A 54,364-nucleotide genomic window follows, 5' to 3' on the forward strand; every position below is an offset into this window, starting at 1 on the left:
TCCTCCAGGCTGGCGAAGCCCCAGATATGCGTGACGCGCGGCGCGCCATCGAGGGCGTACATGTTCACGACGAGGTGCTGCGTGTAGGCGCGTGCCGGTTCGATCGCGGCCTCCCAGGCCGCGAGGGTCGGTGGCAGGCCCCCCGGTTTGAGGCGATAGGTCCGGACCTCGTACACACCGCCACGGTCGCCCGTCCGGATCGGTGGCAGGAAGGGGAACGGGGCGTAGCTGTCCATCTCCAGCGCCGTGATCACGTGCCCCGCGTTGAACGGGTTGGCGCTGAGGAGGGCGCGCCGCCGCTCCGCGGTCATGTCCTCGGGCGCCTCGAAGCCGCGCAGCACGATCAGGCGCCCCAGCGCGCCGATCTCGGTGCGCCAGCAGCCGACCAGGGTACCCTTCGCGTCGGCGTCGTCCAGCCAGGCCTGAACGCCCTCCGAGACTTGGCCCACCGCGAGCAGGGGACACGAGAGGGTCGCGAGTTCGTAGAGCATGGCAGCCTCGACGACGTCGTCCCGTCGACGTCGTGCCGTCAAAGCGGGAGCGCGCCGTTCGTTGCCGTCGGGCTGATCCGCGTCAGCCGGCGACCTGCGGCCGGGGCGGAGCCGTGAGCGTCGCGCCGCGCGGAGACCCGAGACTCACAGCTCGGCGCGGGCATCCTCCAGAAGCTGCGCCAGCCCGCTGTCGACCTCGTCGGCGAGCATCCGGCGCTCGGCGTCGGTCAGGTCCTTGGCCCAGGCGCCGCTGCCGAACCCGTCCGTGCAGCGCGCCCGCTCCGAGGCGATGTAGGCCTCGGTCTCGACCGGCCGGGTCTTCATCGCGTGGACGAAGCCGAACCACGCCGCCCGCTCCACCACCGCGAGACGCGCCCGTAGCCGGATGGCCACCGCCTTCTCCGGATCGATCCGGTCCGCACTCATCGTGATTCTCCCGCGTCCTTCTCGGCGAGCCGATCGAGCAATCCCTGGAGTTGCCCCGGCACCGGCTCGGTCGCCGAACGCGCGTAGAGGACGCGCAGTTGCCGGCCGATCTCCGCGAGGCTCATGGAGCCCTTGGCGATCACCCGGTCGGCCTGCCGGTTCAGGCTCTCCTTCTCGGCCGCCGTGACCTCCTTGGCGGTGAGCACCACCACGGGCACGTCGCCGTCGGGCCGCGCCCGCAGGGCCCGCAGGAAGCCGAACCCGTCCATCTCGGGCATCATCAGGTCGAGCAGGATCAGGCTCGGCCGCGCCTGGCTGACTCGCTCCAGGGCGATGCGGCCGTTCTCCGCCTCGTCGACGGTCCAGCCCTCGCGGCCCAGCGACCGGCGCAGGCGCTCGCGGGCATCCGCGTCGTCGTCGACCACGAGGACGCGGGCATCCTCCGGCGCCTCGGGCCGGTAGCGCTCCATCAGACCCTTGAGCCGGTCCCAGTCGATCGGCTTGACGAAGTAGTCGGTGGCGCCGAGCGCCTGGCCGAGCCCCTGCTCGGCCACGACCGAGGTCATGATTACCGGCGTCCCGGCGAGATCGGGATCGCTGCGCACCGCGTGCAGCACCGCCCAGCCGTCCATGCGCGGCATCTCGACGTCGAGCAGGATCGCCCGCGGCTTCAGGGCCCGGGCCAGCGTCAGGCCGGCGCGGCCGTCATTGGCGCTGCGGACGTGGAAGCCCTCGCGCTCCAGGAAGCGCTGGAGCAGTTCCCGGGCGGCGGGATCGTCGTCGACCAGCAGCACCGTCTCGTGCTGCTCGTGCGGCTCCACCGGCGTGTGGGCCTCGGCCTCGGCCAGCGGCGCGTCCTCGGGCCGCAGGGTCGCGGGCAGGCGGATCGTGAAGGTCGCCCCCGCGCCCGGGGTGCTGGCGACGCCGATATCGCCGCCCATCGTCCGGCAGAACGCGCGGGTGATGGCGAGTCCGAGGCCGGTGCCGCCGAACTGGCGCGTGGTCGAATCGTCGGCCTGGACGAAGCGCTCGAACAGGCGCCCGATCTGCTCCTCGGTCAGGCCGATGCCGGTGTCGGCGACCGCGAAGGACAGCCAGTCGGCCCCCTCCTCCCGGTGCCGCCGCACCGTCAGGGTGATCGTTCCCCGCTCGGTGAACTTCGCGGCGTTGCCGATCAGGTTCAGCAGGCACTGGCGGATCTTGGTCTGGTCCTGGTGCATGGATCCCAGGTCGGTCGCCTCGGCCGCGCCGGCGTTGAGGACGAAGCGGTTGCCCTTCTTCTCGACCAGGGAGCCGGTGGAGTCGGAGACGTCCCGGAGCAGGTCCGCCACCGTGAAGGTCTCGGCCGAGGCGGTCATGCGGCCCGCCTCGATCTTCGAGATGTCGAGCACGTCGTTGATCAGCGAGAGCAGGTGGCGGGCGGCCGCCTCGATCTTGCGCAGGTCGGGCAGGAGGGCGGCCTGGCCGATATCCTCCAGCTCCTCGCCGAGCATCTCGGAATAGCCGATCACCGCCGAGAGCGGCGTGCGCAGCTCGTGGCTCATGTTGGCGATGAACTGGCTCTTCGCCCGATTGGCCGCCTCCGCGGCCTGCCGGGCGCGCTCCACCGCCTCCTCAGCCTCCTTCCGCTCGGTGACGTCGACGCAGGTGCCGACCCATTCCCGCAGGGAGCCGTCCTCGGCGAGAACCGGGACGCCGCGCACCTCCATGGCGCGCCAGACCCCGTCGTGCCGGCGCAGCCTGTACTCGACCTCGTAGGTCGCGCGCGCCGCGACGCAGGCGGCCCAGGCGTCGGCCGCGTGGCCTCGGTCGTCGGGATGGACGGCGTCCAGCCAGCCCCAGCCCTGGTAGGCCTCCTCGGTCTGGCCGGTATAGGTGCTCCACCGGACCTGCGGCGGCATCAGCTCGCCCGCCGCGTCGGTGTTCCAGATCACCGCCGCCGAGGCGTCCACCAGCGCCCGGAAGCGCTGCTCGGAATGGCGGAGGCGCTCCTCGACCGCGCGGCGGCCGGTGATGTCGGTGTTGGTCCCGTACCAGCGCAGGATGCGCCCGGACTCGTCCCGGTAGGGCCGCGCCTTCGACAGGAACCAGCGGTAGCTCCCGTCCTGCCCGCGCAGCGGGAACGTGTCTTCCCAGGACCGACCCAGCGTGATCGCGGCGCGGTAGCGCTCGCTCACGGCCTCGACGTGGTCCGGGTGATGGACCGTGCGCCAGCCCCAGCCCCGCATCTCGTCGAGGGAGGTGCCGGTGTAGTCGTACCAGCGCTGATTGTACCAGATGATCGTGCCGTCGGCCTCGGCGATCCAGGCGAGCTGCGGCAGCGTCTCGGCGAGGTTGCGGTAATCGGCGTCCGTGACGGACCCTGGGCCGGTCTCAGTCTCGCTCATCGACCTGACGCTGTCCCGTCACCCGCCCCGTGGGGCTTATACCAGTACTCCCTATACACGCATCGCGTCCGGATCCGACCGCGGAGTCGCTGGGGTCGGCGACCGGCGGAATCGGAGGGCGTCGACCGTGTAAAGCGCCAGCGCCACCCAGATCAGCGCGAGCATCAGCGCCCGATGCGGCTCGACGCGCTCGCCGTAGACGAGGACGCTCAGGACGAGCAGGCAGGTCGGCGCCACGTATTGCAGGAGGCCCAGGGTGGTGAGCCGCAGGCGCACCGCCGCGGCGGCGAACCAGATCAGCGGCAGCGCGGTGGTCAGGCCCGTGAGCATCAGCAGGGCCCGGTCCCCCGGCGCGGCCGGCAGGAACGGTTCGGGCGACAGGACGAGCCAGACGATCGCGGCCGGCAGGAGCAGCAGGGTCTCGGCCAGGAAGCCGACCAGCGCGTCGACGCCGACGATCTTCCGGGCGAGCCCGTAGAGCGCGAAGCTCACCGCCAGCGACAGCGACATCAGGGGCAGCTCCCCGGCCCACACCACTGCGACGGCGACGCCGGTCGCGGCGATGCCGATGGCGACGGCCTGCGCCGGCCGCAGACGCTCGCCCAGCACCACCCGGCCGAAGGCCACGCTCACCAGGGGATTGATGTAGTAGCCGAGGCTCGCGTCGAGCAGGTGCCCGCCGCTGACCGCGTAGAGGTAGAGCAGCCAGTTCACGCCGATCATCCCCGCCGAGAGCAGCAGCAGCGCGTGGCGCTTCCGGAGCGGCAGCGGCAGGTTCAGGCGGTGGCGCGCCGCGAGGATCAGCGCCAGCGCGCCGGCGAACAGGCTTGACCAGACGATCCGCTCCGACAGGATGTGGTACGGGGAGTAGGCCCCGAGCATCCGGAAATGCACCGGGACCAGGAGACCCCAGCTCAGATAGGCGGCGAGCGCGTAGACGAGGCCCACGGAGTCCTCCCGATCGACCCGGATGGGCGGCCGGGTCAGGGGGCTTTAGCGTGGTGGGGCGATCCCTGTCAGGGGGGACCGCGCAGGGCTGCCATCCCGAGCATCCGGATGCACCCACCGGACGGCCCCGCGCGGGCCGGTGCCGGAGCGGCCGCCCGATCGGCCCTGTCCGCACCGAGCGGCCCCGGTCAGGGCGCGATCCAGCCGCCGGACCACCGGTCGACGGTCCGATGCCAGGCCGCCCGGCGATGGCCGCGGCGATCGAGATAGAGGAAGTCGAGCCGCTCCGCCCGGACCAGAACGGCGGCGAAGTGCGGCCGGCCGAGCGTCGCGGCCGCGGTCTCGTCCGGCAGGCTGTAGGCGCCCCCCGTGGGCAGCGCGGTGCCCGGACCGGGCGCCGCACCGTAGCAGACCCGGCTCATCGCCCGGGATCCCAGCCAGGCCGCCTCGGCCAGCGCGTCGTCGGTGTGCAGCGCGGCGCGGCCCGTGACGCGGATCTGGATCTTCGCGGCCTCGTCGTAGGCGGCGAGGGCGCAGGCGGGATCGGCCAGGATCTCGGCGGCCTTGTCGGAGCGGCGGTCGCAGTGGAACCGGAGCGTTCCCTCGGCCGAGTCGGCGGCGCGCAGGACCACCGTGCGCAGCCGCGGCCCGCCATCGGCACCCAGCGTCCCGAGGGTCGGCAGGTGGAACCCGCTCCGGCCGTGGGCGGCCCCGTCGGCCAGCAGGCGCCACAATTCGGCGAGGCTGGCGTCCAGGTCGTCGTAGAAGGCGGGCAGCGGCGACCGGCTCACGCGGCCCCCCGCTTCCGCCGCCGTTCGCGGAAGATCAGCGCGAGGTTGCGCAGGTAGATGCCGGTGGAGAGGCTCTGGCCGATGATGATCACCGGCTCGCGGCGCACGAACCCGTAGACCAGCGTCATCATCCCGCCGAGGATCGACAGGAACCAGAACGACAGCGGCATCACGCTCCGCCCGGCCCGCTCGCTCGCGATCCATTGCAGGATGAAGCGCGATCCGAACACCACCTGGGCGACGATGCCGAACACCAGCCAGAAATCGAGCCGGGTGACGAACACGTCGTAGAAATAGGCCGGCAGATCGTGGGCGAGCTGAATCAGCATCCGACGTCCTGGTCCGCGGGTTGGCCGGCTGGCAGGTCCGCCGACGCGTCGTCCGGGGCGGCGACCTCCCCGGGCCGCGGATCCGCGCGCTTGCGCCGGATCAGCCACCAGACGCCGGCGAGATCGAGGAGCCCGACCCAGAGTCGGTCGAACAGGCCGTAATTGGACACCCCCGTCAGCCGCGGCCGGTCGACCACGTCGCGGTGGACGACCGAGAAGCCCTCGCGGGCGACCAGGGCCGGCATGAACCGGTGGAGGGCGTCGAAATACGGCAGCCTGAGATACACGGCGCGGCGGAAGACCTTCAGGCCGCAGCCGGTATCGCGGGTGGAATCGTTGAGAATCCGCCCGCGCACGCCGTTGGCGATCTGGGACTGGAGCATCTTGAAGCGGCCGTCCCTGCGGCCGCGCCGCTGGCCCTGGGCGAGGCCGGCCCCCGGTCCCGCCGCCTCCAGGGCCGCGAGCAGCGCGGGGATGAAGGCCGGATCGTTCTGGCCGTCGCCGTCGAGGGTCGCGACGATCCCGCCGCGGGCCGCCAGGACGCCGCTGCGCACCGCCGCCGACTGGCCGCCGCTCCGCGCGTGGCGCAGCACCCGCAGCCAGGGGCGCCCCACCCGGGCCGCCGCCAGCGCCGCCGGCGTGCCGTCGGTGGAGCCGTCGTCCACGTAGATCAGCTCGAAGGCGAGGCCCGTGCAGGCGGCCCCGATCTCGGCCACCAGGGGCGCGATGTTGCCGGCCTCGTTCTTGACCGGCACGACGACGCTGAGATGGGGGGATCCGCTCACGGCGCCACCGCGTAGGCCGTCACGAAGACCCGGCGGCCGGTGTTGAGGTTGAAGCCCTCGACCTCGGCCAGGGGCGCGGGCGCGCCGCGGCCCACCGGCCAGGCCGCGTTGAAATCGTCGCGGTCCCGGGATTCCACGAAGAGCAGGCGGCAGCCGCCGCCTTCCAGGAAGGATCGGGCGGCGGCCCCGTCGGGCGGCAGGGCGAGCCCGGCGCCGACCAGGAAGACGAGGCTCGGCTCGCGGTAGCCCAGGCTCGCCACTTGCGGGTTCGGGCAGGGCATGCGGTCGCGCAGGGCCGCGAGCCGCGGCGAGACCTTCAGGGCCGGCAGCGAGAGCTGCGCCACGCCGAGCACCGCCGGACCCAGCAGGGCAGAGGCCAGAACGCCGAGGACGAGGGCGCGCTCGGCGGATCCCTGCGCGAAGGCGAGCCAGGCTAGGATCGCCACGGCGCAGGCGGCGGCGAGCAGGGGAAGGGCCGGCCACGGAACGGTGTGGGCGTCGAGCCGCCAGCCGGCGAGGCAGAGGCCGAGGGTCAGGGCAACCGGGATCGCCGGCAGCAGCAGGGCGGTCAGGTGGGCGCCCCGGAGGCGCGGGTCCAGCGCGCCCCGGCTCAGCGCCAGCACGGTCAGGATCGCGAGCCAGGGCATCAGCGGCAGCACGTAGTGGGGCAGCTTGGTCGGCACCGCCTCGAAGATCAGCCAGGCCGGCAGCACCGCGGCGATCAGGAAGGCCACGGCGGGCTCCCGCCGCGCCCGCCACGCGAAGGGCAGGCTCATGGCGGCGAAGGCCGCCGCCGGCCAGAAGGTGGCGAAGAACACGAGCGCGTAGGCCCCGGGCGGCCCCCAGTGCCGCTCGGCCGCCCCGCCGACCTTGCCGAGCATGTCGTGCCCGACCGCCTCGGCGTAGAAGGCACCCCCGCTCTTCCAGGCGATCGCCGCGAACCAGGGCGCCACCAGCAGGAGCGTGAGGGCGAGGCCCGGCCAGGGCCGGAGGGGCAGAAGCCAGCGGCCGGACCGGCCTACCAGCGACAGGCCGAGCGCCGGCAGCGCGACGAAGAGCGGCACCATCGGTCCCTTCACCAGGATCCCGACCGCCGTCCCCAGCCAGAACGCCGCGAAGGTCGGCCCGGAGGCCGGCCGTCCGTCCCGCGGCGCCAGCCACGCGCGGGCGAGCGCGGCGAGGCTCGCGGTGGCGCAGGCGGCGAGCAGCGCGTCGGTCTTGGCGAGATGCGCCTCGGCCGAGAGCATCAGGCAGGCGCCGTAGAGCGCGGCCGCCAGCAGCGCGGACCGTCGGGGCAGGAAGGCGAGCGCCGCCCAGTAGGCGAGCAGCACCGAGGCGACGGCGCCGATCAGCGACGGGACCCGGTACAGGGCGATCTGGGTGCGGGCCGCGGGCACGCCCAGCGCCTCGCCGGCCGCCACGGAGGCCGCCTGCGCCCAGTAGATCCCCACTGGCTTCTTGTGCCGCGCCTCTCCCTGGAAGCGGATATCCACGAGATCGCCGCTCTCCAGCATCTGCTTCGAGGCCTGGGCGAAGCGAGGCTCGTCCCGGTCCATCGGTTGCAGCGAGATCTGGCCCGGCAGGAACAGGATCAGGCACAGCGCCAGCAGGGCGGCGACGGCCCGGGCATGGGTGAGGCTCAGCGCGTCGAGCCCGCGGCCGATCCGGTCGAAGGGGGCGCGGCGCGGGGCGCCGCCGGCGGAGAGGCTCGTGGTCATGCCGGGCCGGTCAATCAGGATCGGGCGGGAAGGTCAAATGCAGCGGCGTCGCCGCCGCCGACCCTCCCGCGGTCGGCGCCCCGATCGGCCTCAGGCGGCAGCCCGCAGGCGCGCGAAGCCGGCATCGAGGTCGGCCTTGAGGTCGGCGGTGTCCTCGAGCCCGATATGGAAGCGCAGGGCCGGGCCGCCGGGCGCCCATCGCGTGGCGGTCCGGTAGCCGGCGCAGTCGAACGGGATCACGAGGCTCTCGAAGCCGCCCCAGGAAAAGCCCATCCCGAAGAGCTGCAGCCCGTCGAGCATGGCGGCCACCGCCGCCTCGGGGACCGGCTTGAGGATCACGCCGAACAGGCCCGAGGCGCCCGCGAAATCGCGCTTCCAGATCGCGTGGCCGGGATCCTCGGGCAGGCCGGGATGGAGCACCCGCAGCACCTCGGGCCGCGCCTGGAACCATCGGGCCATCTCCAGCCCGGCGCGGCCGTGCTCGCGCAGCCGCAGGTTCATGGTGCGCAGGCCGCGCAGCGCCAGGAAGATGTCCTCGGCGCCGGCGCACATGGCGAAATGGTCGAAGGTGCGGCGCACGGCCGGGTAATAGCGCGCGTTGGCGGAGGTCAGGCCGATCAGCAGGTCCGAGCCGCCGCTGAGGTACTTGGTGCCGGCTTCCACGGCGATGTCGACCCCGCGCGCGTGCGGCGGGAACAGCAGAGGCGTCGCCCAGGTGTTGTCCATGATCACGCAGGCGTCGTGGGCGTGCGCGACCTCAGCGATGGCCGGGATGTCCTGCATCTCGAAGCTCTGCGAGCCGGGCGCCTCGACCAGCACGGCCCGGGTGTTCGGGCGCATCAGCGCCGCGATGCCGGCCCCGACCGTCGGGTCGTAGTAGGTGACCTCGACGCCGTAGCGCGCCAGCACGCCGTCGCAGAACTGGCGGGTCGGCCGGTAGGCGGAATCGGTAACGAGGAGGTGGTCGCCCGCCGAGACCGCGGCCATCAGCGCGACGGTGAGCGCCGCGAGGCCGGACGGCGTCACCACCGTTCCCGCGGCGCCGGCCAGTTCGGTCCAGGCAGTCGTCAGCGCATCCATGGTGGGCGTCGCCGAGGTGCCGTAATTGTACCGCCCGCGCCGGTTCTTGATCGCGTCGTAGGTCGGGTAGAGGACCGTGGAGCCGCGGTAGATCGGCGTGTTCACGAAGCCGTGCTGCTCGCCCGGATCGCGGCCCGCGTGGACGAGGCGCGTCGCGGGCGCGAAGGTCTGCGTGGCGTCGGGCGAAGGCTTCAGGGACATCGAGGCTCGGTGATCGCGTTGCGGTGCACCGCACGAAGCGCGCCGCGCCCGGCGAGGTCAAGCCGGACACGGCGATCCGCGGCCTCCCGACAATATGTTTCGCGCGCTACGGCTTCTCGGGGGGATCGGAGACGACGGCCTCCTCGTAGGCCTCCATCCAGGCGGCGCGCTCCTGGGAGCCCTCCGGGTAGGGGCATTCGCTCACGGGTTTCCCGTAGAGGCGCGCGTTGCGGCCCTGGATGAACGGGCTGTCGCTCGCGCTGGCCTGGACGTTGGTCAATATCGCCTCCCGAAGACTTGGGGGTGGGGCTTCGTTAACGGCCGCGCCGTAAATCTGTTGCCGTCTCAAGTCGCGTCCCGGGTCGTCGCTTGCGTATCCTGCGTTCCCTCCTCGGCGCCGTCCTCGTCCTCGTCTCGACGGCGACCGTCGCCCTCGTCAGCGCCGACCGGCTCGCCCATCTGGCGCCGGCGCCGGCGGTCCGTGCCGCCCAGGCCGAGCCGTCCGCGACGGGGTCGATCCCGGCCCCGGCGAAGGCCGCGCCCGCGCCGAAGCCGGCCGCGCCCGGCATCCCGAACGGGTTCGACACCGAGCGGCTGCACGCGCTGATGCGCGGCGACCCGATCCTGCCCGGCCGCTGAGCACCCCTTCGGGAACTGTCGCCGCACGCGACCTCATCCTGAGGTGCCGGAGCGGCGGCGCGGGACTCGAAGGAGCCCTCCGTCAGGCGCGTGCCCCCCGGACTCCTCCTTCGAGCTCCGCTCACGCGGGCACCTGAGACGCCGGTATCCGGGTGGGATCGACCACCCGATCCCGTCCCGTCGCCCTACCGCGCCGTCCGGAATACCTGCAGGTCGAGGTCCCGCACCTTCTTGCGCAGGGTGTTGCGGTTGACCCCGAGCAGCTCCGCCGCGCGGATCTGGTTGCCCCGGGTAGCGGCGAGCGCGGCGCCGATCAGCGGCCCTTCGATCTCCCGCAGGATCCGGTGATAGAGGCCGGGAGGCGGAAGGGTGTCGCGATAGCCGGAGAAGTAGTCCGAGAGGTGCCGCTCCACCGCGCTGGACAGGCTCTCCGCCTCCGCGCCCGCCTTGCGGGCGGCGCCGTTGGCGGCCGGAGCCGCGGGCGTCGCCAGCGGCAGCGTGTCGAGCTCGGCCTCGATCACCGGGCCGGTGATCGTCTCCTGCGGGTAGAGGGCGGCGAGCCGCCGGACGAGGTTCTCCAACTCGCGGACGTTGCCGGGCCAGCGATAGCGCTTCAGCCGCTCCATGGCGTCGCCGTCGAGCGTCTTGCGCGTCAGACCCTCGCGCTCGACCAGCACGAAGAAGTGGCGGACGAGGTCCGGCACGTCCTCGGAGCGCTCGCGCAGAGCGGGCAGACGGAGCGGCACGACGTTGAGGCGGAAGAACAGGTCCTCGCGGAAGATGCCCTGCTGGATCGAGACCCGCAGATCCTTGTTGGTGGCCGCGATGATCCGGACGTTGGTGCGGATCGGGACGCGCCCGCCCACGGTGGTGTACTCGCCCTGCTGGAGCACGCGCAGCAGCCGGGTCTGCGCCTCCATGGGCATGTCGCCGATCTCGTCGAGGAACAGCGTGCCGCCCTCCGCCTGCTCGAACCGGCCGGCGGAGCGCTGCAGCGCCCCTGTGAACGCCCCCTTCTCGTGACCGAACAGCTCGGACTCGATCAGGTCGCGCGGGATCGCCGCCATGTTGACCGGGACGAACGGGCCGGTGCGGCGGCGGCCGTAATCGTGCAGGGCCCGGGCGACCAGCTCCTTGCCGGTGCCGGACTCGCCCGTGATCATCACGGTGAGGTCGGTGGGCATCAGCCGGGCGAGCGCCCGGTAGATTTCCTGCATGGCCGGCGAGCGGCCGACCAGCGGGATGTCCTCGTTCTCGGGCGCCGCGCCGGCCGGCGCCGCGCCGCGGGGGCGCGAGAGCGCCCGGCCCACGATGGCGATCAGCTCCTTCAGGTCGAAGGGCTTCGGCAGGTACTCGTAGGCGCCCCGCTCCGAGGCGCGGATCGCCGTCATGAAGGTGTTCTGCGCGCTCATCACGATGATCGGCAGCTCGGGCCGCACCCGCTTGATGCGCGGCAGCAGGTCGAACACGTTCTCGTCGGGCATGACCACGTCGGTGATGACGAGGTCGCCCTCCCCCTGCGCGACCCAGCGCCAGAGGGTGGCGCAATTGCCCGTCGAGCGGACCTCGTAGCCCGCCCGTGACAGCGCTTGGTTGAGCACGGTGCGGATCGCGGCGTCGTCGTCGGCGACGATGATGTGGCCGTTCGGCATGACTCTCTACTCAGACCTCCGACGGGGGCCGGATTTGGGGATCGACATCACGGATCGACCGCCGATTCGCGCCCGTCCCGGGCACTCGACATCGGCAGAAGGATGCGGAACGCCGTGCGGCGCGGGGCGGGATCGCACTCGACGATCCCGCCGTGATCGCCGACGATCTTGGCCACCAAAGCAAGACCCAGGCCGGAGCCCTGCGCCTTGGTGGTGACGAACGGGTCGAACAGGTCGGGCAGCAGGTCGGCCGAGATGCCCGGCCCGTTGTCGCGCACCGCCACCTCGATCGGCAGGCTGACGCGCTCGCGGGAGCCCGGCACCTGCAGGCGCAGGCCGGTGCGGAACGCGGTCGACAAGGTGATCTCGCCCTCGACCGCGTCCGGGCCGATCGCCTCGGCGGCGTTCTTCACGAGGTTCAGGATTACCTGGATCAGCTGGTCGCGGTTGCCGAGGACCGGCGGCAGCGACGGGTCGTAGGTCTCGATGAACCGGATGTGCCGCGCGAAGCCCGACTGCGCCGAGCGCTTCACCTGGTCGAGCACCCCGTGAACGTTGACGGCGCCGCGATCCGAGGGGCGCTCATCGCCGAACAGCTCCATCCTCTCGACGATGCGGACGATCCGGTCGGACTCGTCGCAGATCAGGCGGGTGAGGAGCCGGTCCTCCTCGGCGCCGGTGCTCTCGAGGAGCTGCGCCGCGCCGCGGATGCCCGCGAGCGGGTTCTTGATCTCGTGGGCCAGCATCGCGCCCAGCGCCACCATCGAGCGCGCCGCGCCGCGATGGGTGAGCTGGCGGTTCATCTTGTCGGCGATGGTGCGCTCCTGGAGCATCATCACCACGGCGTCGCCGTCGTCGCCAAGGGGCGTCGCGAACACGTCGACGCTGCGCTCCAGCCCGAGGCGCGGCTGGGTCAGCTCCACCCGGTACTCGCTGACGCTGGCGCGGCGACGGCGCACCTCGGCCACCAGGGCGATGATCGGCGAGGCGAACGGAATGATGTCGCGGAGCCGCCGGCGCTGCATCAGCCGCGCCGAGTAGTCGAAGAACGCCTCCGCGGCGTGGTTGCAGTGGAGGATCTGCTCGTCGGCGCCGATGGTCAGGACCGGCAGCGGCAGCGCGTTCAGCACGGCCTCGGCGGCGGTGTCGCGCCGGGCGCCGGGGTCGCGCGGGAGGGGCTCGTCGCTCACGCGGCCTCCTGGACGGGGTTCGCCGCGCCCGCGAAGGCCCGGGCCAGCAAGGTCAGCACCGTCTCCGGATCGGTGGTGGTCAGGAGGGCCGACCGTTCGGCCGAATCGAGCGCGCCGCCGGTCTCGGCGTAGGCGGCGAGGTGCTTGCGCGCGTGGCGCACGCCCATGTCGCGGCCGTAGAGCGACAGCAGCCCCGCGTAGTGCTCGGCGGCCAGGGCGGCCTGCTCGGCCCGGGACGGTTCCGCGGCCGGCCGCCCCGCGAGCGCGGCGGCGACCTGCCCGACCAGCCAGGGGCGGCCGGTCGCCGCGCGGCCGATCATGACCCCCGCGGCGCCCGAGGCGTCCAGGCAGGCGCGGGCGCTGGCGAGGTCGGTCACGTCGCCGTTGGCGATCACCGGGATCGACACCGCCGCGACGACCGCGCGGATCGCCGCCCAGTCGGCGCTGCCCTTGTAGAATTGCTGCCGGGTCCGCCCGTGGACCGTCACGGCGTTCAGGCCGAGCCGCTCGGCGCGGGCAGCGAGATCCGCGGCGTTGCGGCTCGCATCGTCCCAGCCGAGGCGCATCTTCACCGTCACCGGGACCGACACCGCGCCGCGCACGGCCGCGAGCAGGCGCTCGGCGTGGTCGAGGTCGCGCATCAGCGCCGAGCCCGAGGCGATCCCCGTCACGATCTTGGCCGGGCAGCCCATGTTCACGTCGATCACGTGGGCGCCCCCGGCCTCCGCGAGCCGCGCGGCCTCCGCCATCGGAGCCGCCTCGTAGCCCGCGAGCTGGACCACGTGCAGGTCGACGCCGGAACCCTCGGCCCGCAGCGTGGCCTCGCCGGATCCGCGGGTAAATTCCCGGGCCGCCACCATCTCGGAGATGACCGCGTCGGCGCCGCAGCGGCGGGCGATGCGGCGCATGTGCAGGTCGGTGACGCCGGAAAGGGGAGCGAGCAGGCAGAGCGGGGCGGGGCTTTCCCCTTCTGCCCCTTCCGCTCCCGCGCGGCGGAGCGCGCTCAAATAATGGTCAGTCGTCATTCTGCACAACAATGAGGCAAGGCCGGTCCGCTGGCAAGCGGGACCGCGCGTTGATTTCAGGCCCTCCCCCGCTTAAACGACGGGCACCCTCGGCGGCAGGGTTACGGCGGCACGGCTGGCCCGCGCGCTGGCCGCCGCTCCGCCCCTCAGGACCTCACGAGTTCGTTGCCCATGCCCGCCACCGGCACGCCAGCCACCGGACCCGCCAGCGCGGGAGCCGGCGTCGCCGCGGTGGTGGTGGCGGCCGGACGCGGCATCCGCATCGGCGGCGGCACCCCCAAGCAGTACCGCCGCGTCGGCGGGCAGGCGGTCCTGACCCGCACCCTGGCGGCGCTCGCGGCCGACGACGCGATCGCGCGGATCCAGCCGGTGATCGCGGCCGACGCCGCGGACTTCTTCCGCAGCTGCCTGGAGGAGCTCGCGCCCGCGATCCGCGCCAAGATTACCCCGCCGGTCGCGGGCGGCGCGACGCGCCAGCTCTCCGTGCGCGCCGGTCTCGAGGCCCTGGCCGCCGGCGACGCGCCCGAGATCGTGCTCGTCCACGACGCCGCCCGCCCCTACGTGGATTCCGCGCTGATCGCGCGGGCGATCGCGGCCGGGCGCGACCACGGCGCGGCCGTTCCCGGCGTGCCGGTGACCGACACGGTCAAGCGCGTCGTCGACATCGCCCCCGGCATCGGCCGGGTGCACGAGACCCCGCCCCGGGAGCACCTGCGCGCGGTCCAGACACCCCAGGCCTTCGTCTTCGGCCCGCTGCTCGGCGCCCACCGGGACGCCGCAGCCCAGGGCCTCGACGGCTTTACCGACGACGGCGCCCTCGCCGAGTGGGCCGGTCTGCCGGTGGTCGTCTTCGCGGGCGATATCGCCAACCGAAAGATCACCCAGCCCGCCGACCTGATCGAGGCGGACCGCGCCTTCGCCACCGAGACCACCGACTTGCCAGCGCCGGGAGCCCGCGCCATGACCACCTACGTGACCCGCCTCGGCACCGGCTTCGACGTGCACGCCTTCACCACCGGCGACCACGTCTGGCTGGGCGGGGTGAAGATCCCGGCCGACCGCGGCGTGCTCGCCCACTCGGACGGCGACGTGGCGCTGCACGCCCTGACCGACGCCCTGCTCGGCGCCATCGCGGACGGCGATATCGGCACCCACTTCCCGCCCTCCGACGAGCGCTGGCGCGGCGCCGCCTCGGACCAGTTCCTGGCCCATGCCTGCGAGCTGGTCCGCGCCCGCGGCGGCCGCATCGACCATCTCGACATCACCGTGCTGGCCGAGGCGCCGCGCATCGGCAAGCACCGCGAGGAGATCCGCGCGCGCATCGCCGCTATCGCGGGCGTGCCGCTCAGCGCGGTCTCCATCAAGGCGACGACCACCGAGAAGCTCGGCTTCGTCGGCCGGGCGGAAGGTCTCGCCGCCCAGGCCGCCGCGACGGTCCGGCTGCCCGAGGAGGACGGCCCCGCCCTCGACGCGCAGGCCGAGACCGCGATGCGGCAGGGCTGAGCGGCTTCGGGCCGGGCGCGGGAACGGGGCGCGGCCGGCCACCTGTTGCTGGCTCGCCGATCAGCGCGGTTCCAGGACCGGGCGAGGGCGCGCGTCGGGTGCCGCCTTCAGGCCATCCGCACCAGCAGCGCGATCGCCGCGACGCCCAGGGCCGCCATTGTTAGGATGATGCCGCCGCCCCGGCAGGCGAACTGGCGCGGCGAGTTCGGGGGCGCGAACATCCCGATCGGATGCAGGATGCGGGCGACCAGCAGGGCGATCAGCAGCGCCTGAACCAGACCGTGGCTGGCGCCGCTCGCCTCCAGCAGGCCGATGACGATCAGGGCCAGCGGCACGTATTCCGCGAAATTGGCGTGCGAGCGGACGCGCTTGAGCACCGTGTCGTCGCCGCCGTCGCCGAACAGCACGTTCTCCGAGACGCGGGCCCCGATTACCCATCCCGAGAGGCCCAGATACACGAGGGCGAGCAGCCCGGCGTAGAAGGCCGTGGTCGCGGGGAAGATCATGGAAAGGGTGTCTCCGATCGGCGGCCGCCGGTCCTTGAGCCGGGCTCGGCCATGGGTCACAACATGAGATAGGGCATCGCCGCCCGAGGGGAGCCCGTTCGCGATGATCGACGACGCAGAGCTTCTCGCCCGAGCCGAGGCGCTGGTGGCGGCCTACGCGGCGGCCGGGCGCACCGTCGCCACGGCCGAATCCTGCACGGGCGGCCTCGTGGCCGGCCTGATCACCGCGGTGCCGGGCTCGTCGGCCGTCCTAGAGCGCGGTTTCGTCACCTACTCGAACGAGGCGAAGGCCGAGGCGATCGGCGTGCCCATGGACCTGATCCGCCGGCACGGCGCGGTCAGCGAGCCGGTGGCGCGGGCGATGGCCGCCGGGGCGCTGGCCGCGTCGCGGGCCTCCGTCGCGGTGGCGATCACCGGCATCGCCGGCCCCGGGGGCGGCAGCGCCGAGAAGCCCGTCGGGCTGGTGCATCTCGGCCTCGGCCGGCGGGGCGGCGAGACGCGCCACCTGGAGCGGCGCTACGGCGATCTCGGGCGCGCGGGCATCCGCCGCGCCGCCGTGGCCGACGCGCTCGGTCTGTTGGAGGGCGCCCTCGGCGACTGACGGTACGGGAAGGACGGTCCATGGACACGGTGACGACGCGCCTCTGCATCGTCGGCGGTGGCCCCGCCGGGATGATGGCCGGACTGCTCTTCGCCCGCGCGGGCCTCGACGTCATCGTGCTGGAGAAGCACGCGGATTTCCTGCGCGACTTCCGCGGCGACACCATCCACCCCTCCACCCTCGACCTGATGGACGAGCTGGGCTTCAGCGAGCGCTTCCGCGCCCTCCCCCAGCGGCGCGTCGAGAACTTCTCCGGCGTCGTCGACGGGCGCAGCTACCGGGTCGCCGATTTCAGCCGGCTGCCGACCCGCAACCGCTTCCTGTCCTTCATGCCGCAATGGGACTTCCTGGATTTCCTCGCCGGCGAGGCCGCCCGCTACCCGGCGTTCCGCCTGATCCGCCGCACCGAGGCGCAGGACCTGCTCGAGGCGGAGGGCCGCGTCGCGGGCGTTCGCGCAGCCGGGCCCGATGGTTCGGTCGAAGTCCGGTCCGACCTCGTGCTCTGCGCGGATGGCCGTCACTCGCGGATGCGCGCGCGGGCCGGCTTCGCGCCCAGGGCCTTCGGCGCGCCGATCGACGTGCTGTGGTTCCGCCTGCCGCGCCGCGACGGGGATCCGGAGGCGGCCGCGGGGCGATTCGGGCCGGGGCGGATCCTGATCACCCTCGACCGGGGCGACGCGTGGCAATGCGCCTACGTGGTGCCGAAGGGCGGCGACGCGGCGCTCCGGGCGAAGGGCCTGCCGGCCTTCCGGGCCGCGGTGGCGCAGATCGCCCCGTTCCTGGCCGACCGCACCGAGGCCATCGCCGACTGGGACGACGTCAAGCTCCTGACCGTCACGGTCGACCGGCTCGAGCGCTGGCACCGCCCGGGCCTGCTCTGCATCGGCGACGCCGCGCACGCCATGTCGCCGGTGGGCGGCGTCGGGATCAACCTCGCGATCCAGGACGCGGTGGCGACGGCCAACCTCCTGGCCGAGCCCCTGCGGGCGGGGCGCCTCGTCGAGGCCGACCTCGCCCGGGTCCAGGCCCGGCGGATGTTCCCGGTGCGGGTGACGCAGGCGCTGCAGCGCGTGATCCAGTCGCGCGTGATCGCCACCTCGCTGGCGGCCGACGCGCCGTTCCGGGCGCCCATGGCCCTGCGCCTCCTCGACGCCCTGCCGCGGCTTCAGGTCCTGCCGGCGCGGATGATCGGGATGGGCGTGAGGCCCGAGCACGTGCGGATGCCGGCGCGGGCCTGACGCCATCCTGGCGCACCGTCCTCGCGAGCGCGGCGAAGCGGTCCAGGGCAACGCCACATTCGGAGGCGTCCCGCTTCCCTGGGTCGCTTCCCTGGGCGCGCGATGGCGGCTACGCCCGCGCCCCGTACATCCGGTTCGCCCGCCCCTCGAAGGCGTCGGTGAACTTGCGGAAGGCGCGGTCGAACATCGTGCCCATGAGGAGCCCGAGCGTCCGGCTCTTGAACTCGTAGGTGATGAAGAAGTCGACGTTGCAGCCGCCGTCCGGCCCGTCCTTGAACAGCCAGCGGTTCTCCAGGTGCCGGAACGGGCCGTCGATGTACTCGGCGACGATCTTGAGGTTCGCCGGATCGAGGGTCACACGCGTGGTGAAGCGCTCGCGGATCGCCTTGTAGCCGACGCCCATCTCGGCGATTAGGACCTGCCCGCCGTCCGGCATCTCCTGCCGGCGGATCACCCGCAGGGATTCGCAGAGCGGCAGGAACTCGGGGTAGCGCTCCACGTCGGCGACGAGGTCGTACATCTGCTGCGGCGAGTGCTTCACCGCGCGGGTGACCCGGAAGGACGGCATCGTGTTCGGATTTCCTCAGGCCGAGAGCGCGGGCGACAGCTTGGCGAGACGCGCCGCCTGGAGCCGCGAGAAGTCCTCGCCCGCGTGGTGCGACGAGCGCGTGAGCGGCGTGGCCGAGACCAGCAGGAAGCCCTTGGCGTAGGCGGTGGTCTCGTAGGCCTTGAACTCGTCGGGGGGGACGAAGCGCACGACCTCGTGGTGCTTCTTCGACGGCTGCAGGTACTGGCCAATGGTCAGGAAGTCGACGTCGGCCGAGCGCAGGTCGTCCATGAGCTGGAGGACCTCGTTCCGCTCCTCGCCGAGCCCGACCATGATGCCGGACTTGGTGAAGATCGCCGGGTCGAGCTCCTTCACCCGCTGCAGCAGGCGCACCGAGTGGAAGTAGCGGGCGCCGGGCCGCACCGTGAGGTACTTGGCCGGCACCGTTTCCAAGTTGTGGTTGAAGACGTCGGGCTTGGCGGCGACCACGACCTCGAGCGCGCCGTCCTTGCGCAGGAAGTCGGGCGTCAGGATCTCCACCGTCGTGCCGGGGCTCGCCTGCCGGATCGCCGCGATGGTGCGGGCGAAGTGCTCGGCGCCGCCGTCCTTCAGGTCGTCCCGGTCGACCGAGGTGATGACCACGTGGTGCAGGCCGAGCTTGGCGACCGAATCGGCGATCTTCTCGGGCTCGGCCGCGTCGAGGGCGTCAGGCAGGCCGGTGCGCACGTTGCAGAAGGCGCAGGCCCGCGTGCAGGTGTCGCCCATGATCATGAAGGTGGCGTGCCGCTTCTCCCAGCACTCGCCGATATTCGGGCAGCCCGCCTCCTCGCAGACCGTGACGAGCCCGTGCTCGCGCACGATCTTCTGCGTCTCCGTCCAGGCCCGGGAGCCGGGCGCCTTCACGCGGATCCAGTCCGGCTTCTTGACCTGGACGGGCTGGTCGGGCCGGTGCGCCTTCTCGGGATGGCGCAGGCGGACCGGCCGCGGATCGTTCTTAAGGGTGTCGAGGACGACGGCCATGGGTCGGGGGCTGCCACACCGCGGGGAAGCGCCCCAGGGGCGCGGTCGGGATTGCCCTGACTTAAGGCCCAAGGCCCCGCGCCGCAAACCGCCGCGACGCCGGGCCGCCCCGCGGCGGTTGAGGGTGCGGCCGTTCCGTCAGATCCCCAGCGCCCGGACGAACAGCCCGGCCAGCACCGCCCCGACCAGGGGCGCGGCCACCGGGATCAGCGCGTAGCCCCAGTCGGACGAGCCCTTGCCGGCGATCGGGAGCACCGCGTGGGCCACGCGCGGCCCGAGGTCGCGGGCCGGGTTGATGGCGTAGCCGGTGGTGCCGCCGAGCGACAGGCCGATGCCCCAGACCAGCATGCCGACCATGTAGGGCGCGACGGCCCGCGGGATCGCGCCGGTCGAGCCCAGCGTGGTGGTCACAAGGGCGGAGATCGTCAGGATCAGGAAGAAGGTCGCGATGATCTCGGAGATCCAGTTGGCCTTGGCGTCGCGGATCGCCGGGCCGGTGCAGAAGCACGCGAGCTTGAGGCCGGGATCCTGGGTCGCGCCCCAATGCGGCAGGTAGTGGAGCCAGACGAGCACGGCGCCCACGAAGGCGCCGAGCATCTGGGCCGGGATGTAGGTCGCGAGCTTGCTGAAATCGCCGGAGCTGACCGCGCCCGCCACGGTGACGGCCGGGTTGATGTGGGCGTCGGCGCTGCCGGTGGCGTTGGCCACGAAGACGCCCGCGAGGACCGCGAAGGCCCAGCCCGCCGTGATGGCGATCCAGCCGGCATTCTCGCCCTTGGAATGCTTGAGCAGGGCGCCGGCCACCACGCCGTCGCCGAGCACGATCAAGGTCATCGTGCCCAGGAATTCGCCCAGGAAGGGTGATGTCATGATGTCGTCTCCCCCGTTCGCTGCTTTTTTGTGAGCGCTTAAAGCTTGTGCGAGCGTGTGATCGCCGAGGGCGGTCACCGTTATCTGTGCAGATCCTCTTCGCCGCCCTCATCCTGCGGTGCCGAAGCGCAGCGTCGGTTTCGCAGGAGAGCTCCAGGGATCGCGCGGCTGGCTGGATCCCTCCTTCGAGGCGGCTTCGCCGCACCTCAGGATGAGGGCGCGGGCGGGAGGGTGGTGGTCACGAGGCCGTCGGGCCGCACGCCGCGCGCGCGGACCCGACGGCCCTCCCGCTCAGTCCGCGTCGGTCTTCCAGTCGAAGGAGCGCTGCACCGCCCGGCTCCAGGCGGCGGCGATCGTCTCGCGCCGGCCGGCATCCATCTTCGGCGTCCAGCGCTTGTCGACGCCCCAGTTGCGCTTGAGGTCGTCGAGCCCCTTCCAGTAACCGACCGCGAGGCCGGCCGCGTAGGCGGCGCCGAGCGCCGTGGTCTCGGCTACCTTCGGGCGCACCACCGGAACGTCGAGCATGTCGGCCTGGAACTGCATCAGCGTGTTGTTGGCGACCATGCCACCGTCGGCGCGCAGTTCCTTGACCGGGATGCCGGAATCCTTGGCCATCGCGTCCAGCACCTCGTGGGTCTGGAAGGCGGTCGCCTCCAGCACCGAGCGGGCGATGTGGCCGCGGTTGACGTAGCGGGTCAGGCCAATGATCAGGCCGCGGGCGCCCTCGTTCCAGTGCGGCGCGTAGAGGCCCGAGAAGGCCGGCACGAAATAGACGCCGCCATTGTCCTCGACGGTGGTGGCGAGCGTCTCGACCTCGGCGGAATCCTTGATCATGTGCAGGTTGTCGCGCAGCCACTGCACCAGGGCGCCCGTGATGGCGATCGAGCCCTCCAGCGCGTAGGCCGGCTTCTGGCCGTCGAGGCGGTAGGCCAGCGTCGTGACGAGGCCGGCCTTCGACGGGACCGGCTCCTCGCCGGTGTTCATCAGCGCGAAGCAGCCGGTGCCGTAGGTGTTCTTGGCCTCGCCGGGCGCGAAGCAGGTCTGGCCGAACAGGGCCGCCTGCTGGTCGCCCAGGATGCCGGCGATCGGCACGCCCGCGAACGGCGCCTTGGTCTCGCCGTAGACCTCGCTCGACGAGACGATCCTCGGCAGCATCGCCTTCGGGATGCCGAAGGTCTTCAGCATGCCGTCGTCCCATTCCAGGGTCTTGAGCGACATGAGCTGCGTGCGGCTCGCGTTGGTCACGTCGGTGACGTGGAGGCCGCCCTCGGTGCCGCCGGTGAGGTTCCAGACGAGCCACGTGTCGATATTGCCGAACAGCACGTCGCCGGCCTCGGCCTTCTCGCGGGCGCCGGGCACGTGATCGAGGAGCCAGCGGAGCTTGAGGCCGGAGAAGTAGCTCGCCAGGGGCAGGCCGGTGAGGTCGCGGAACCGGTCGCGGCCGCCGTCGCGGGCGAATTCGGCGACCAGCCGGTCGTTGCGGGTGTCCTGCCAGACCAGGGCGTTGTGGAGCGGCTGGCCGGTCGTCCGGTCCCAGATCAGCGTCGTCTCGCGCTGGTTGGTGATGCCGATGGCCGCGAGATCGGAGGGATGGAGCCCGCCCTTCTCCAGCGCCTCGCGCATCACGCCCTGGGTCTTGGTCCAGATCTCGCCGGCATCGTGCTCGACATGGCCGGGGGCCGGGTAGATCTGCGCGTGCTCGGCCTGGGCCAGCGCGATGACGCTGCCCTCCCGGTCGAACACGATGAAGCGGCTGCTGGTGGTGCCCTGGTCGATGGCCCCGACGTAACGGCTCATCGTTCCCTCCCCTGTTGTGCCCGACCGGTCTGCCGCCGGATCGAGGCCGAGATGATCAGGCGGCCTCGGCCTTGCGGTCGAGGTAGGCGGCGAGGCGCGCCGCGCTCTCGGCGCCGGTGCGCAGGCCGAGCTTGGAGCGCCGCCACAGGATGTCGTCGGCGGTCACGGCCCATTCCTCGGTGCGCAGGTAATCGACCTCGGCCGCCGTGAGGCCGCCGTCGAAGGCCTCGCCGAGATCCGCCATGGATTGCGCCGTCCCGACGATGTCCCGGGCCCGGGTGCCGTAGGCGCGGGCGAGGCGGCGGGCGGTCTCCTCCGGCAGGAACGGCTTCTCGGCCCTCAGCTTGGCGAGGAACTGGTCGAAATCGGCATCCTTCATCGCGCCGCCGGGCAGAACCGCGTCCCCGGTCCAGGCCCTTTTCAGGTGCGGGAAGTAGGGCTTCAGCTTCTCGAGCGCGTGCTCGGCGAGCCGCCGGTACGTCGTGATCTTGCCGCCGAAGACCGACAGCACCGCCGCCTTCCCGCTCCGGTCCTCCACGTTGAGGACGTAGTCGCGGGTCACCGCGGAGGCGTTCTCCGCCGCGTCGTCGTAGAGCGGGCGCACGCCCGAGTAGCTCCAGACCACGTCGGCCGGGGTGATCTTGGTGTCGAACGAGCGGTTGATGCAGCCGCAGAGATAGTCGGTCTCGTCCGGCGAGATCGACACCGGGCCCGGCTCGCCGTCGTAGGGCACGTCCGTTGTGCCGATCAGCGTGAAGTCGCGCTCGTAGGGGATCGCGAAGATGATGCGCTTGTCGGGCTGCTGCAGGATGTAGGCCTGATCGCCCTCGAACAGGCGCTTGACCACGATGTGGCTGCCCTTGATCAGCCGGACCGCCGCGCGGCTGTTGATGCCGAGCGTGCCGCCGAGCGTCTCGCTGACCCAGGGGCCCGCGGCGTTGACGACGGCCTTCGCGCGGATGGTCCGCTCGATGCCGCCGCGCTCGTCGCGCAGCGTCGCGACCCAGCCGTCGCCCTCGCGCCGGGCCGAGACCACGCCCGTGCGGGTGAGCACCGTGGCGCCGCGCTCGCGGGCATCCATGGCGTTCAGCACCACGAGACGGCTGTCCTCGACCCAGCAGTCGGAATAGACGAAGCCGCGCTTCAGGCGCTGCTGCAGCGGCGCCCCGTAGGCGGAACCGCGCAGGTCGACCCCGTGCGAGCCCGGCAGCGTGCGCAGCCGCGCGAGGTGGTCGTAGAGGAACAGGCCGAGCCGCAGCATCCAGGCCGGGCGCAGACCCTCGTCGTGAGGAAGGACGAAGCGGAGGGGCCAGATCACGTGCGGGGCGAGCCGCAGCAGCCGCTCGCGCTCGGCGAGCGCCTCCCGCACGAGGCGGAACTCGTAATATTCGAGATAGCGCAGTCCGCCGTGGATCAGCTTCGTCGAGGACGAGGAGGTGAAGCCGGCCAAGTCCCCGCGCTCGGCCAGCAGGACCGACAGGCCGCGGCCGGCCGCGTCCCGGGCGATGCCCGTGCCGTTGATGCCGCCGCCGATGATCAGGAGATCGTAGGCGTCGGACGGCTCGCGCTGGCGCGTTGCTGCCGCCATGGTTCCTCCAAGGCCGCCCTGGTGGCGGGTTGGCAGTATATTGACGCGGCCGTCCGTTTTCGCAAGCGAAAAAATGTATGTTCGTTACGGTTCGCCCGCGCCGTCCGCGACCGCGAGGGTGACGCCCTGGCGCTCCATCAGCGCGACGAGCTCGGCCGGAGGGGTCCGGTCCGTGAAGAACGTGTCGATCTGCTCCAGGCGCCCGACCTGGACCATCGGCCGGCGGGTGAACTTGGTGTGGTCGGCGACCAGGAAGGTTTTCCGGGCATGGGCCAGGATGGTCTGCGTCGCCCGAACCTCCTCGTAATCGTAGTCGAGCAGCGCCCCGTCGCCGTCGATGCCGCTGATGCCGATCACGGCCACGTCGACCCGGAACTGGCTGAGCGTGTCGCAGGTGAGCTGGCCCAGCACCGCGCCGTCGCGGTTCCGCACGGTTCCGCCGGCGACGACGATGCGGAACTCGGTCGTCTCGGCCAGCGAGATCGCCACGTTGAGGTTGTTGGTGATGATGCTGAGATCGTCGTGCCGGGTGAGTTCGCGGGCGACGGCCTCCGGCGTCGTGCCGATGTTGATGAAGACCGAGCAGTGCGACGGGATGCGGCTCGCCGCGAGGCGACCGATCCGGCTCTTCTCCGGCAGCAGGGTCACGCGGCGGTCGGCGTAATCGATGTTCTCGACGCTGGAGGGCAGGCCGCCGCCGCCGCGGTAGCGCTCCAGCCGACCCTCGGCGCTCAGTTCGTTGAGGTCGCGCCGGATCGTCTGGACGGTGACGCCGAACTGCGCCGCCAGGGCCTCGATCGTGACGAAGCCGCGCTGGCGGACGGAGGCGACGATGGCGCTGCGCCGCCCCTCGACACCGGACGCCTCGACCCTGTCCTCGGATCGCCGGTCGAGCGGTCGTGACATCGAAACTCCCTCGCCTTCCCTGAGGCTGCCGCGCCGCCGTATGGATTGCCGGACGATGTTCGTTTTCGAACATTGCCCGCGCGTCGCGGCTTTCGCGCGAGCTTGAACCGCGCCGCGCCGGCCCGCAACCGGCCGGCGGCTTGCACTATCCTTCGGGCTCGGTCGGCCGGCTCTTGTCCTGCGAGCAGGCATAAAAAAGGCCTGCCGCGGAGGCGGCAGGCCGGGCCACCCGGGCAGCGCCGCCTGCGGCGCGCCCCGGTGTTCGGAACTCACATGTGGTGGCGCATCCGGCGATGATGCTTCATCCGCTTGTGCTTCATCCGCTTGCGCATCATCGGACGCGCGGCCGGAGCGGCACCCTGCTCCATCGCGGCAGCCTCGCCGGCGCGCTCCATGCCGCCGCGCGGGCCGCCAGCCTGCGAGCCAGCGGAGTTGTAGGGTGAGTTACCCTGGGCGTAGGCGGAGCCCGCGAGGAGCGTCAGCGACGCGGCGGCCAACAGAAGTTTCCTCATCGTCAATCCCTGGCGTAGACCGGCGCAGGCAAAGCGTCGCGCCTCGTCAGGCGCGTTGCCGCTGCGTCGGAAAATAAGCGGCTCAGACGAGACTTGGTTCCGCGTCATCGTGCGCTTGCAGCGCGCAATTGCCGGGAGCGTTAACTGGGCCTATGTCGCGACCCGTCCCGGTCCGGCCGCGACCGAGCAACAGGGGAGCGGGTGGCGGTGGCCAGCAGCGGTTCGGCCTATCTCCTGCTGGATGTCGCCGGCACGGCCTGCGCCCTGCCCCGCGGCGCGGTCGCCGAGATCCTGCCGCTCCCGGATCTCCACGCGCCGCCGGCTTCCGGCGGCTGGCTCACCGGCTTCCTCAATCTCGGCGGCACGCCGATCCCGGTCGTCGACCTCGCGGCCCTGCTCGGCCTGCGCCCGGCGGTCGCGACGCCCGGTCTCTACGCCCATCTCGTGCTGATGCAGGGTGCCGCCGCCGCCTATCTCGTCGACCGCGCGGCCGATCTCACCCGCGTCCCGGACTCCGCGATCCGGCCGGCCGAGGCGGCCGACACGCTCAACGGCTGCGTCGCCGCCGAGCTGGTCCTGGGCGAGCGCCTCGTCCACGCGCTGGCGCCGGAGCGTCTCCTGACCGTCCAGGAACGCGCCCGGGTCGAGGCCCTGACGCGGGCCGCCGCCAAGCGTCTCGCCGCACTGCCGCAATCCCTCTGACCGCGCGATGGCCCGTCAGGGTAGTTCCCGCCCCGATCTGGGTGCCGATCCCGCCTACGCGCCCCTCAAGGCGCGGATCATCGCGCGCACCGGCCACCACTACTACACCGACAAGGATGAGCTGCTGATCGAGCGGCTGCACCGCCGGTTCCGCGCCGCCGCCGTGGCCGATTGCGCCGCCTACGGGGTGCTCCTGTCGAGCGGAGCGGAGGGCGAGGCGGAATGGGCCCGACTCGAGGCCGAGATCACCGTCGGCGAGACGTTCTTCTTCCGCTACGCCGAGCAGTTCAACGCGCTGCGCGCGACGATCCTGCCGGCGCTGATCGCGGCCCGGGCGTCCGAGCGCGTCCTTCGGATCTGGAGCGCGGGCTGCTCCACCGGGGCCGAGCCCTATTCCCTGGCGATCCTGGTGCGCGAACTGCTCGGCGACGCCCTGCCCGACTGGCGGGTGGCGATCCTCGGCACCGACATCAGCGTCGAGGCGCTCGCCACGGCCCGCGCCGCCGAGTACGGCCGCTGGGCCCTCCGGACCATGCCGCCCGAGGACCGCCTCCGCTACTTCACGCGGCTGCCGGTCGCGCCGGGCATCCGGCGCGAGGGCGGCTATGCCCTCCGGCCGGAATATCGCGGCTCGGTGCGGTTCGAGCGCGGCAACCTGCTGAACCTCGTGGAGCCGGGGCCGCCGCAGGGCGAGCCCTTCGACCTGATCCTCTGCCGGAATGTGCTGATCTACTTCGATGCCCGGACGGTCGCCGCGGTGGTGCGCGGTCTCGGCCGCAGGCTGCGGCCGGAGGGCTGGCTGCTGCTCGGCCACGCCGAGCCGAGTCCCGCCTTCGCGAGCTTCCTCGACGCGGTCAGCCTGCCGGGAACCGTGGCCTACCGCCCGCGCGCGGAGGCGCCGCCAGACGCCCTTCCCGACGCGCCGCCGTCCGCCCTGCCCGGCGCGCCGGTGCCGGATCCCTCCCCTCCGACCCGACAGGCGACGGAGCCGCCCGCGCAGGATGCCGTCCGGGGCCCGGACGCGCCCGGTCCCGGAAGACCCGGCGCCGCGGCCGATCCGGTGCCAAACCCGGCGTCGGGTCCCGGGATCGCGCCGGGCCCTGCGGCACCGGAGGTCGGGGATGACCGGCCGGGCGGGGACGAAGCCGTCGATCTCGACCGGATCCGCGAACTCGCCGATTCCGGGGAGACCGGCGCGGCCTGGCGGGCTCTGCGGGCCGCCCTCGACCGCGACCCCACCGACACGGCCCTGCGCTTCTACGAGGGCCTTCTCGCCCGCACACTCGGACGCGACGCCGAGGCCGAGCGGGCGCTGCGGGCCGCGCTCTACCTCGACCGCGGCTTCGTGATGGCCCACTACCACCTGGGGCTGCTGCTGATCGCGCTGCAACGGCCGCACGAGGCGGTCCGCGCCCTCGACAATGCCGTCGCCTTGAGTCAAGCCCTCGGGCCGGACACGGCACTGCCCGAGGGCGACGGCGCCTGCGCCGGCGAGATCGCGGTCAGCGCGGCCGCGGCCCGCGCCGCGCTCGGCGGCGCCGGCAGCAGGAGGTCCTGATGGTGGCACGCCCGAGTGCACAGGACGGCCGTCGACGGACGCGGCCGGAGCGGGATCTGCGCGCCGAGCGCGCGGCGGCCCTCGCCCGGCGCGGTGCCGTCGCGGTCTCGAGCGATTCGGGTGTCGATCACCTCGTCTGCGCCTGCGGCGGCGAGCGCTACGGCGTCCCCCTGGCGGCCGTCGCCCAGGTCCTGCCGTCGCGCCCCTGCACGCCGATGCCCGGCGCGGTGCCTGCGCTGGACGGTCTCGTCGCCCTGTCCGGGCGGATCGTCGGCGTGCTCAGCCTCGCCCGGGCCCTCGGCCGGCCGGACCCCGCATCCGACGCGGAGGCGGCGGCCGGCCATCTGATCGTGCTGCGCGGCGTCCAGGCCCAGCCCCTCGCCCTCGCGGTGGACCGGGTTCTGGGCATCGCCCGGGCGTCCGGCGAGGCAGCGGCGGGGGCGGCCGATCCCGACGGCTTGGGCAACGAGGCCGCCTCAGTCTATGCCCCGCGATCCGGCTCCGAGACGCCGGGCGACGGCCGTCTCGACTTCGTCGTCATCGACCTTCCCCGCCTCCTGCGCCGCGCCCTGCCCTGACCGGGCCGCCTGCCCCAACCGGAGCCCTCCCCGCCCGTGTCGCTCTCGATCGGAAAACGCATCCTTCTCGGCTTCTTCGCCATCACGGCCGTGGTGGTGGCGCTCGGCCTCTACGCCCTGGAGCAGATCGGTGCGGTGCGCGACACGACCGACGCGATCGTCCGGCGGGACATGTCGATCCTGCGCCAGCTCGACGATCTCGGGAACGAGGCGCGCGATCTCGGGCTCCTGCGCCGCACCGCCGTGATCGCGATGCTGACGCAGGCCCAGGGGCGCCCGACCCAGGCCGGCGATACCCTGGCGGCCTGGCGCCAGACCGCGGCCCAGGTCGAGAACCGGCTCGCCACCACGATCCAGCTCGCCACCGATTTCCGGACCCGCTCGGCGTCCCTCGACCGCGTGGCGTCCTGGGACCGCATCGCCGCGGCCGCGACCGCGGTCCAGGGTTCCTTCCGCGAGGTCAAGGCCCTGGGCGAGGCGCAGTTCGCGGCGATCGCCCGGCAGGACGTGGCGGCGGTCGAGGCGCGCAACGCGGAGATCACTCGCCTGCAGGCGCCCTTCCTCGACGGGATCAAGAATCTCCGGTCGCAGCTCGACGACGGCATGGCGCTGGGCCAGCGCGCCGCCCAGGAGGTCTACGAGCGCTCGCGCCTCTCGATCTACCTGACCCTGGCCGCCTCGGTGCTGCTGGCGATCCTGATCACGTGGCTGATCAGCCGCGCGGTGGTGCGCCCCCTCGAGACGGTCATGGGCTTCGTCGCCCGCGTGGGCGAGGGCGACCTGTCCGGCCAGCTGGTGGCGGGCGGGCGCGACGAGATCGGTCAGCTCTCCGCGCGGCTGAACACGATGGTTGCGGGTCTTTCGGACCTGGCGCGGACCAACCGTGCGGCGACGGCGGACCTGAACGCGGCCGCGGCCGAGATCCGGGCCTCGGCGCAGGAGCAGGCCGCCTCGGTCGAGCAGCAATTCGCCGCCGTGCAGGAGACGGCCGCCACGGTCGACGAGATCACCCACTCGGGCGCGCAGATCTCCAAGCGCGCCACCGAGGTGATCGCCACCGCCCAGGCGACCGCCCAGACGTCGCGCCAGGGTCTGCGCGCCGTCTCCGACACGGCCAAGGCCATGGACGCGATCCCGGGAGGCCGCGGACCTGTCGCGGCGCCAGGCCTCCGCGACCAGCGCGGTCGAGGGGGCCGCGACCCGGGTCCGCGCCGCCGCCGAGCGCCTTGCCCTGGTTCCGGCCGAGACCGTCCTGGCCCCCCTCGCCCGATCTTTGCGCGAGACCGCCCGGGAGCAGGGCCGCGAGGTCGATATCGACCTGCGGGGTCTCGATTTGCCGGTGGAGCGCGGCACGCTGCAGGCCCTGAAGGACCCGCTGCTCCACGCCCTGCGCAACGCCCTGAGCCACGGCTGGCAGGCGCCGGAGGTGCGGCGCGCGGCCGGCAAGCCGGAGGCCCTGGGGCTCGGGCTGGAGGTCGCGGTGCGCGGCTCCCGCCTGCAGGTCACGGTCTTCGACGACGGGCCCGGGCCGGACCTCGCCCGGATCGAGGCGGCGGCCCGCGAGCGCGGCCTCCTCGGCCCCGCGGCCGCCGCCGATCCGGAGACCTTGCTGCGCCTCGTGTTCGAGCCCGGCTTCTCCACCGCCGAGGCGATCGATACCCTGTCGGGACGCGGCTACGGCCTGTCGGTCGCCGCCGATGCCGCCCGCCAGCTCATGGGCAGCGTCCGCCTGGAGCCGCGCGACCCGGCCGGCACCGCCCTGATCTTCAGCCTGCCGCTCTCGGCGGCCCGGCGCAGCCTGCTGCTGGTGGAGGCTGCTGGGCGCAGCTACGCGCTGCCCGGGGGGGCCGTCGAGCGCCTCCTGCGCCTGCGGCGCAGCGAACTGCCGGTCGCGATTGGTCGGACGATCGTGCGGCTCGGCGAGGGAGACGCGGCGGCGAGCCACCCGGTGACGGACCTCGCCGCGATCCTCGGACAGGTCGCCGACCCGGCCGATCCGGGCACGCTGACCGCCGTGGTGCTGCGGACCGGCGGCGGCTTTCTGGTCCTGGCGGTCGACCGTCTGCACGACGTCCGGTCGTTCCTGGTCCTGCCGGCGCCGGATTTCGGCGCCGATCCGGGCCTGATCGCCGGCACGGCTGTGCTGCACGGCGACGTGCCGGTGCTCGTCCTCGACCCCGAGGGGCTCGCGGCGCGCGCCCGGGCCGGGGTGTCGGGCGGTTCGCTCGGAACGATGGCGCCGGCTCCACGTTCGACGACTCACGCCTCGCCGCGCGTGTCCGCGCGCGCGACGATCCTGGTCGTCGACGACTCGATCACCACCCGGACTTTGGAGAAGGGCATCTTGGAAGCCGCCGGCTACCGCGTGGTCGTCTGCGTCGATGGACAGGACGCCCTCGACCGGCTGCGCGCCGAGATCGAGCCCGTGGATCTGGTCCTCGCCGACGTGGAGATGCCGCGCCTCGACGGGTTCGGCCTCCTCAAGGCTCTGCGGGCCGACGAGCGCTTCGCCCGGCTTCCGACGATCCTGATGACCTCCCGCGGGGACGCCGCCGACGTCGCCCGGGGCCTGGATCTCGGCGCCGACGCCTACCTGACCAAGCAGAAGTTCGACCAGCGCCAACTGCTGGATACGATCGGGCAGCTCCTATGACCCCCGTCCGTGTGATGCTCGTGGAGGACAGCCTCGTGGTGCGCGAGCTGCTGCGCCACATCGTCTCCCGCGATCCCCGCCTCGAACTCGTGGCCGCGGTCGCCTCCGGCGAGGAGGCCCTCGACCGGCTCCAGGCCGTGCGGCCGGACGTCATCTCGATGGATATCCGCCTGCCGGGGATCGACGGGCTCGAGACGACCCGCCGGATCATGGCCGAGCACCCGACCCCGATCGTCGTGGTGGCGGATTCGGTCGAGGATTCCTCGCTGCGCATCTCGATGAACGCGCTCCGGGCCGGGGCCCTGTCGGTGGTCGAGAAGCCCGTGGCCACGACCCATGCCGGCTACGAGGGCGTGGCCGGCGAGATCTGCACGCAGCTGCGGATCATGGCCCAGGTTCCGGTCATCCGCCGCCGTCCGATCGGCACCGAGTGGGCGGGCCGCACCGCCGCCGTGCCCCAGGCGCCGTCGGCCGAACTGTCCGGGCAGGCCCCCAGCCTCCTGGGCATCGCCGCCTCGACGGGCGGTCCCCCGGCGCTGGCGCGGGTGATCGGCGCCCTGCCGAAGGACTTCCCGCTGCCTGTCCTCGTCGTCCAGCACATGGGTGCGGCCTTCATGGACGGGTTCGCCAGCTGGCTCGACAGCGTCGTGGCGCTGCCGGTCTCCCTCGCCAGGGACGGGGAGCGCGCCGAACCCGGCCGGGTCTACGTGGCCCCGGGCGACCGCCACCTGGAGATCGGCTCCGGACGGATCCTGCGGGTGATCGATTCCGCGCCGGTCTCGGGCCAGCGCCCGGCCGCCACCGTGCTGTTCCGGTCCATGGCCCGGCAATCCGGAGCGTCCGGCATCGGCGTGCTGCTCACCGGCATGGGCGAGGATGGGGCCCTGGGTCTCGCCGACATGCACAGGGCCGGCGCCCAGACCGTGGCCGAGCACGAGAGCACGGCCGTCGTCTACGGCATGCCGGCGGCGGCCGTGCGGCTCGGGGCCGCACGGGCCGTCCTTCCCCTCGACCGCGTCGCCGACCACGTCCTGCGCCTCGTGGATGCGGGGGCGCGGCCGTGAGCGAGGCCGGCGCGGCGGAGGTGCCCGCTCGGATCCTGCTGGTGGAGGATTCGGAGACGCAGGCGCTGGAACTGCGCCTCCTGCTGGAGGCGCACGGCTTCGCGGTGGAGCGCTGCGCCTCCGCCGAGACGGCCCTCGATCATCTCAACCGCAGCCAGCCCGACCTCGTGGTGGCCGATTACCACCTGCCGGGCATGAACGGCGACGAGTTGATTCGGCAAATGCGCCTGTCCCTGCGCACCCGGGCCCTGCCCGTCCTGATGCTCACGGGCGGCAGCGGCGGCGAGCGCCAGGGTCTGGAGAGCGGCGCCGACGCCTACCTGCCGAAATCCGCCGACCGCGACCTGATGATCCTGCGCATCCGCGCCCTGCTGCGCGAGCGCCGCCCTGCCGGCGACGGCGAGGGGCCGGGCGCGGCCGCGTTCCGGCGCGGGCGGGTCCTGGTGATCGACGGCAGCGCCACCTACCGGACCTTCCTCGCCGGGGTGATGGGCCAGGACGGACACCACGTGGCGAGTGTCGACGGGCCGGAGGCGGCGCTGGCCGCCCTGGACGCGGCGGCCGCCGACCGGGCCTTCGACTGCGTCACGGTCGATCTCCTGGGCCACGCCTATGACGGCCTCGCCCTGTGCCGGGCGATCAGCCAGCGCCGCTCCGGCCAGGCGGCCGGCGCGGGCTTCCACCTCGTCGGCATCGCCGGCAGCGATCCGGCCAAGGACTTCCTCGTCGAGGCCTACGCGGCCGGCGCCGACGATGTGGTCTCGAAGACCGACGCCGAGGTCCTCGCGCTGCGGGTGCGCGGCTTCGTGCGGCGGCGCCTCCTGGAGGAGGACGACCGGCGCATCGCCGGCCAGTTCGGCGAGCGCGAGCGGGCGGTGGAGCGCGCCCGCGCCGAGGCCGAGGCGGCCGAGGCCCGAGCGGGCCTCGCCGACGCCCTGGAGCGGGCCAACCGCGACCTCGCCGACGCCAACCGCCAGCTCACCGAGGCGCAGTCCAAGCTCGTCCAGGCCGCCAAGATGGCCTCGCTCGGCGAGCTGGTGGCGGGGATCGCCCACGAGATCAACAATCCCCTGGCCTTCATCCTGGCCCACCAGGGCACCGTCGAGCGCCTGCTCGGCGAGTTGCCGGGCGCCGCTCCGGAGGCCGCCACCCGCGCCATCGACAAGGCCCGGCAGCGGGTCGGCTCGATGCGGATGGGGCTGACCCGCATCCAGGATCTGGTGCTGAACCTCCGGAAGTTCTCGCGCCTCGACGAGGGCGAGCGCGCCCTGGTCAACGTGCCGGAGGCGATCGAGACGGTGCTCGCGCTGATCCAGCACAAGCTCGGCGAGCGCATCGCCGTGGAGCGCAGCTTCACGGGCCGCGCCGAGATCCACTGCACCCCGGCGCTGCTCAACCAGGTGGTGATGAACATCCTGGGCAACGCCGCCGACGCCATGCCGGAGGGCGGCACGATCCGGATCACGACCCAGTCGAACCCCGAACTCGACGAGATTCGCATCAGCGATACCGGGCCCGGCATCCCGGATACGCTGCGTGAGAAGATCTTCGAGCCGTTCTTCACGACGAAACCGGTCGGATCCGGCACGGGCCTGGGTCTTGCGATTGCCTACAGCGTCGTTCAAGCGCATAGCGGCTCGCTCACCGTGGAGACGGCCCCGGGTGGGGGAGCCTGCTTCGTGATCGGGATCCCGCGGCAGGCGTCCAGTGCATGAGTGACGGTACGGCAGGTGTAGGGACGATCCTGGCCGTCGACGACGAGCCGGACATCCTGATCGCGCTGGAGGACCTGTTCGAGGATTCCTACCGGGTTCTGACGACCTCGCGCCCGGCCGAGGCGCTGGAGATCCTGCGCGCCGAGCCCAACATCGCCGTCGTGCTCTCGGACCAGCGGATGCCGGGCCTCACCGGCGACGCGCTCCTCGCCGAGGCCCGCAGCTTCCACGACGCGCAGGCGATCCTGCTGACCGGCTACGCCGACATCACCGCGGTGATCGCCGCCCTCAACCGCGGCGGCATCGTCGGCTACGTCACCAAGCCCTGGGACGCGGGCCTGCTCCGCTCCACCGTCCGGCAGGCCTTCGAGCGCCACCGCCTCGGCCGGGACCTCGCCACCGAGCGGGCTCTCCTGCGCGGCCTCCTCGACCACGCCCAGGACGCGATCAGCTTCAAGGACGCGGAGGGCCGCTTCGTCCGGCTGAACGGCCGCAAGGCCGCCCTCCTCGGCCACGACGTCGCCGCCAGCCTCGGGCGGCGCGAGGACGAACTTCTCGGCCCGAAGGCCGAGCCCGTGACGGCGGCGGACGCGGCCGCGATCCGGTCCGGGGCGGTGGCCGAGAGCCTGATCAGCGACGGCCCGACCGGCGCCGAGCAGTGGAGCCACGTGACGCGGGTGCCGATCCGCGACGCGGGCGGGGCGATCAGCCACCTCGCGACGATCGAGCGCGACGTGACCGAGCAGCGGACCCTGGAGGCGCGCCTGCGCCAGTCCGACAAGATGCAGGCGCTGGGCACCCTCGCGGGCGGTATCGCGCACGATTTCAACAACCTGCTGACCGCGATCCTCGGCAGCCTCGAGCTCGCCGGCCCGAAGGTCGCCGACCAGCCGCGGGTCCAGCGCCTGATCGAGAACGCCCGCGGCGCCGCCGAGCGCGGGGCGTCCCTGACCAAGCGCCTCCTGAGCTTCAGCCGCGCCCACGACATCCAGGCGCGCGCCGTCGACGTGAACACCCTGATCGCCGGGATGAGCGACCTGTTCGGACGCAGCCTCGGCGGCCTCGTGACGGTCCGGACCGACCTCGCGGACGGCCTGCCGGCGGTCCAGGTCGATCCGGACCAGCTCGAACTCGCCGTGCTCAACCTCTGCATCAACGCCCGCGACGCCATGCCGGACGGGGGGGCGATCACGGTCGCGACGCGCCGGCTCGCCATCAGCGGCGATCCCGAGATCGCCGACGGCACCTATCTCGGCATCAGCGTCACCGACGAGGGCACCGGCATCCCGGAGGAGATCCTGCGCCGGGTCTGCGAGCCGTTCTTCACCACCAAGGCCGTCGGCCAGGGCACCGGGCTCGGCCTCGCCATGGTGTTCGGCCTCGCGCAGCAATCCAAGGGCCGGCTGGCGATCGACAGCGTGGTCGGTCGCGGCACCCGCGTGGAGCTCGCCCTCCCCTTCGCCGATCAGGCGCCCGAGCAGGCGCCCGAGGCCGCCGGCACCGTCCCGGTCGCCGGCCGGCGGGCCCGCGTCCTGATCGTCGACGACGATTCGCAGGTGCGCCACGTGACGGCCTCGTTCCTCACCGGCTTCGGCCACAGCACCACGGAAGCCGGCGACGGCGAGGCGGCGCTCCGGCTCCTCGAGGCGGACCGCTACGACATCGTCGTCGCCGACCTCGCCATGCCCGGCATGAGCGGCATCGAGCTGGCCGCCGAGATCCGCGAGCGCGATCCGCGCCTGCCGGTCCTGATCCTTACCGGACATGCCGAGGCGATGCAGATCCCCGACGACCTGCCGGTGCTCACGAAGCCGTTCCGCTCAGCGGACCTCGCGGCCCGGGTCGCCACGCTGCTCGACGGCGGAGCCGGACCCGTCGGCTGACGGGGGCTTGCAACCAATCGGTTGCCGGCTCATTCTCCCCTCGTGGGGCCCGCAGGCCCCAGGTTACGAAGAGGAGGTGGACCATGAGCAATCACGGCATCTTCCCGCGCCGCAGGCGTGACAACGATCTCGACCAGGACGGTCCACCGGACGAGTCCCGGCAGGGATAGGGGTTTTCGGAGCGCGGCGCGGTCGAGTTCCCGGCCTGTCTGAGACAGGCCGCCAGGGCGAGCTCCCGCGACCATCCGAGACGTGGACCCTGCTTCAGACCCGTCGGCGCGAGCCGGCGGGTTTTTTGTTGTTCGCGCGTCGTCATGGCGATCGCAGCGAGGAGCCGAAACGCGAGAAGCCGCCCCGGAGGGTCCGGGACGGCTTCTCAAAGACTAGGAGCGACGGGGCGCTCCGTGCCGATCAGGCGGCTTCGGAGACCTGGCTCGGACCGGAATCCTTGCCGCGGGCATCGACGTCGCGGTCGACGAACTCGATCACGGCGAGCGGGGCGTTGTCGCCCTGGCGGAAGCCGGCCTTCATGATCCGGCAGTAGCCGCCGGGACGACCCTTGTAGCGCGGGCCGAGCACGGTGAAGAGCTTCTTGACCATGTCGGCGTCGCGCAGCTGCGCCATGGCGAGGCGGCGGGTGTGCACGCTGTCGATCCGGCCCAGCGTGATCAGCTTCTCGACGACCGGACGCAGGTCCTTCGCCTTCGGCAGGGTGGTGATGATCTGCTCGTGCTTGATCAGCGCGGCGGACATGTTGGCGAACATCGCCTTGCGATGCTCGGCGGTGCGATTGAAACGGCGGCCGCGGTAGGCGTGACGCATGTGCTGGCTTCCTTCTCATCTCGGCCGCCGTGCCACGGTACGGCCGGGTGCCTCATCGAGGCCGTTGCTTCCGCTTGACCCCGCGGCGGGATTCTGACGGGACGTCGCGTCGTATCCGCGACGTCCCGAGATTGGAGGGGCCGATCAGGCGGCGCCGTGCGACGCCGCGACGTTCAGCCCGAGGCGGTTGCGCCTCAGTAGTGCTCCTCGAAGCGCTTGGCGAGGTCCTCGATGTTCTCCGGCGGCCAGCCGGGGATGTCCATGCCGAGGTGCAGGCCCATGCCGGCGAGCACTTCCTTGATTTCGTTGAGCGACTTGCGGCCGAAATTCGGCGTCCGCAGCATCTCGCCCTCGGACTTCTGGATGAGGTCGCCGATGTAGACGATGTTGTCGTTCTTCAGGCAGTTCGCCGAGCGGACCGACAGCTCCAGCTCGTCGACCTTCTTGAGCAGCGCCGGGTTGAAGGGCAGCTGCGGCGCGAGCGGCGCGGCCTCTTCCTTGCGCGGATCCTCGAAGTTCACGAAGACCTGCAGCTGGTCCTGGATGATGCGCGCGGCGTAGGCGAGCGCGTCCTCCGGCGAGACCGCGCCGTTGGTCTCAACCGTCATGGTCAGCTTGTCCTTGTCGAGATCCTGGCCCTCGCGGGTCGTCTCGACGCGGTAGCTGACCTTGGTGACCGGCGAGAACAGCGAGTCGACCGGGATGAGGCCGATCGGAGCGTCCTCGGGGCGGTTGCGCTCGGCCGGGACGTAGCCCTTGCCGGTGGCGACCGTGAACTCCATGCGGATCTCGGCGCCGTCGTCGAGCGTGCAGATCACGAGGTCGGGGTTCAGGATCTGGATGTCGCCGACCGTGCCGATGTCGCCGGCAGTGACGAGGCCCGGGCCGGTCTTACGCAGGGTCATGCGCTTCGGCGCGTCCGTCTGCGAGCGGATCGCGATGGTCTTGATGTTGAGGACGATGTCGGTGACGTCCTCACGCACGCCCGGGATCGACGAGAACTCGTGCAGCACGCCGTCGATCTGCACCGAGGTCACGGCCGCGCCCTGGAGCGACGACAGGAGCACCCGGCGCAGGGCGTTGCCCAGCGTCGTGCCGAAGCCGCGCTCGAGCGGCTCGGCGACGACCGTGGCGACCCGCTTCGGGTCGTCGCCGGTCGTGACCTGCAGCTTGTTCGGCTTGATCAGTTCCTGCCAATTCTTCTGAATGACCACGATCCTACCTCTCGTCCTTGCCCGGGATCCGCGACGCCCGTCCCCACGCTTCGGCCGTCCGGTGCCGCCCCCTGGCGCCCCGAACGGTCCCTGAATGACTGTCCGCCGTTACTCGCCGCCGACCCACAGCACCGGCACGAAGCTGTAGCCAGCCCCGTCCCGGTCCACGTAGCCCAGCGCCGGGAATTCGAGATGACCGCCGGCGATGAGCGTCCGCTCGCGGGCCACCTCGTCCAGGATCTTCTTCCGCGTCTCCCGCGCCTGTTCTCCGTCGACATCGAAGCCGACGCCGGCCTCCGGGTTCTTGAACTGGATCGCCGGCAGGTGCACCACGTCGGTCCACATCATCAGCGACTGTCCACCGGAGACGATGCGGAAACCGCAATGGCCCGGCGTGTGGCCGGGCAGATGAATCGCCGTGATCCCCGGAAGAACCTCGCCGCCCCGGTGCTCGCGCACCTTGCCAGCGTAGGGCGCCAGGGCTTTGCGGGCGCCCTCGAAGTAGGGCTTCGCCGCCTCCGGCGCCCTGGCCAAAGCCTCGTCCGGAAGCCAGTGCGCCGCCTCGTCGGCGTGCAGTACGATCTCGGCGTTCGGGTAACGCGCCCCGCCGTCCTTCACGAGACCGCCGACATGGTCGGGGTGCAGGTGGCTGACGAGCACCGTGCCGATCTCCTCCGGCTTGACGCCGGTGAGCGCCAGCGCCGCCCCGGCCCGGCCGAGGGTCGGCGCCGGCGCGAGGTCGCCGTAGCCCGTGTCGATCAGGGTCGGCTTGAGGCCGGGCCCCGTGATCAGGAAGGCGTTCAGCGTGATCCTCGGCTGCTCGGTGCGGAAGCCCGCCACCTGGAGCCGCCCGGCCTCCTCCTTGGAGATACCTGTGACGAGATCGAGGCTGGCCTGAAACCAGCCGTCGTTGAGCGCGGTGACCGTGAGGTCCCCGAGGTTCCAACGCAGCACGCCCGGAAGCGGCTTCGATCCCGTCATGAGCTTCTCCGTCAAAAGGCTTCGCGGGTCCGGATCAGACGCGGCGGCGCTTGCGCGGCCGGCAGCCGTTGTGCGGGATCGAGGTGACGTCGCGGATCGAGGTCACCGTGAAGCCCGCCGCCTGCAGGGCCCGGAGCGCCGACTCGCGGCCCGAACCCGGACCCGAAACCTCGACCTCGAGGGTGCGCATGCCGTGCTCGGCGGCCTTGCGGCCGGCATCCTCGGCGGCGACCTGGGCGGCGTAAGGGGTCGACTTGCGCGAACCCTTGAAGCCCATCGCGCCGGCCGACGACCACGAGATCGTGTTGCCCTGCGCGTCCGTAATCGTGATCATCGTGTTGTTGAACGAGGCGTTCACGTGCGCGACGCCCGACACGATGTTCTTGCGCTCGCGGCGGCGGACGCGTTGCGGTTCCTTGGCCATTGTGGTCTCACTTTTCCTTCAGGCACGCCCGTAACACCAGGCGCTCGGGATTCTTTTCAGGACTTGGCCGGAGCGCTTGTGCAGGGCTGCCGAGCCAGAGCCGGGATCCGCGAGGGACACCGACACGACGGAGAGGAGGCCGAGCGAAGCCCGGCCTCCCAGATCCGAAAATTACTTCTTCTTGCCGGCGATCGGCTTCGCCTTGCCCTTGCGGGTGCGGGCGTTGGTGTGCGTGCGCTGGCCGCGGACCGGCAGCTGCTTGCGGTGACGCAGGCCACGATAGGCACCCAGGTCCATCAGGCGCTTGATGTTCATCGAGACTTCGCGGCGCAGGTCGCCCTCGACCAGGTAGTCGCGGTCGATCGTCTCGCGGATCGAGAGAACCTCGGCGTCGGTCAGCTGGTTGACGCGACGCTCGGCGGGGATGTTCACCTTCTGGGTGATCTCCTCGGCCTTCTTGGCGCCGATGCCGTGGATGTACTGGAGCGCGATGACGACGCGCTTGTTGGTCGGGATATTGACGCCTGCGATACGGGCCACGATCACTCTCCATGTGAGGCCCGGGGATCCGGGCCTGTGCCGCGCGCGTCCGGTGGAGGCCGGCCCCTGCGCGCGTGAAACGACAACGCGGCCCGCGGGTAGCCCCTGTCAGGGCACCTCGGACCATCGTTCGGTTGGACGAAGGAGGGCCTGCTAGCGCGCGGGCGGCCCGATGTCAACGACAGGTCGCCGCGACGTCGACCCACCATACGCCCGGTGGGAGGCCCCAGGGTGAGAATCGAGGAGCGGAGATGGCGGTTCTGACCAGCGACGGTGCGACCCTGCGGGCCTTCGCCGACGCGGTGCTGCGCGCCGCGGAGGAGACTCTGGAAGAGGTCACGCCCGTGACGCTGGCGGTGATTGGCGGCGTCCTCGCGGAGGCCGAGCCCGGCTCCGTCGCGCTCCAGGGTGAGGATGGTGGGCCACCCCTGCTCTGGGCAACCTTGGCCGGGCGCCGGATGGTGTTCCGCTACAACACGATGACGGCGATGATCGAGCTGCGCGACGGGACCACGGAGGGCTACCCGTTCCGCCTGTTCGGCCACCGGTCGCTCCAGATGGACGTCGTCAACTTCTTCGGGAGCCTGCACCGCGAAGGACGGGTCTGACCGCAGTCCCGAGAGGCGGCCGCCCGCGCTCAGGACCGCGCCGACAACCGCGTCGGCCCCGTCTCAGCGGAAGCCCTGGTTCCGCAGCCGGCAATAGCCGCTCATGGTATGGTAGCCCGCCGGGCAGCGGCGGACGCATGTCCCCGCCGCGTATTTGAGCGGCGGCCGGCAGGCGTGGCGGAATCGCTTCTGCCCGTACACGAAGGACTGGGCGGGGCTCTGCGCGAAGGCCGGCAATGGCGGGACGGCCACCGCGAGCAGCAGGGACGCGGTGGCGAGAAGACGGAGGGTCATGGCGACTCCGATCGGGGATGCGCCCCTCAACCCTCCGACAGCGTGTCGGGTTCACCGGCGCGCCGCGACTGCCTCAGGAGGCGACGCGCTCCTCGTGCGGCTCCAGCACGGCCATCAGGTCCGCCGTCACCTTGTCGATCGGCTGCATGCCGTCGATGGTCTCCAGCATGCCCTTCTCCGCGTAGTAGGCGGAGAGCGGTGCCGTCTGGGCGCGGTACGCCTCGAGCCGCTGCTTGAACACCTCGGGGGTGTCGTCCTTCCGCACGGCTTGGCCGCGCGCCAGGGTCTCGGCGGCGCGCCTCTCGATGCGGCCGACCAGGGCGTTCTCGTCGACCTTGAGCTCGATGACCGCGGAGAGGCTCATTCCCTTGCTCGCCAGCATCTCGCCGAGCGTCTCGGCCTGCGCGACCGTGCGCGGAAAGCCGTCGAGGATGAAGCCGCGGCGCGCGTCCGGCTCCTCAATCCGATCGGCGACGATGCCGACGACGATCCGGTCCGAGACGAGACCGCCGGATTCCATCACGGCTTTGGCCTCGAGCCCGACCGGCGTGCCGGCGGCTACCGCGGCGCGCAGCATGTCACCGGTCGAGAGCTGCGGGATGCCGAAGCGCTGTACGATCCGCTCGGATTGCGTCCCCTTCCCCGCACCGGGCGGCCCGAGCAGAATGATGCGCATGGCGTTGTCCTCGTTCGGCCCACTCTCTCAGTGGGCACAAGCCGTGGTGGCGAAGCCTCCCTGGCATCGCCGGGTTCGGGGTTTTCTAGCCGGTCCGGGCCCGCGAGGCATCCAGACCTTTGGGCCAGAGGCGGGAGTGTCCTTGGAGTCGGCCCGCCTCTGTAGCAGGCTCAGCGCCGCCGTTGCGTGGTCGAGGCGCCACGCAGCTTGGCCTTCTTCACCAGCCCCTCGTACTGGTGGGCCATCAGGTGTCCGTGGATCTGCGCGACCGTGTCCATCGTGACCGAGACCACGATGAGCAGCGAGGTCCCGCCGAAGCCGAGACTCGCCGCCGCGTAGGACGACAGGATCTCCGGGCAGAGGCACACGAGGGTCAGGTACAGGGCGCCGATCACCGTGATGCGGGTCAGCACCTTGTCGATGAAGGCCGCGGTGCGCTCGCCGGGGCGAATGCCCGGGATGAAGCCGCCATGCTTCTTCAGGTTGTCGGCCGTCTCCTGCGGGTTGAAGACCACCGCGGTGTAGAAGAACGTGAAGAAGATGATCAGCGCCGCGTACAGCACCATGAACAGCGGCGTGCCGTGGCCAAGGTAGGCCGTGACCGTGCCGAGCCAGCCGGTGGCGCCACCATTGGCCGAGAAGCTCGCGGCTGTGGCCGGCAGAAGCAGCAGCGAGGAGGCGAAGATCGGCGGGATCACGCCCGAGGTGTTGAGCTTGAGCGGCAGGAACGAGGTCTGGCCCTCGTACATGCGGTTGCCGACCTGGCGCTTCGGGTAGTTGATCAGCAGCCGGCGCTGGGCCCGCTCCATGAACACGATGAAGTAGACGAGCGCCACGGCGGCGACGCCGACGCCCAGGATGATCGCAGGGGACAGGGCGCCTGTGCGGCCGAGCTCGAGCGCGCCCGCAATCGCTACCGGCAGGTGGGCGACGATGCCCGCGAAGATGATCAGCGACGAGCCGTTGCCGATGCCGCGCGAGGTGATCTGCTCGCCGAGCCACATGAGGAACAGGGTCCCGCCGGTGAGGGTGATCACCGTCGAGGCCAGGAAGAACGGGCCCGGATCGATCGCCGCCGAGGAGCTCTGCAGGCCGATGGCGATGCCCCAGGACTGGACCAGCGCCAGGACCACCGTCAGGTAACGGGTATACTGATTGATGACCTTGCGGCCGGACTCGCCCTCTTTCTTCAGCGCTTCCAGGCTCGGAATGACCGAGGTGAGGAGCTGCACGATGATCGAGGCCGAGATGTAGGGCATGATGTTCAGGGCGAAGATCGCCATGCGCTCGACGGCGCCGCCCGAGAACATGTTGAACAGGCCCAGCACGCCGCCCGACTGCTGCTGGAAGTTGCGGGCGAACTGCTCGGGGTCGATGCCGGGAATCGGGATGTACGTGCCGAGCCGGAACACCACGAGGGCGCCGAGGGTGAACCAGATGCGCTTCTTCAGCTCATCGGCCTTGGCGATCGCACCGAAATTGAGATTGGCGGCAAGCTGCTCGGCGGCTGAGGCCATAAGCGTCGCGTCCTGGAAGTGTCGCCGGGCGACCGGCACCCGGATGAAATGAAAACGGCGGCCCGCGTGGTCGCAGGGCCGCCGCTCGAAGGATCGGCTTAAAGGCTGCGCGGAGCCCGTGCAACGGGTCCCGCGGTCGCCCCATCGCGTCCGTCAGGCCGTGGCCGCCTCGCTGCCGCCGCGGGTGGAGGCACCCTGGGCGTAGACGGTGCTGACCGAGCCGCCGGCCTTCTCGACCGCCTCGACGGCGGACTTGGAGGCGCGGGTGACCTCGAAGCTGAGCTTCGCGGTGAGCTCGCCGACGCCGAGCAGCTTCACGCCGTCGCGGGGACGGGCGATGATGCCGGCAGCGACCAGGCTCTCCACCGTCACGGTGGCGGCCTTGTCGAGCTTGCCGGCGTCGACGGCCTCCTGGATCCGGCCGAGGTTCACCTCGTTCAGGTCCTGGGCGTAGAGGTTGTTGAAGCCGCGCTTCGGCAGGCGACGATGCAGCGGCATCTGACCGCCCTCGAAGCCCTTGATGGCCACGCCGGTCCGGGCCTTCTGACCCTTGACGCCGCGACCCGCGGTCTTGCCCTTGCCGGAGCCGATGCCCCGGCCGACGCGCATCCGGTCCTTGGTGGCGCCGGGATTGTCGCTGATCTGGTTGAGCTTCATCGGGACCTCCTCACGCCACGTCGCCGTGGACGCGCACGAGGTGCGCAACCTTGCGGATCATGCCGCGCACGGAGGGTGTATCCTCCAGCTCGGACACGCGGTGGAGCTTGTTGAGCTTGAGGCCGATCAGCGTCTGGCGCTGGCTGGCCTCGCGGCGGATCGGAGACCCGATCTGCTCGACGCGGAGAGTCTTGTTTGCCATCGGACCCTCCCCTTACGCGACCGCGGCTTCGGACTGGTCGGCCGGGTCGGCATCGCGACGGCGGGCCTGGAGGCTCGACACCTTGATGCCGCGGCGGGCCGCCACGGAGCGCGGGCTGTCCTCGTTCTTGAGCGCCTCGAAGGTGGCGCGCACGAGGTTGTAAGGGTTCGACGAGCCCAGCGACTTGGCGACGACGTCCTGCATGCCGAGCGTCTCGAACACGGCGCGCATCGGACCGCCGGCGATGATGCCGGTGCCCTGCGGGGCCGCGCGGAGGATCACCTTGCCGGCGCCGTGGCGGCCGTTGACGTCGTGGTGCAGGGTCCGGCCCTCGCGGAGCGAGACGCGGATCAGGCCGCGCTTGGCGGCCTCGGTGGCCTTGCGGATCGCCTCCGGCACCTCGCGGGCCTTGCCGTGGCCGAAGCCGACGCGGCCCTTCTGGTCGCCGACGACGACGAGGGCCGCGAAGCCGAAGCGACGGCCGCCCTTCACCACCTTGGCGACGCGGTTGATGTGGACGAGCTTGTCCACGAACTCGCTGTCGCGCTCCTCGCGCTCGTCGCGGCGGCCGCGGCCCCCGCCTTCACGTTCACGTGCCATGTTGTCTACCTGTCCATCTCACTGACGCGGCCGGCGGGGCCGCTCGCTCGATCGGGTTTCGGATCTGCCGGGCGAAGAGGATCCGCCCGGCCCGCCGTCGTGACTTAGAACTCCAGGCCACCCTCGCGGGCGGCCTCGGCCACGGCCTTGACGCGACCGTGGTAGATGTAGCCGGAGCGGTCGAAGATCACCTTCGTGACGCCCGCGGCCTTGGCGCGCTCGGCGACGAGCTTGCCCACCGCGGTCGCGGCGGCGACGTCGGCGCCGGTCTTGAGTTCGCCCTTGAGGGCCTTGTCGATCGACGAGGCGGCGGCCAGCGTCTTGCCGGCGACGTCGTCGATGACCTGCACGTAGATCTGCTTCGACGAGCGGAACACCGAGAGCCGCGGGCGGCCGTTGGCGGCGGCCCGCAGCGCGCGGCGGACGCGCGCCTTGCGGCGATCGAGGGCTTCGAGCTTGCGAGACATGATGCCCTCCTTACTTCTTCTTGCCTTCCTTGCGGAAGATGAACTCGCCCGCGTACTTCACGCCCTTGCCCTTGTAGGGCTCGGGTCCGCGGTATTCGCGGATCTCGGCGGCGACCTGACCGACCTGCTGGCGGTTGATCCCGGAGATCGTGATCTCGGTGGGCTTCGGGGTTGCGATCGTGATCCCGGCCGGGATCGCGTACTCGATGTCGTGGCTGTAGCCGAGCGACAGCTTGAGGGCCTTGCCGGCCATCGCGGCGCGATAGCCGACGCCGGTGATCTCGAGCTTCTTCTCGAAGCCCTTCGACACGCCCTCGGCGATGTTGGCGATCTGCGCCCGCGACGTGCCCCACAGGGAGCGCGCCGGCTTGGACTGGTTGACGGGCTGCACCTCGATGGCGCCGTCCTTCATCGCCACGTTGACGAGGGAAGGAACGACGAACGACAGCTCGCCCTTCGAGCCCTTCATCTTCACCGTCTGACCGGTGACCGTGGCGGTAACGCCGGCCGGCACGGGGACCGGCTTCTTGCCTACGCGAGACATGGGATAACCTCCTCCGTCCCGATCAGAACACGGTGCAGAGCACTTCACCGCCGACGTTGCGCTCGCGCGCCTCGTGGTCGGCCATGACGCCCTGCGGGGTGGAGACGATGGTGACGCCGAGGCCGTCGGCCACGTGCGGCAGCTCGCCGACCGACGAGTAGACCCGGCGACCCGGCTTCGACACGCGCTTGATCTCGCGGATCACGGGGCGCCCGTCGTAGTACTTGAGCTCGATGGCGAACTCGGTGCGGCCGTTGCCGAGGTCCGTCGCCGCGTAGTCGCGGATGTAGCCCTCGGCCTTCAGGACGTCGAGGACGCTGGCGCGCAGGCGCGAGCCGGGCGTCTGGACGACGTTGCGACGGCGCAGCTGGCCGTTGCGGATGCGGGTGAGCATGTCGCCCACGGGATCGTTGACCATGGGGACCTCCTTACCAGCTCGACTTGACCAGGCCGGGGATCAGGCCCCGGTTGCCAAGCTCGCGCAGCGCCACGCGCGAGATGCCCATCTTGCGGTAGTAGGCGCGCGGACGGCCGGTCATGCCGCAACGGTTGCGGATGCGGGTGGCCGACGAGTTGCGCGGCAGTTCCGCGAGCTTGAGGCGCGCCTCGAAGCGCTCCTCCATCTCGAGGGCGTCGTTGTTGGCGATCTCGAGGAGCGCCTTCCGCTTGGCCGCGAAGCGCTTCACCAGCGCCTTGCGGGCCTCATTCTTCTCGACTGAGCTTTTCTTCGACATGTCGTCTATCTCCGGTGTCCGCGTCTGAGACCCGAGGGCCTCACTGCCGGAACGGGAACTTGAAGGCGGCGAGCAGCGCCTTGGCCTCGGCATCGGTCTTGGCGGTGGTCGCCACGACGATGTCCATGCCCCAGGTCTGCTCGGCCTTGTCGTAGGAGATCTCCGGGAACACCAGGTGCTCCTTGAGACCCAGGGCGTAGTTGCCGCGGCCGTCGAACGAGCGCGGGTTCAGGCCGCGGAAGTCACGCACGCGCGGCAGCGCGATGGTGATCAGCCGGTCCATGAACTCGTACATGCGCTGCTTGCGCAGGGTCACCTTGCAGCCGATCGGCATGCCCTCGCGGACCTTGAAGGTCGCGATGGCCTTGCGGGCCTTGGTGATGACCGGCTTCTGGCCGGCGATCAGGGCGAGGTCGCCCGCCGCCACCGAGGCCTTCTTGGAGTCCGCGGTGGACTCGCCGACGCCCATGTTGATCACGATCTTGGTGATCTGCGGCACTTCCATGGGGTTCTTGTAGCCGAACTCTTCGATCAGCTTCTGGCGAACCACCTCGTCGTAGTGCTTGCGCAGGCGCGGGGTGTAGGCGTTCTTGTCGGCCTCAGCCATCGATCTGATCCCCCGTGGTCTTGGCGAACCGGACCTTGCGCCCGTCTTCGAGGATGCGGAAACCCACGCGGGTCGGCTTGCCGTTGGCATCCGCGACCGCGATGTTCGAGAGCTGGATGGCGGCCTCCTTGGAGATGATGCCGCCCTCCTGGTTCTGGGTCTGCTTCTGGTGCTTCTTGACCAGGTTGATGCCGCGCACGAAGGCCCGGCCCTCCTTCGGCAGAACCTGGATCACCTCGCCCGACCGGCCCGAATCGCGGCCGGTGAGCACGACGACCTTGTCGCCCTTCTTGATCTTGGCAGCCATTACAGCACCTCCGGAGCCAGGGAGATGATCTTCATGTGGTTGCGGGCGCGGAGTTCGCGCGGCACCGGTCCGAAGATACGGGTGCCGATCGGCTCCTTCTGATTGTTGATCAGGACCGCGGCGTTCTTGTCGAAGCGGATGACCGAACCGTCGGCACGCTTCACGTCCTTGGCCGTGCGGACGACGACCGCCTTCATGACGTCGCCCTTCTTGACGCGACCGCGCGGGATCGCCTCCTTGACGGAGACGACGATCACGTCGCCCACGCCGGCATACTTGCGCTTCGACCCGCCGAGAACCTTGATGCACATAACGCGGCGTGCACCCGAGTTGTCGGCGACGTCCAGATTCGTCTGCATCTGGATCACGTGCGTGACTCCTTGTTTCAGGCGGGTTTCCGCACACGGACGGTATTGCCCGGCGGACGACGCCTGATGGGGACCTGACGTCCCCGGCTCATGTGTTCGACCGCGCTGGCGGTGCCTTGAGACACCGGCGCGGTCACCGCGTTCACGGGGTGCGAGCACCCATCGGAAATGTCGCGAAGGCCGGGCGCATACTACGGGTAGCGGGTGATGGCAAGCGGAGCGGCGCTAAATCGTCGCCGCCGCACGGGTGAGGAGACCCAGTCTCAGGGCCTGTTCGCCGCGCCCGGCGCGCGGCGCGAGCGCTGTGGCTCGGGCCGGTTCCGCTGTGCCGGCGCGGAGCGCGGGCCCCGCGACGCGCAACGACCGGCACGCCTGTCGGCGCGCCGGTCGGTTGTCGCGCGTCGATCGGGATCGATCAGATCGGCTGGCCGGCCGTCTCGAACAGAAATCCGTCGAGGCTCGGGATGGTCACCGAGGCCCCGCTGGCGGGCTTCGACAGGCGCCAGGGCCGCTCCGACCGGGCTCGAATCGCTTCGGAGGGACGAAGGCGCCGCATGAGGCCGTCCTCGCCCACCTCCTCGATCGCCAGGAAGCCGTAGACCTGGAGCCGCGAGGCCGTGAGCTTGAGCCCGCGATCCTCCGCGGCGACGACCATGCTGCCGGTGGCGTAGACCGCGTCGAGCAGGGCGCGCTGCTCGCTGCGGCGACGGCTGCGCGCCTCCCGCTCGCCCGGTGCCTGGGCGGGAACGGGCCGCCGGAACGGAACGACGTTGCTGACCGCGACGCAACCCATACGCAATATCCTCGACGCGAACCTGCGGCGGCGTCCTGGCCGTCCGATGAGCGCGACAATTCGATGGATCGCTTTAATTCTCCGTAGACCGTGCCGGCGCGCCCCTGCCCCGATCCGGTACGCCTTGCACGTGTGCTCGGGCGAATCGGTCGTGGTCCGCGGGCCGGCCTGGGCACATCGGACCATGAGCCTGCCGTTCCGTCACTCGGCGCGATGCGCCGGTACCTTGCCGAGCCTCGTCACCCGGGAGGCCAACCCGTCCAGGGATACGCATAGGGCGGCGTAGACGGCACCGACGAAGAGGAAGATCTCGGCCGGGTAGACCATGGCGCGGTTGTTCACCTGCGCCGCTACGAAGGCGAGTTCGGGTACACCGATCACGTAGGCGAGCGACGTGTCCTTGATGAGCGCGGTCCACTGGTTGACGAAGGACGGCACCATGGCCCGCAGCGCCTGCGGCAGGACGACGAACCGCAGGGTGCCCCAGCGGCCGAGGCCGAGCGCCAGGCCGGCCTCCCACTGGCCGCGGCCGACGCTCGCGATGCCCGCTGCAACCCCGTAGGACAGGTAGGCGCCCCCGACGAGCGACAGCGCCGCCGCGACCGTGCCGATCTCGGGAACCGACACGCCGAGCAGGACCGGCAGCAGGAAGTAGGTCCAGAAGATCAGCATCACGACCGGCACGGCGCGGAGGAAGCCGAGCGCGGCGGTGAGCGCCGCCCGGGCCGCGCCCGCGCTCATGGCGAGGGCGATGCCGAGGACGAGCCCGAGCGCGGCCGAGGCCAGACCGGACAGGCCGGAGAGAATCAGCGTCAGGGCCAACCCGCCGACCGGCCCGTCGGGCCACGTCCCGATCAGCAGGTAGCCGAGATTGTCGGTGATGACCGATGGATTCATCGGTGCCGGCCCGCAGGGCGGGCGCGGCGGCCGAGGATCTGCCCGGCCGCCTCCACCGCGGCCGCGGCGCCGACATAGAGCAGCGTCGCGATGCCGAAGGCCTGGAAGGTCTCGAAGGTCTCGGTCTCGACCTGCCGGGACGCGTAGGACAGCTCCGCGAGGCCGATCGTCATAGTCAGCGAGGTGTTCTTGAGCGTGTTGAGGTACTGGCCGACGATCGGCAGCCAGGCGACGCGCAGAGCCTGGGGCAGCACGATGTGTCGGAACGCCCGGGCGGGTGTGAGGCCGAGGGCGAGGGCCGCCTCGCGCTGTGTGGGCCGGACGGCCTCGATGCCGGCGCGGACTTCCTCGGCGATGTAGGCACCCGCGTACAGGGTGAGCCCGCAGAACCCGGCGAGGCTCTCGTAGGCGGGCCAGCGCAGGGCGCCGAGCCCCAGGTCCAGGACGTGCGGCGCGTTGAGCCAGACCGTCACGCTTTGCGGCAGTGCGGCGGGCACCGCGAAGTACCAGACGAAGAGCTGCACCAGCAGCGGTGTGTTGCGGACGATGCGGACGGAGCCGGTGACGAGGCCGCGTCCCGCGGGGCCGCCCGCCACCCGGAGCCCGCACGCCGCGAGGCCCAGCGCCGTGCCGGCGAGACAGGTCGCTGCCGACAGGGTCAGGGTCACGCAGAAGCCCTGCAGCAGCCACGCCAGGTAGCGCGGCGCGAGCGGTTCGCCGAACAGCGCGGCCATCGCGGCCGTTCCGTCCCGGTCAGCCGTGGTCCCCGATCCGGAACAGGCGCGGCAGCGGCTGCTCGGTCTCGGGCCCGAACCAGCGGTCGTAGATCGCCGGCGCCTTGCCGCTCGCCTCCAGGCCGCGCAGGGTCTCATTCACGAGGTCCCGCAGGCGCGTCTCGCCCTTCGGGATGCCGACGCCGATATAGTCATTGGAGATGCTGAAGGCGGGAATCTCGTAATTCTGCCGGTCAGGGACCTTGGCGAGCAATCCGACGAGCTTCGGCCCGTCCTGCGTGATCGCCTGGACATTACCGTTGCGCAGGGCCATGAACGCGAAGGGCGTGTCGTCGAAGGCGACCACAACCGCCTTCGGGAAGTCGCGACGCAGGACGATCTCGTTGGTCGTGCCCTTGTCGGCGCCGATCCGGAGCCCGTTCAGCTGCTCGGGCGACGACAGGGTGCCCTTCCGCGCCAGGAACTGCTGCCCCGAGGCGAAGTACGGGATGCTGAAATCGAGCTGCTTCGCCCGCTCCTCGGTGATCGTGAAGTTCGCCAGAACCAGATCGACCTTGCCGGAGATGAGCAGCGGGATCCGATTCGCCGGGTTGGTGGGCCGGACCTCCAGTTTGACGCCGAGCGTGTCGGCGAGGGCCTGCGCGTAGTCGACGTCGAGTCCGGTGATCCGCTTCGTCGCGGGATCGACGAAGCCGAACGGTGGGTTGCTGTCGAAGGTGGCGACACGGAGGACGCCGGCCTGTCTGATATCGTCCAGACGGTCAGCCCGGGCGGCACCGACCGACAGGAGAGCCGCGAGGGCGATGGCGAAGAGGTGGCGCACACGTAGCTCCATTCGATGGTTCGATGTCCATCCAGAGAGAAAGGTTCGAGTCGGATCGCGAAAATTCGATCGATCCAGCGTATTATCGAAGTCTTATCCCGATTTCCGACGGCATCAGTTCGCCGATCTGGTTCGGGCGGGGCCGATCAGCAACGATGAGTCGGTGAGCGGCCCATTCTCCTCTCCGGATCGACGCGAGATCAACGGAGAAAGATTTCGTTTTACCGGCGATCTGCAGCACGGGCCGTCATGGAAGACGGCCGCCGCGGCTCGGATCTTCTCGTCGCACCGGCGCCGGCCCGGCTCCCGAAGCGCCGCGGTCGCCTGCCTCGAACCGACGGCCGACGCGCGCCCTCTACCTTTCCCGGCCTCGCCGACGCGCGGGCCCGAGGACCAAGCGCGCCCTTGACCGATCCTTAACCTCCGCCACGATGCAGTTTTCTGCCGCGAGCGCATTGACCTGCGGGGCAACCGCGTCTAGAAGCGCGCCACTTCGGACGGCCATCGGCTGCCGACGGCCCTTGGGCATACCCCCGGAAGCCGCCGCCATCGCCCCGCGCGCTCCGAGGGTTCAAATCGCCTGACGCTGTAAGTCAGATCCGTAGGTACGAGCGCGTTCGTTTCGGGCGTGCTCCTCTGCCCACACCGCGCCGAGGGTCCGTGACAGGCCCTCCGGCGCATATTCGTTTTGCGGACTGCCCTGTGCAGTCCGGACTAGGTGACCGAGGAAGAGGGCACAGGATGCCGACGATCAACCAGCTGATCGCCCAGCCGCGGAAGATCCAGCGGAGCCGCAACAAGGTTCCGGCGCTTGACGCTTGCCCGCAGAAGCGCGGCGTCTGCACCCGCGTCTACACGACGACCCCGAAGAAGCCGAACTCGGCGCTCCGGAAGGTCGCCAAGGTGCGCCTCACCAACGGTTTCGAGGTGATTGGCTACATCCCGGGCGAGGGTCACAACCTCCAGGAGCACTCCGTGGTGATGATCCGCGGCGGTCGCGTGAAGGATCTTCCGGGCGTGCGCTACCACATCCTGCGCGGCGTGCTCGACACGCAGGGCGTGAAGAACCGCAAGCAGCGCCGGTCGAAGTACGGCGCCAAGCGGCCGAAGTAAGTCGGACGCCCGGATATTTCCCGGGCGCCGGTCCGCGTTTCCACGGCCTCGCAAGGATGTCGCCGGCCTCAGGGCTGAGGCGGCCTGCGCGGGGCGCTTAAGATCTTTTCGTTCGAGAGTCTCAGAAGATGTCCCGTCGCCACTCTGCCGAGAAGCGTGAGATCATCCCGGACCCGAAGTACGGGGACGTGGTGCTGACGAAGTTCATGAACTCCATCATGTACGAGGGCAAGAAGTCGACCGCCGAGCGGATCGTGTACGGCGCCTTCGACATCGTCGAGAACCGTGCCCGCGCCAACCCGATCGAGGTGTTCCGCGCCGCGCTCGACAACGTCGCCCCGATGATCGAGGTCCGCTCCCGGCGCGTCGGCGGCGCGACCTACCAGGTCCCCGTCGAGGTCCGCACCGAGCGCCGGCAGGCCCTCGCGATCCGCTGGCTGATTCAGGCCGCCCGCTCGCGCAACGACCGCACCATGGTCGAGCGCCTCTCGGCCGAGCTGCTCGACGCCGCCAACAACCGCGGCAACGCCGTCAAGAAGCGGGAAGACACGCACCGGATGGCGGAAGCCAACCGCGCCTTCTCGCACTACCGCTGGTAAGCGGTTCCGCCGTCTCTCAGGAGCAATTCGATGCCCCGCACGCACGCGATCGAGGACTACCGCAACTTCGGCATCATGGCCCACATCGATGCCGGCAAGACCACGACGACCGAGCGGATCCTCTACTACACCGGAAAGTCTCACAAGATCGGCGAGGTCCATGAGGGCGCCGCCACCATGGACTGGATGGCGCAGGAGCAGGAGCGTGGCATCACGATCACCTCGGCTGCGACGACCTGCTTCTGGCGCGACAAGCGCCTGAACATCATCGACACCCCCGGCCACGTCGACTTCACCATCGAGGTGGAGCGCTCGCTCCGCGTGCTCGACGGCGCCGTGTGCGTGCTCGACGGCAACCAGGGCGTCGAGCCGCAGACCGAGACCGTGTGGCGTCAGGCCGACAAGTACGACGTGCCGCGCGTCGTGTTCGTCAACAAGATGGACAAGATCGGCGCCGACTTCTTCAAGTGCGTCGCCGACATCATCGACCGCGTCGCCGGAAAGCCCGTCTGCCTGCAGCTGCCGATCGGCGCCGAGTCGAGCTTCCAGGGCGTGATCGACCTCATCAAGATGAAGGCGATCGTCTGGTCGGGCGAGGCGCTCGGCGCGAACTTCGACGAGACCGAGATCCCGGCCGACCTCAAGGACCAGGCCGTCGAGTACCGCACCAAGCTGGTCGAGGCCTGCGTCGAGCTCGACGACGAGGCCATGGCCGCCTACCTCGACGGCAACGAGCCGGACGAGGCGACCATGCGTACCCTGGTGCGCAAGGCCGTGCAGCTGCGCGCCTTCCACCCGGTGCTCTGCGGCTCGGCGTTCAAGAACAAGGGCGTGCAGCCGCTCCTCGACGCCGTCGTGGACTACCTGCCCTCCCCCGCCGATCGCGGCGAGATCAAGGGTATCGACTTCAAGACCGAGGAAGAGACCGTCCGCCACCCGTCGGATTCGGATCCCTTCTCCATGCTCGCCTTCAAGATCATGGACGATCCCCACGTCGGCACGATCACCTTCTGCCGCGTCTACTCCGGCAAGGTCGAGACCGGCGCCAACGTGCTGAACTCGTCGCGCGACAAGAAGGAGCGCGTCGGCCGCATGCTCCTGATGCACGCCAACAACCGTGAGGACATCAAGGAGGCCTTCGCGGGCGACATCGTCGCGCTGGCCGGCCTCAAGGATACCCGCACGGGCGACACCCTCTGCGACCCGCAGAAGGCCGTGATCCTCGAGAAGATGGAGTTCCCCGAGCCCGTCATCGAGATCGCCGTCGAGCCCAAGTCGAAGGCCGACCAGGAGAAGCTCGGCATCGCGCTCTCCAAGCTCGCCGCCGAGGACCCGTCCTTCCGCGTCTCCACCGACCAGGAGTCGGGCCAGACCATCCTCAAGGGGATGGGCGAGCTCCACCTGGACATCAAGGTCGACATCCTGCGCCGCACCTACAAGGTCGACGCGAATATCGGCCAGCCGCAGGTCGCCTACCGCGAGAAGCTGACCCGCCGCCAGGAGATCGACTACACGCATAAGAAGCAGACCGGCGGTACCGGTCAGTTCGCCCGCGTGAAGTTCGTGGTCGAGCCGAACGAGCCGGGCGCCGGCTTCTCGTTCGAGTCGAAGATCGTCGGCGGCGCGGTGCCGAAGGAGTACATCCCCGGCGTCGAGAAGGGCCTGAACTCGGTCCTCGGCGCGGGCGTCCTCGCCGGCTTCCCGGTGGTCGACGTCAAGGTCGAGCTGGTCGACGGCGCCTACCACGACGTGGACTCGTCGGCCCTGGCCTTCGAGATCGCCTCCCGCGCGGCCTTCCGTGAGGCGCTGCAGAAGGGCGGCTCGGTCCTGCTCGAGCCGGTGATGAAGGTCGAGGTCGTCTCGCCGGAGGAGTACACCGGCTCGGTCATCGGCGACCTGAACGCCCGCCGCGGCCAGATCCAGGGCCAGGACATGCGCGGCAACGCCAACGTCATCAACGCGATGGTGCCGCTGGCGAACATGTTCGGCTACGTGAACCAGCTGCGCTCCTTCTCGCAAGGCCGCGCCAACTTCACGATGCAGTTCGACCACTACGAAGAGGTGCCGCGCGGCGAGGCCGACAAGGTCATCGCCAAGTACGCCTGAGGCTCACGCCTCAGCATCTCTTCCTCAGCAACGCGAAATCGAATTTAGGAGGCTCTGATGGGCAAGGAAAAGTTCTCCCGCACCAAGCCGCACTGCAACATTGGCACGATCGGGCACGTTGACCACGGCAAGACGTCTCTGACGGCGGCGATCACGAAGGTTCTGGCCGAGACGGGCGGGGCGACGTTCACGGCCTACGACCAGATCGACAAGGCGCCTGAGGAGAAGGCGCGCGGGATCACGATCTCGACGGCGCACGTGGAGTACGAGACGCAGAACCGCCACTACGCGCACGTGGACTGCCCCGGCCACGCCGACTACGTGAAYAACATGATCACGGGTGCGGCGCAGATGGACGGCGCGATCCTGGTGGTGTCGGCGGCCGACGGCCCGATGCCGCAGACCCGCGAGCACATCCTGCTGGCCCGCCAGGTCGGCGTTCCGGCGCTGGTGGTGTTCCTCAACAAGGTCGACATGGTCGACGACGAGGAGCTGCTGGAGCTGGTCGAGCTGGAGGTGCGCGAGCTCCTGTCGAAGTACGACTTCCCCGGCGACGACATCCCGATCACCAAGGGCTCGGCGCTGATGGCGCTGGAGGACAAGGAGCCGAAGATCGGCAAGGAGGCGGTGCTGGCGCTGATGGCGACGGTGGACGCCTACATCCCGCAGCCGGAGCGCCCGATCGACATGCCGTTCCTGATGCCGATCGAGGACGTGTTCTCGATCTCGGGCCGCGGCACGGTGGTGACGGGCCGCGTCGAGCGCGGCATCGTGAAGGTGGGCGAGGAAGTCGAGATCGTCGGCATCCGGGCGACCACCAAGACGACGGTGACG

At 71.1% G+C, this 54,364-nt stretch carries 57 protein-coding genes and 3 pseudogenes (2 of these 60 running past the window's edge); 17 read left to right on the forward strand and 43 right to left on the reverse strand.

The genetic code is table 11. The features are described 5' to 3' along the window. The 10 genes from MOTC310_RS03610 to MOTC310_RS03655 form a co-directional block, all read right to left on the reverse strand. Positions 1-491, reverse strand: partial view of an NIPSNAP family protein gene (locus MOTC310_RS03610; protein ID WP_331300827.1) — the 5' portion only. It extends 124 nt beyond the left edge of the window; the window shows 491 of its 615 coding nt (coding positions 1-491); the start codon lies at positions 489-491; the stop codon falls past the left edge of the window. Between the two features lie 144 nt (positions 492-635). Beyond that, positions 636-917, reverse strand: coding sequence for a hypothetical protein (locus MOTC310_RS03615; RefSeq protein WP_331289738.1), 282 nt, complete (start codon positions 915-917; stop codon positions 636-638). Further along, a complete protein-coding gene (locus tag MOTC310_RS03620; RefSeq protein WP_331300828.1) occupies positions 914-3,304 on the reverse strand; it encodes a hybrid sensor histidine kinase/response regulator in 2,391 nt (796 codons plus the stop codon). Before MOTC310_RS03620 ends, MOTC310_RS03615 begins: the two co-directional genes overlap by 4 nt. A gap of 51 nt (positions 3,305-3,355) precedes the next feature. Continuing rightward, a complete protein-coding gene (gene rarD, locus MOTC310_RS03625) occupies positions 3,356-4,252 on the reverse strand; it encodes an EamA family transporter RarD (RefSeq protein WP_331289740.1) in 897 nt (298 codons plus the stop codon). A gap of 188 nt (positions 4,253-4,440) precedes the next feature. Then, on the reverse strand, positions 4,441-5,043 hold the full coding sequence (locus tag MOTC310_RS03630; RefSeq protein ID WP_331300829.1) for a pyridoxamine 5'-phosphate oxidase family protein: 603 nt from the start codon (positions 5,041-5,043) through the stop codon (positions 4,441-4,443). Next, on the reverse strand, positions 5,040-5,372 hold the full coding sequence (locus tag MOTC310_RS03635; RefSeq protein WP_020095404.1) for a lipid-A-disaccharide synthase N-terminal domain-containing protein: 333 nt from the start codon (positions 5,370-5,372) through the stop codon (positions 5,040-5,042). The genes MOTC310_RS03630 and MOTC310_RS03635 overlap by 4 nt, the downstream gene beginning before the upstream one ends. Next, positions 5,366-6,157 (reverse strand): glycosyltransferase family 2 protein, encoded by a 792-nt coding sequence (locus MOTC310_RS03640; RefSeq protein ID WP_331300830.1) that lies wholly within the window; start codon positions 6,155-6,157, stop codon positions 5,366-5,368. Before MOTC310_RS03640 ends, MOTC310_RS03635 begins: the two co-directional genes overlap by 7 nt. Beyond that, positions 6,154-7,875 (reverse strand): ArnT family glycosyltransferase, encoded by a 1,722-nt coding sequence (locus tag MOTC310_RS03645; protein ID WP_331300831.1) that lies wholly within the window; start codon positions 7,873-7,875, stop codon positions 6,154-6,156. Before MOTC310_RS03645 ends, MOTC310_RS03640 begins: the two co-directional genes overlap by 4 nt. Positions 7,876-7,965: 90 nt before the next feature. After that, the gene (metC, locus tag MOTC310_RS03650; RefSeq protein ID WP_331300832.1) at positions 7,966-9,156 is read right to left on the reverse strand and encodes a cystathionine beta-lyase; all 1,191 of its coding nucleotides are present in this window, start codon (positions 9,154-9,156) and stop codon (positions 7,966-7,968) included. 106 nt (positions 9,157-9,262) lie between these two features. Continuing rightward, positions 9,263-9,436 (reverse strand): ribosome modulation factor, encoded by a 174-nt coding sequence (locus tag MOTC310_RS03655; RefSeq protein ID WP_331289747.1) that lies wholly within the window; start codon positions 9,434-9,436, stop codon positions 9,263-9,265. Positions 9,437-9,525: 89 nt separating this feature from the next. Between MOTC310_RS03655 and MOTC310_RS03660 the strand changes: the two genes are divergently transcribed. After that, the gene (locus tag MOTC310_RS03660) at positions 9,526-9,795 is read left to right on the forward strand and encodes a hypothetical protein (RefSeq protein WP_331289748.1); all 270 of its coding nucleotides are present in this window, start codon (positions 9,526-9,528) and stop codon (positions 9,793-9,795) included. Positions 9,796-9,980: 185 nt separating this feature from the next. Here MOTC310_RS03660 and ntrC read toward each other — a convergent pair whose 3' ends face one another. The 3 genes from ntrC to dusB are packed head-to-tail and all read right to left on the reverse strand — an operon-like array spanning position 9,981 to position 13,662. Beyond that, entirely contained in the window at positions 9,981-11,447 is a 1,467-nt protein-coding gene (gene ntrC, locus MOTC310_RS03665; protein ID WP_331300833.1) for a nitrogen regulation protein NR(I), read from the reverse strand. A 47-nt stretch (positions 11,448-11,494) separates the two neighbouring features. Continuing rightward, the gene (locus tag MOTC310_RS03670) at positions 11,495-12,637 is read right to left on the reverse strand and encodes a two-component system sensor histidine kinase NtrB (RefSeq protein WP_331289750.1); all 1,143 of its coding nucleotides are present in this window, start codon (positions 12,635-12,637) and stop codon (positions 11,495-11,497) included. Then, complete coding sequence (dusB, locus tag MOTC310_RS03675) at positions 12,634-13,662, reverse strand: tRNA dihydrouridine synthase DusB (RefSeq protein ID WP_331300834.1); 1,029 nt, start codon at positions 13,660-13,662, stop codon at positions 12,634-12,636. Before dusB ends, MOTC310_RS03670 begins: the two co-directional genes overlap by 4 nt. 171 nt (positions 13,663-13,833) lie before the next feature. Here dusB and MOTC310_RS03680 point away from each other — a divergent pair, with 171 nt between their 5' ends. Then, on the forward strand, positions 13,834-15,165 hold the full coding sequence (locus MOTC310_RS03680) for a bifunctional 2-C-methyl-D-erythritol 4-phosphate cytidylyltransferase/2-C-methyl-D-erythritol 2,4-cyclodiphosphate synthase (RefSeq protein ID WP_331300835.1): 1,332 nt from the start codon (positions 13,834-13,836) through the stop codon (positions 15,163-15,165). Between the two features lie 107 nt (positions 15,166-15,272). Here MOTC310_RS03680 and MOTC310_RS03685 read toward each other — a convergent pair whose 3' ends face one another. After that, on the reverse strand, positions 15,273-15,671 hold the full coding sequence (locus tag MOTC310_RS03685) for an MAPEG family protein (protein WP_331300836.1): 399 nt from the start codon (positions 15,669-15,671) through the stop codon (positions 15,273-15,275). A gap of 103 nt (positions 15,672-15,774) precedes the next feature. On the opposite strand from MOTC310_RS03685, the gene MOTC310_RS03690 reads away from it, so the two are divergent. Together MOTC310_RS03690 and MOTC310_RS03695 are read left to right on the forward strand one after the other, a co-directional pair. Further along, positions 15,775-16,272 carry a CinA family protein gene (locus tag MOTC310_RS03690; RefSeq protein WP_331300837.1) on the forward strand — a complete coding sequence of 166 codons (498 nt, stop codon included), beginning with the start codon at positions 15,775-15,777 and terminating at the stop codon, positions 16,270-16,272. 20 nt (positions 16,273-16,292) lie between these two features. Beyond that, entirely contained in the window at positions 16,293-17,510 is a 1,218-nt protein-coding gene (locus MOTC310_RS03695) for an FAD-dependent oxidoreductase (RefSeq protein WP_331300838.1), read from the forward strand. A gap of 109 nt (positions 17,511-17,619) precedes the next feature. Here MOTC310_RS03695 and MOTC310_RS03700 read toward each other — a convergent pair whose 3' ends face one another. From MOTC310_RS03700 to MOTC310_RS03730, 7 genes are all read right to left on the reverse strand, one after another. After that, entirely contained in the window at positions 17,620-18,078 is a 459-nt protein-coding gene (locus MOTC310_RS03700; protein ID WP_331289756.1) for a type II toxin-antitoxin system RatA family toxin, read from the reverse strand. A 15-nt stretch (positions 18,079-18,093) separates the two neighbouring features. Further along, entirely contained in the window at positions 18,094-19,077 is a 984-nt protein-coding gene (gene lipA / locus MOTC310_RS03705; RefSeq protein ID WP_331300839.1) for a lipoyl synthase, read from the reverse strand. A 138-nt stretch (positions 19,078-19,215) separates the two neighbouring features. Then, positions 19,216-19,947 (reverse strand): MIP/aquaporin family protein, encoded by a 732-nt coding sequence (locus tag MOTC310_RS03710; RefSeq protein WP_331300840.1) that lies wholly within the window; start codon positions 19,945-19,947, stop codon positions 19,216-19,218. Between the two features lie 291 nt (positions 19,948-20,238). Next, the gene (gene glpK, locus MOTC310_RS03715) at positions 20,239-21,744 is read right to left on the reverse strand and encodes a glycerol kinase GlpK (protein WP_331300841.1); all 1,506 of its coding nucleotides are present in this window, start codon (positions 21,742-21,744) and stop codon (positions 20,239-20,241) included. Between the two features lie 55 nt (positions 21,745-21,799). Further along, on the reverse strand, positions 21,800-23,332 hold the full coding sequence (glpD, locus tag MOTC310_RS03720) for a glycerol-3-phosphate dehydrogenase (RefSeq protein ID WP_331300842.1): 1,533 nt from the start codon (positions 23,330-23,332) through the stop codon (positions 21,800-21,802). Between the two features lie 84 nt (positions 23,333-23,416). Continuing rightward, positions 23,417-24,238 carry a DeoR/GlpR family DNA-binding transcription regulator gene (locus tag MOTC310_RS03725; protein ID WP_331300843.1) on the reverse strand — a complete coding sequence of 274 codons (822 nt, stop codon included), beginning with the start codon at positions 24,236-24,238 and terminating at the stop codon, positions 23,417-23,419. A 269-nt stretch (positions 24,239-24,507) separates the two neighbouring features. Then, positions 24,508-24,750 carry a hypothetical protein gene (locus tag MOTC310_RS03730; RefSeq protein WP_331300844.1) on the reverse strand — a complete coding sequence of 81 codons (243 nt, stop codon included), beginning with the start codon at positions 24,748-24,750 and terminating at the stop codon, positions 24,508-24,510. 207 nt (positions 24,751-24,957) lie between these two features. Between MOTC310_RS03730 and MOTC310_RS03735 the strand changes: the two genes are divergently transcribed. The 8 genes and pseudogenes from MOTC310_RS03735 to MOTC310_RS03770 all read left to right on the forward strand — a co-directional run bounded on the left by MOTC310_RS03735 (position 24,958) and on the right by MOTC310_RS03770 (position 34,903). Continuing rightward, positions 24,958-25,452, forward strand: a complete 495-nt coding sequence (locus MOTC310_RS03735; RefSeq protein ID WP_331300845.1) for a chemotaxis protein CheW — start codon at positions 24,958-24,960, stop codon at positions 25,450-25,452. A gap of 7 nt (positions 25,453-25,459) precedes the next feature. Beyond that, positions 25,460-27,010 carry a CheR family methyltransferase gene (locus MOTC310_RS03740; protein ID WP_331300846.1) on the forward strand — a complete coding sequence of 517 codons (1,551 nt, stop codon included), beginning with the start codon at positions 25,460-25,462 and terminating at the stop codon, positions 27,008-27,010. Continuing rightward, positions 27,010-27,588 carry a chemotaxis protein CheW gene (locus MOTC310_RS03745; protein ID WP_331300847.1) on the forward strand — a complete coding sequence of 193 codons (579 nt, stop codon included), beginning with the start codon at positions 27,010-27,012 and terminating at the stop codon, positions 27,586-27,588. The genes MOTC310_RS03740 and MOTC310_RS03745 overlap by 1 nt, the downstream gene beginning before the upstream one ends. A 36-nt stretch (positions 27,589-27,624) precedes the next feature. Further along, positions 27,625-28,722 (forward strand): annotated as a pseudogene (locus MOTC310_RS03750) (HAMP domain-containing protein); the annotation flags it as partial. After that, positions 28,721-30,241, forward strand: a pseudogene (locus MOTC310_RS03755) (ATP-binding response regulator); the annotation flags it as partial. The pseudogenes MOTC310_RS03750 and MOTC310_RS03755, both read left to right, overlap by 2 nt. Beyond that, on the forward strand, positions 30,238-31,305 hold the full coding sequence (gene cheB / locus MOTC310_RS03760) for a chemotaxis-specific protein-glutamate methyltransferase CheB (RefSeq protein WP_331301459.1): 1,068 nt from the start codon (positions 30,238-30,240) through the stop codon (positions 31,303-31,305). The pseudogene MOTC310_RS03755 and the gene cheB, both read left to right, overlap by 4 nt. Continuing rightward, positions 31,302-33,020, forward strand: a complete 1,719-nt coding sequence (locus MOTC310_RS03765) for a response regulator (RefSeq protein ID WP_331300849.1) — start codon at positions 31,302-31,304, stop codon at positions 33,018-33,020. Before cheB ends, MOTC310_RS03765 begins: the two co-directional genes overlap by 4 nt. Then, positions 33,017-34,903 carry a response regulator gene (locus MOTC310_RS03770; RefSeq protein ID WP_331300850.1) on the forward strand — a complete coding sequence of 629 codons (1,887 nt, stop codon included), beginning with the start codon at positions 33,017-33,019 and terminating at the stop codon, positions 34,901-34,903. Before MOTC310_RS03765 ends, MOTC310_RS03770 begins: the two co-directional genes overlap by 4 nt. Positions 34,904-35,314: 411 nt before the next feature. Here MOTC310_RS03770 and rplQ read toward each other — a convergent pair whose 3' ends face one another. From rplQ to rpsM, 5 genes are all read right to left on the reverse strand, one after another. After that, positions 35,315-35,725 (reverse strand): 50S ribosomal protein L17, encoded by a 411-nt coding sequence (gene rplQ / locus MOTC310_RS03775; protein ID WP_331300851.1) that lies wholly within the window; start codon positions 35,723-35,725, stop codon positions 35,315-35,317. Positions 35,726-35,919: 194 nt separating this feature from the next. Then, positions 35,920-36,939, reverse strand: a complete 1,020-nt coding sequence (locus MOTC310_RS03780; RefSeq protein WP_010686165.1) for a DNA-directed RNA polymerase subunit alpha — start codon at positions 36,937-36,939, stop codon at positions 35,920-35,922. A 108-nt stretch (positions 36,940-37,047) separates the two neighbouring features. After that, positions 37,048-37,920, reverse strand: a complete 873-nt coding sequence (locus MOTC310_RS03785) for an MBL fold metallo-hydrolase (protein ID WP_331300852.1) — start codon at positions 37,918-37,920, stop codon at positions 37,048-37,050. A gap of 34 nt (positions 37,921-37,954) precedes the next feature. Then, on the reverse strand, positions 37,955-38,344 hold the full coding sequence (rpsK, locus tag MOTC310_RS03790) for a 30S ribosomal protein S11 (protein ID WP_010686167.1): 390 nt from the start codon (positions 38,342-38,344) through the stop codon (positions 37,955-37,957). Between the two features lie 171 nt (positions 38,345-38,515). Next, on the reverse strand, positions 38,516-38,884 hold the full coding sequence (gene rpsM / locus MOTC310_RS03795; protein ID WP_010686168.1) for a 30S ribosomal protein S13: 369 nt from the start codon (positions 38,882-38,884) through the stop codon (positions 38,516-38,518). 251 nt (positions 38,885-39,135) lie between these two features. Between rpsM and MOTC310_RS03800 the strand changes: the two genes are divergently transcribed. Beyond that, complete coding sequence (locus tag MOTC310_RS03800; RefSeq protein WP_331300853.1) at positions 39,136-39,492, forward strand: hypothetical protein; 357 nt, start codon at positions 39,136-39,138, stop codon at positions 39,490-39,492. A 63-nt stretch (positions 39,493-39,555) separates the two neighbouring features. Here MOTC310_RS03800 and MOTC310_RS03805 read toward each other — a convergent pair whose 3' ends face one another. From MOTC310_RS03805 to MOTC310_RS03885, 17 genes are all read right to left on the reverse strand, one after another. Next, the gene (locus MOTC310_RS03805) at positions 39,556-39,786 is read right to left on the reverse strand and encodes a hypothetical protein (protein WP_331300854.1); all 231 of its coding nucleotides are present in this window, start codon (positions 39,784-39,786) and stop codon (positions 39,556-39,558) included. A gap of 73 nt (positions 39,787-39,859) precedes the next feature. After that, a complete protein-coding gene (locus tag MOTC310_RS03810; protein WP_331300855.1) occupies positions 39,860-40,462 on the reverse strand; it encodes an adenylate kinase in 603 nt (200 codons plus the stop codon). A gap of 170 nt (positions 40,463-40,632) precedes the next feature. Further along, a complete protein-coding gene (gene secY, locus MOTC310_RS03815; RefSeq protein WP_331289772.1) occupies positions 40,633-41,979 on the reverse strand; it encodes a preprotein translocase subunit SecY in 1,347 nt (448 codons plus the stop codon). Positions 41,980-42,132: 153 nt separating this feature from the next. Continuing rightward, positions 42,133-42,636: a 50S ribosomal protein L15 gene (rplO, locus tag MOTC310_RS03820; RefSeq protein WP_192711549.1), complete on the reverse strand. Its 504-nt coding sequence runs from the start codon at positions 42,634-42,636 to the stop codon at positions 42,133-42,135. 10 nt (positions 42,637-42,646) lie between these two features. Beyond that, a complete protein-coding gene (rpmD, locus tag MOTC310_RS03825; protein ID WP_161392858.1) occupies positions 42,647-42,838 on the reverse strand; it encodes a 50S ribosomal protein L30 in 192 nt (63 codons plus the stop codon). A gap of 12 nt (positions 42,839-42,850) precedes the next feature. After that, on the reverse strand, positions 42,851-43,438 hold the full coding sequence (gene rpsE / locus MOTC310_RS03830) for a 30S ribosomal protein S5 (protein WP_007557588.1): 588 nt from the start codon (positions 43,436-43,438) through the stop codon (positions 42,851-42,853). Between the two features lie 104 nt (positions 43,439-43,542). Beyond that, entirely contained in the window at positions 43,543-43,905 is a 363-nt protein-coding gene (gene rplR, locus MOTC310_RS03835; protein ID WP_331300856.1) for a 50S ribosomal protein L18, read from the reverse strand. 10 nt (positions 43,906-43,915) lie between these two features. Next, entirely contained in the window at positions 43,916-44,449 is a 534-nt protein-coding gene (rplF, locus tag MOTC310_RS03840) for a 50S ribosomal protein L6 (protein ID WP_331300857.1), read from the reverse strand. Positions 44,450-44,471: 22 nt separating this feature from the next. Then, positions 44,472-44,867, reverse strand: a complete 396-nt coding sequence (gene rpsH / locus MOTC310_RS03845; RefSeq protein WP_012319176.1) for a 30S ribosomal protein S8 — start codon at positions 44,865-44,867, stop codon at positions 44,472-44,474. Between the two features lie 10 nt (positions 44,868-44,877). Continuing rightward, positions 44,878-45,183 carry a 30S ribosomal protein S14 gene (rpsN, locus tag MOTC310_RS03850; RefSeq protein ID WP_010686179.1) on the reverse strand — a complete coding sequence of 102 codons (306 nt, stop codon included), beginning with the start codon at positions 45,181-45,183 and terminating at the stop codon, positions 44,878-44,880. A gap of 40 nt (positions 45,184-45,223) precedes the next feature. Next, positions 45,224-45,790, reverse strand: coding sequence for a 50S ribosomal protein L5 (gene rplE, locus MOTC310_RS03855; RefSeq protein ID WP_331289774.1), 567 nt, complete (start codon positions 45,788-45,790; stop codon positions 45,224-45,226). After that, positions 45,783-46,097: a 50S ribosomal protein L24 gene (gene rplX, locus MOTC310_RS03860; protein WP_012319178.1), complete on the reverse strand. Its 315-nt coding sequence runs from the start codon at positions 46,095-46,097 to the stop codon at positions 45,783-45,785. The genes rplE and rplX overlap by 8 nt, the downstream gene beginning before the upstream one ends. After that, positions 46,097-46,465 carry a 50S ribosomal protein L14 gene (gene rplN, locus MOTC310_RS03865; protein ID WP_010686182.1) on the reverse strand — a complete coding sequence of 123 codons (369 nt, stop codon included), beginning with the start codon at positions 46,463-46,465 and terminating at the stop codon, positions 46,097-46,099. Before rplN ends, rplX begins: the two co-directional genes overlap by 1 nt. A gap of 415 nt (positions 46,466-46,880) precedes the next feature. After that, on the reverse strand, positions 46,881-47,258 hold the full coding sequence (locus MOTC310_RS03870) for a hypothetical protein (protein WP_331289775.1): 378 nt from the start codon (positions 47,256-47,258) through the stop codon (positions 46,881-46,883). A gap of 201 nt (positions 47,259-47,459) precedes the next feature. Next, positions 47,460-48,155, reverse strand: a complete 696-nt coding sequence (locus MOTC310_RS03875) for an amino acid ABC transporter permease (RefSeq protein ID WP_331300858.1) — start codon at positions 48,153-48,155, stop codon at positions 47,460-47,462. Continuing rightward, positions 48,152-48,889, reverse strand: a complete 738-nt coding sequence (locus MOTC310_RS03880; RefSeq protein ID WP_331300859.1) for an amino acid ABC transporter permease — start codon at positions 48,887-48,889, stop codon at positions 48,152-48,154. The genes MOTC310_RS03875 and MOTC310_RS03880 overlap by 4 nt, the downstream gene beginning before the upstream one ends. 19 nt (positions 48,890-48,908) lie before the next feature. Then, positions 48,909-49,712, reverse strand: coding sequence for an ABC transporter substrate-binding protein (locus tag MOTC310_RS03885; RefSeq protein ID WP_331300860.1), 804 nt, complete (start codon positions 49,710-49,712; stop codon positions 48,909-48,911). A 741-nt stretch (positions 49,713-50,453) separates the two neighbouring features. Here MOTC310_RS03885 and rpsL point away from each other — a divergent pair. From rpsL to MOTC310_RS03905, 4 genes and pseudogenes are all read left to right on the forward strand, one after another. Then, a complete protein-coding gene (rpsL, locus tag MOTC310_RS03890) occupies positions 50,454-50,825 on the forward strand; it encodes a 30S ribosomal protein S12 (protein WP_007557568.1) in 372 nt (123 codons plus the stop codon). Between the two features lie 128 nt (positions 50,826-50,953). After that, complete coding sequence (gene rpsG / locus MOTC310_RS03895) at positions 50,954-51,424, forward strand: 30S ribosomal protein S7 (protein WP_012319183.1); 471 nt, start codon at positions 50,954-50,956, stop codon at positions 51,422-51,424. A 30-nt stretch (positions 51,425-51,454) separates the two neighbouring features. Further along, on the forward strand, positions 51,455-53,530 hold the full coding sequence (gene fusA, locus MOTC310_RS03900; RefSeq protein WP_331289779.1) for an elongation factor G: 2,076 nt from the start codon (positions 51,455-51,457) through the stop codon (positions 53,528-53,530). 57 nt (positions 53,531-53,587) lie between these two features. Beyond that, a pseudogene (locus MOTC310_RS03905) lies at positions 53,588-54,364 on the forward strand (elongation factor Tu) (it continues 326 nt past the right edge of the window).

Origin of the sequence: Methylobacterium oryzae (genome assembly GCF_036441375.1) — a bacterium.
Classification (GTDB): domain Bacteria; phylum Pseudomonadota; class Alphaproteobacteria; order Rhizobiales; family Beijerinckiaceae; genus Methylobacterium; species Methylobacterium oryzae_A.

What these genes read in the sequence shown, in the direction of transcription:
- lipA (WP_331300839.1), bottom strand. Translation starts at nt 19,077, where the DNA reads ATGGCCGTCGTCCTCGACACCCTTAAGAACGATCCGCGGCCGGTCCGC.
- MOTC310_RS03725 (WP_331300843.1), bottom strand. Translation starts at nt 24,238, where the DNA reads ATGTCACGACCGCTCGACCGGCGATCCGAGGACAGGGTCGAGGCGTCC.
- rpsE (WP_007557588.1), bottom strand. Translation starts at nt 43,438, where the DNA reads ATGGCACGTGAACGTGAAGGCGGGGGCCGCGGCCGCCGCGACGAGCGC.
- MOTC310_RS03710 (WP_331300840.1), bottom strand. Translation starts at nt 19,947, where the DNA reads ATGACATCACCCTTCCTGGGCGAATTCCTGGGCACGATGACCTTGATC.
- rpsL (WP_007557568.1), top strand. Translation starts at nt 50,454, where the DNA reads ATGCCGACGATCAACCAGCTGATCGCCCAGCCGCGGAAGATCCAGCGG.
- MOTC310_RS03805 (WP_331300854.1), bottom strand. Translation starts at nt 39,786, where the DNA reads ATGACCCTCCGTCTTCTCGCCACCGCGTCCCTGCTGCTCGCGGTGGCC.
- fusA (WP_331289779.1), top strand. Translation starts at nt 51,455, where the DNA reads ATGCCCCGCACGCACGCGATCGAGGACTACCGCAACTTCGGCATCATG.
- rpsN (WP_010686179.1), bottom strand. Translation starts at nt 45,183, where the DNA reads ATGTCGAAGAAAAGCTCAGTCGAGAAGAATGAGGCCCGCAAGGCGCTG.
- MOTC310_RS03690 (WP_331300837.1), top strand. Translation starts at nt 15,775, where the DNA reads ATGATCGACGACGCAGAGCTTCTCGCCCGAGCCGAGGCGCTGGTGGCG.
- metC (WP_331300832.1), bottom strand. Translation starts at nt 9,156, where the DNA reads ATGTCCCTGAAGCCTTCGCCCGACGCCACGCAGACCTTCGCGCCCGCG.
- MOTC310_RS03880 (WP_331300859.1), bottom strand. Translation starts at nt 48,889, where the DNA reads ATGGCCGCGCTGTTCGGCGAACCGCTCGCGCCGCGCTACCTGGCGTGG.
- MOTC310_RS03615 (WP_331289738.1), bottom strand. Translation starts at nt 917, where the DNA reads ATGAGTGCGGACCGGATCGATCCGGAGAAGGCGGTGGCCATCCGGCTA.
- MOTC310_RS03685 (WP_331300836.1), bottom strand. Translation starts at nt 15,671, where the DNA reads ATGATCTTCCCCGCGACCACGGCCTTCTACGCCGGGCTGCTCGCCCTC.
- MOTC310_RS03870 (WP_331289775.1), bottom strand. Translation starts at nt 47,258, where the DNA reads ATGGGTTGCGTCGCGGTCAGCAACGTCGTTCCGTTCCGGCGGCCCGTT.
- rpsK (WP_010686167.1), bottom strand. Translation starts at nt 38,344, where the DNA reads ATGGCCAAGGAACCGCAACGCGTCCGCCGCCGCGAGCGCAAGAACATC.
- dusB (WP_331300834.1), bottom strand. Translation starts at nt 13,662, where the DNA reads ATGACGACTGACCATTATTTGAGCGCGCTCCGCCGCGCGGGAGCGGAA.
- rplE (WP_331289774.1), bottom strand. Translation starts at nt 45,790, where the DNA reads ATGGCTGAGGCCGACAAGAACGCCTACACCCCGCGCCTGCGCAAGCAC.
- MOTC310_RS03695 (WP_331300838.1), top strand. Translation starts at nt 16,293, where the DNA reads ATGGACACGGTGACGACGCGCCTCTGCATCGTCGGCGGTGGCCCCGCC.
- glpD (WP_331300842.1), bottom strand. Translation starts at nt 23,332, where the DNA reads ATGGCGGCAGCAACGCGCCAGCGCGAGCCGTCCGACGCCTACGATCTC.
- MOTC310_RS03770 (WP_331300850.1), top strand. Translation starts at nt 33,017, where the DNA reads ATGAGTGACGGTACGGCAGGTGTAGGGACGATCCTGGCCGTCGACGAC.
- MOTC310_RS03745 (WP_331300847.1), top strand. Translation starts at nt 27,010, where the DNA reads ATGGTGGCACGCCCGAGTGCACAGGACGGCCGTCGACGGACGCGGCCG.
- MOTC310_RS03620 (WP_331300828.1), bottom strand. Translation starts at nt 3,304, where the DNA reads ATGAGCGAGACTGAGACCGGCCCAGGGTCCGTCACGGACGCCGATTAC.
- rplX (WP_012319178.1), bottom strand. Translation starts at nt 46,097, where the DNA reads ATGGCTGCCAAGATCAAGAAGGGCGACAAGGTCGTCGTGCTCACCGGC.
- MOTC310_RS03810 (WP_331300855.1), bottom strand. Translation starts at nt 40,462, where the DNA reads ATGCGCATCATTCTGCTCGGGCCGCCCGGTGCGGGGAAGGGGACGCAA.
- MOTC310_RS03680 (WP_331300835.1), top strand. Translation starts at nt 13,834, where the DNA reads ATGCCCGCCACCGGCACGCCAGCCACCGGACCCGCCAGCGCGGGAGCC.
- rpmD (WP_161392858.1), bottom strand. Translation starts at nt 42,838, where the DNA reads ATGGCAAACAAGACTCTCCGCGTCGAGCAGATCGGGTCTCCGATCCGC.
- rplR (WP_331300856.1), bottom strand. Translation starts at nt 43,905, where the DNA reads ATGTCTCGCAAGCTCGAAGCCCTCGATCGCCGCAAGGCGCGCGTCCGC.
- MOTC310_RS03635 (WP_020095404.1), bottom strand. Translation starts at nt 5,372, where the DNA reads ATGCTGATTCAGCTCGCCCACGATCTGCCGGCCTATTTCTACGACGTG.
- ntrC (WP_331300833.1), bottom strand. Translation starts at nt 11,447, where the DNA reads ATGCCGAACGGCCACATCATCGTCGCCGACGACGACGCCGCGATCCGC.
- MOTC310_RS03645 (WP_331300831.1), bottom strand. Translation starts at nt 7,875, where the DNA reads ATGACCACGAGCCTCTCCGCCGGCGGCGCCCCGCGCCGCGCCCCCTTC.
- rplF (WP_331300857.1), bottom strand. Translation starts at nt 44,449, where the DNA reads ATGTCTCGCGTAGGCAAGAAGCCGGTCCCCGTGCCGGCCGGCGTTACC.
- MOTC310_RS03800 (WP_331300853.1), top strand. Translation starts at nt 39,136, where the DNA reads ATGGCGGTTCTGACCAGCGACGGTGCGACCCTGCGGGCCTTCGCCGAC.
- MOTC310_RS03785 (WP_331300852.1), bottom strand. Translation starts at nt 37,920, where the DNA reads ATGACGGGATCGAAGCCGCTTCCGGGCGTGCTGCGTTGGAACCTCGGG.
- rpsH (WP_012319176.1), bottom strand. Translation starts at nt 44,867, where the DNA reads ATGGTCAACGATCCCGTGGGCGACATGCTCACCCGCATCCGCAACGGC.
- MOTC310_RS03730 (WP_331300844.1), bottom strand. Translation starts at nt 24,750, where the DNA reads ATGAGGAAACTTCTGTTGGCCGCCGCGTCGCTGACGCTCCTCGCGGGC.
- MOTC310_RS03740 (WP_331300846.1), top strand. Translation starts at nt 25,460, where the DNA reads ATGGCCCGTCAGGGTAGTTCCCGCCCCGATCTGGGTGCCGATCCCGCC.
- secY (WP_331289772.1), bottom strand. Translation starts at nt 41,979, where the DNA reads ATGGCCTCAGCCGCCGAGCAGCTTGCCGCCAATCTCAATTTCGGTGCG.
- cheB (WP_331301459.1), top strand. Translation starts at nt 30,238, where the DNA reads ATGACCCCCGTCCGTGTGATGCTCGTGGAGGACAGCCTCGTGGTGCGC.
- rpsG (WP_012319183.1), top strand. Translation starts at nt 50,954, where the DNA reads ATGTCCCGTCGCCACTCTGCCGAGAAGCGTGAGATCATCCCGGACCCG.
- MOTC310_RS03700 (WP_331289756.1), bottom strand. Translation starts at nt 18,078, where the DNA reads ATGCCGTCCTTCCGGGTCACCCGCGCGGTGAAGCACTCGCCGCAGCAG.
- MOTC310_RS03875 (WP_331300858.1), bottom strand. Translation starts at nt 48,155, where the DNA reads ATGAATCCATCGGTCATCACCGACAATCTCGGCTACCTGCTGATCGGG.
- rplQ (WP_331300851.1), bottom strand. Translation starts at nt 35,725, where the DNA reads ATGCGTCACGCCTACCGCGGCCGCCGTTTCAATCGCACCGCCGAGCAT.
- rplO (WP_192711549.1), bottom strand. Translation starts at nt 42,636, where the DNA reads ATGAAGCTCAACCAGATCAGCGACAATCCCGGCGCCACCAAGGACCGG.
- glpK (WP_331300841.1), bottom strand. Translation starts at nt 21,744, where the DNA reads ATGAGCCGTTACGTCGGGGCCATCGACCAGGGCACCACCAGCAGCCGC.